This is a genomic window from Microbacterium sp., assembly GCF_052102115.1.
Lineage (GTDB): Bacteria > Actinomycetota > Actinomycetes > Actinomycetales > Microbacteriaceae > Microbacterium.
This window is the reverse complement of record NZ_JBQDVP010000002.1, coordinates 111,616-152,915: the sequence shown is the minus strand read 5'-3', so window position 1 is coordinate 152,915 and position 41,300 is coordinate 111,616. Positions and strand designations below refer to the sequence as shown.

The 41,300-nt window shown below is 66.6% G+C and carries 45 protein-coding genes, 2 tRNA genes and 1 pseudogene (1 of these 48 running past the window's edge); 29 read left to right on the top strand and 19 right to left on the bottom strand.

Going from position 1 to position 41,300, the window contains the following annotated elements; translation table 11 throughout:
- Window positions 1-586: 586 nt before the first annotated feature.
- The 6 genes from rsmG to rpmH are packed head-to-tail and all read right to left on the bottom strand — an operon-like array spanning window position 587 to window position 3,638.
- The gene (gene rsmG / locus ACTICP_RS01570) at window positions 587-1,216 is read right to left on the bottom strand and encodes a 16S rRNA (guanine(527)-N(7))-methyltransferase RsmG (RefSeq protein ID WP_441888828.1); all 630 of its coding nucleotides are present in this window, start codon (window positions 1,214-1,216) and stop codon (window positions 587-589) included.
- A gap of 16 nt (window positions 1,217-1,232) precedes the next feature.
- Window positions 1,233-1,727: a Jag family protein gene (locus tag ACTICP_RS01565; protein WP_441888826.1), complete on the bottom strand. Its 495-nt coding sequence runs from the start codon at window positions 1,725-1,727 to the stop codon at window positions 1,233-1,235.
- Window positions 1,727-2,794: a membrane protein insertase YidC gene (gene yidC / locus ACTICP_RS01560; protein WP_441888824.1), complete on the bottom strand. Its 1,068-nt coding sequence runs from the start codon at window positions 2,792-2,794 to the stop codon at window positions 1,727-1,729. The genes ACTICP_RS01565 and yidC overlap by 1 nt, the downstream gene beginning before the upstream one ends.
- A 3-nt stretch (window positions 2,795-2,797) precedes the next feature.
- A complete protein-coding gene (gene yidD, locus ACTICP_RS01555) occupies window positions 2,798-3,148 on the bottom strand; it encodes a membrane protein insertion efficiency factor YidD (RefSeq protein ID WP_441888822.1) in 351 nt (116 codons plus the stop codon).
- Window positions 3,145-3,495 (bottom strand): ribonuclease P protein component, encoded by a 351-nt coding sequence (gene rnpA / locus ACTICP_RS01550; RefSeq protein WP_441888820.1) that lies wholly within the window; start codon window positions 3,493-3,495, stop codon window positions 3,145-3,147. Before rnpA ends, yidD begins: the two co-directional genes overlap by 4 nt.
- 5 nt (window positions 3,496-3,500) lie before the next feature.
- Window positions 3,501-3,638: a 50S ribosomal protein L34 gene (gene rpmH, locus ACTICP_RS01545; RefSeq protein WP_055952712.1), complete on the bottom strand. Its 138-nt coding sequence runs from the start codon at window positions 3,636-3,638 to the stop codon at window positions 3,501-3,503.
- A 321-nt stretch (window positions 3,639-3,959) separates the two neighbouring features.
- On the opposite strand from rpmH, the gene dnaA reads away from it, so the two are divergent.
- The 17 genes from dnaA (at window position 3,960) to ACTICP_RS01460 (ending at window position 21,602) form a co-directional block, all read left to right on the top strand.
- On the top strand, window positions 3,960-5,351 hold the full coding sequence (gene dnaA, locus ACTICP_RS01540) for a chromosomal replication initiator protein DnaA (RefSeq protein ID WP_441888817.1): 1,392 nt from the start codon (window positions 3,960-3,962) through the stop codon (window positions 5,349-5,351).
- 424 nt (window positions 5,352-5,775) lie between these two features.
- A complete protein-coding gene (gene dnaN, locus ACTICP_RS01535) occupies window positions 5,776-6,918 on the top strand; it encodes a DNA polymerase III subunit beta (protein WP_441888815.1) in 1,143 nt (380 codons plus the stop codon).
- A gap of 224 nt (window positions 6,919-7,142) precedes the next feature.
- Window positions 7,143-8,327, top strand: coding sequence for a DNA replication/repair protein RecF (gene recF, locus ACTICP_RS01530; protein ID WP_441888813.1), 1,185 nt, complete (start codon window positions 7,143-7,145; stop codon window positions 8,325-8,327).
- The gene (locus ACTICP_RS01525; RefSeq protein ID WP_441888812.1) at window positions 8,324-8,809 is read left to right on the top strand and encodes a DUF721 domain-containing protein; all 486 of its coding nucleotides are present in this window, start codon (window positions 8,324-8,326) and stop codon (window positions 8,807-8,809) included. Before recF ends, ACTICP_RS01525 begins: the two co-directional genes overlap by 4 nt.
- A gap of 119 nt (window positions 8,810-8,928) precedes the next feature.
- Complete coding sequence (gyrB, locus tag ACTICP_RS01520) at window positions 8,929-10,992, top strand: DNA topoisomerase (ATP-hydrolyzing) subunit B (protein ID WP_441888810.1); 2,064 nt, start codon at window positions 8,929-8,931, stop codon at window positions 10,990-10,992.
- Window positions 10,993-11,018: 26 nt separating this feature from the next.
- The gene (gene gyrA, locus ACTICP_RS01515) at window positions 11,019-13,586 is read left to right on the top strand and encodes a DNA gyrase subunit A (RefSeq protein ID WP_441888808.1); all 2,568 of its coding nucleotides are present in this window, start codon (window positions 11,019-11,021) and stop codon (window positions 13,584-13,586) included.
- On the top strand, window positions 13,583-13,987 hold the full coding sequence (locus tag ACTICP_RS01510; RefSeq protein WP_441888806.1) for a DUF3566 domain-containing protein: 405 nt from the start codon (window positions 13,583-13,585) through the stop codon (window positions 13,985-13,987). The genes gyrA and ACTICP_RS01510 overlap by 4 nt, the downstream gene beginning before the upstream one ends.
- Window positions 13,988-14,131: 144 nt before the next feature.
- On the top strand, window positions 14,132-15,472 hold the full coding sequence (locus ACTICP_RS01505) for a histidine kinase (protein ID WP_441888804.1): 1,341 nt from the start codon (window positions 14,132-14,134) through the stop codon (window positions 15,470-15,472).
- Window positions 15,460-16,152: a response regulator gene (locus ACTICP_RS01500; protein ID WP_441888802.1), complete on the top strand. Its 693-nt coding sequence runs from the start codon at window positions 15,460-15,462 to the stop codon at window positions 16,150-16,152. Before ACTICP_RS01505 ends, ACTICP_RS01500 begins: the two co-directional genes overlap by 13 nt.
- Complete coding sequence (locus ACTICP_RS01495; protein ID WP_441888800.1) at window positions 16,149-16,973, top strand: DUF4097 family beta strand repeat-containing protein; 825 nt, start codon at window positions 16,149-16,151, stop codon at window positions 16,971-16,973. The genes ACTICP_RS01500 and ACTICP_RS01495 overlap by 4 nt, the downstream gene beginning before the upstream one ends.
- Window positions 16,974-17,026: 53 nt before the next feature.
- A tRNA-Ile gene (locus tag ACTICP_RS01490) sits at window positions 17,027-17,100 on the top strand.
- A 25-nt stretch (window positions 17,101-17,125) separates the two neighbouring features.
- Window positions 17,126-17,198, top strand: a tRNA-Ala gene (locus ACTICP_RS01485).
- A gap of 128 nt (window positions 17,199-17,326) precedes the next feature.
- The gene (locus ACTICP_RS01480; protein WP_441888798.1) at window positions 17,327-17,668 is read left to right on the top strand and encodes a helix-turn-helix transcriptional regulator; all 342 of its coding nucleotides are present in this window, start codon (window positions 17,327-17,329) and stop codon (window positions 17,666-17,668) included.
- Window positions 17,655-18,899, top strand: coding sequence for a type II toxin-antitoxin system HipA family toxin (locus tag ACTICP_RS01475; protein ID WP_441888796.1), 1,245 nt, complete (start codon window positions 17,655-17,657; stop codon window positions 18,897-18,899). The genes ACTICP_RS01480 and ACTICP_RS01475 overlap by 14 nt, the downstream gene beginning before the upstream one ends.
- 168 nt (window positions 18,900-19,067) lie before the next feature.
- Entirely contained in the window at window positions 19,068-19,655 is a 588-nt protein-coding gene (locus ACTICP_RS01470; RefSeq protein ID WP_441888794.1) for a fumarylacetoacetate hydrolase family protein, read from the top strand.
- Window positions 19,652-20,890, top strand: a complete 1,239-nt coding sequence (locus ACTICP_RS01465; protein WP_441888792.1) for a four-carbon acid sugar kinase family protein — start codon at window positions 19,652-19,654, stop codon at window positions 20,888-20,890. Before ACTICP_RS01470 ends, ACTICP_RS01465 begins: the two co-directional genes overlap by 4 nt.
- Before the next feature lie 40 nt (window positions 20,891-20,930).
- Complete coding sequence (locus tag ACTICP_RS01460) at window positions 20,931-21,602, top strand: triose-phosphate isomerase family protein (protein WP_441888790.1); 672 nt, start codon at window positions 20,931-20,933, stop codon at window positions 21,600-21,602.
- Window positions 21,603-21,644: 42 nt separating this feature from the next.
- Here ACTICP_RS01460 and ACTICP_RS01455 read toward each other — a convergent pair whose 3' ends face one another.
- Window positions 21,645-22,730, bottom strand: a complete 1,086-nt coding sequence (locus ACTICP_RS01455; RefSeq protein ID WP_441888788.1) for a 3-deoxy-7-phosphoheptulonate synthase — start codon at window positions 22,728-22,730, stop codon at window positions 21,645-21,647.
- A 250-nt stretch (window positions 22,731-22,980) separates the two neighbouring features.
- On the opposite strand from ACTICP_RS01455, the gene ACTICP_RS01450 reads away from it, so the two are divergent.
- Window positions 22,981-24,114 carry an aminotransferase class V-fold PLP-dependent enzyme gene (locus tag ACTICP_RS01450; RefSeq protein ID WP_441888786.1) on the top strand — a complete coding sequence of 378 codons (1,134 nt, stop codon included), beginning with the start codon at window positions 22,981-22,983 and terminating at the stop codon, window positions 24,112-24,114.
- Between the two features lie 42 nt (window positions 24,115-24,156).
- Window positions 24,157-24,579: an NUDIX hydrolase gene (locus ACTICP_RS01445; RefSeq protein ID WP_441888784.1), complete on the top strand. Its 423-nt coding sequence runs from the start codon at window positions 24,157-24,159 to the stop codon at window positions 24,577-24,579.
- Between the two features lie 26 nt (window positions 24,580-24,605).
- Here the strand turns inward: ACTICP_RS01445 and ACTICP_RS01440 are convergent, their stop codons facing one another.
- Complete coding sequence (locus tag ACTICP_RS01440) at window positions 24,606-25,079, bottom strand: aminoacyl-tRNA deacylase (RefSeq protein WP_441888782.1); 474 nt, start codon at window positions 25,077-25,079, stop codon at window positions 24,606-24,608.
- Window positions 25,076-25,573 (bottom strand): DNA helicase, encoded by a 498-nt coding sequence (locus tag ACTICP_RS01435; RefSeq protein ID WP_441888780.1) that lies wholly within the window; start codon window positions 25,571-25,573, stop codon window positions 25,076-25,078. Before ACTICP_RS01435 ends, ACTICP_RS01440 begins: the two co-directional genes overlap by 4 nt.
- A gap of 106 nt (window positions 25,574-25,679) precedes the next feature.
- On the opposite strand from ACTICP_RS01435, the gene ACTICP_RS01430 reads away from it, so the two are divergent.
- Together ACTICP_RS01430 and ACTICP_RS01425 are read left to right on the top strand one after the other, a co-directional pair.
- On the top strand, window positions 25,680-26,237 hold the full coding sequence (locus ACTICP_RS01430; protein ID WP_441888778.1) for a peptidylprolyl isomerase: 558 nt from the start codon (window positions 25,680-25,682) through the stop codon (window positions 26,235-26,237).
- Between the two features lie 22 nt (window positions 26,238-26,259).
- On the top strand, window positions 26,260-27,150 hold the full coding sequence (locus tag ACTICP_RS01425; RefSeq protein ID WP_441888776.1) for a rhomboid family intramembrane serine protease: 891 nt from the start codon (window positions 26,260-26,262) through the stop codon (window positions 27,148-27,150).
- Between the two features lie 170 nt (window positions 27,151-27,320).
- On the opposite strand, the gene ACTICP_RS01420 is transcribed toward ACTICP_RS01425, so the two are convergent.
- Window positions 27,321-27,560 (bottom strand): cell division protein CrgA, encoded by a 240-nt coding sequence (locus ACTICP_RS01420; protein ID WP_441888774.1) that lies wholly within the window; start codon window positions 27,558-27,560, stop codon window positions 27,321-27,323.
- A 78-nt stretch (window positions 27,561-27,638) separates the two neighbouring features.
- Between ACTICP_RS01420 and ACTICP_RS01415 the strand changes: the two genes are divergently transcribed.
- Genes ACTICP_RS01415 through ACTICP_RS01405 form a run of 3 tightly spaced genes read left to right on the top strand, consistent with a single transcriptional unit; the run spans window position 27,639 to window position 29,237 of the window.
- The gene (locus ACTICP_RS01415) at window positions 27,639-28,430 is read left to right on the top strand and encodes a class E sortase (RefSeq protein WP_441888772.1); all 792 of its coding nucleotides are present in this window, start codon (window positions 27,639-27,641) and stop codon (window positions 28,428-28,430) included.
- 10 nt (window positions 28,431-28,440) lie between these two features.
- A complete protein-coding gene (locus ACTICP_RS01410; RefSeq protein WP_441888770.1) occupies window positions 28,441-28,596 on the top strand; it encodes a hypothetical protein in 156 nt (51 codons plus the stop codon).
- Window positions 28,593-29,237, top strand: coding sequence for an anthranilate synthase component II (locus ACTICP_RS01405; RefSeq protein WP_441888768.1), 645 nt, complete (start codon window positions 28,593-28,595; stop codon window positions 29,235-29,237). The genes ACTICP_RS01410 and ACTICP_RS01405 overlap by 4 nt, the downstream gene beginning before the upstream one ends.
- A gap of 1 nt (window position 29,238) precedes the next feature.
- Here ACTICP_RS01405 and ACTICP_RS01400 read toward each other — a convergent pair whose 3' ends face one another.
- From ACTICP_RS01400 to ACTICP_RS01385, 4 genes are read right to left on the bottom strand one after another with little or no spacing between them, the layout of a single operon-like run.
- Window positions 29,239-29,709 carry a MogA/MoaB family molybdenum cofactor biosynthesis protein gene (locus ACTICP_RS01400; RefSeq protein ID WP_441888766.1) on the bottom strand — a complete coding sequence of 157 codons (471 nt, stop codon included), beginning with the start codon at window positions 29,707-29,709 and terminating at the stop codon, window positions 29,239-29,241.
- The gene (gene moaC, locus ACTICP_RS01395) at window positions 29,706-30,176 is read right to left on the bottom strand and encodes a cyclic pyranopterin monophosphate synthase MoaC (protein WP_441888764.1); all 471 of its coding nucleotides are present in this window, start codon (window positions 30,174-30,176) and stop codon (window positions 29,706-29,708) included. Before moaC ends, ACTICP_RS01400 begins: the two co-directional genes overlap by 4 nt.
- Entirely contained in the window at window positions 30,169-31,431 is a 1,263-nt protein-coding gene (locus tag ACTICP_RS01390) for a molybdopterin molybdotransferase MoeA (protein ID WP_441888762.1), read from the bottom strand. The genes moaC and ACTICP_RS01390 overlap by 8 nt, the downstream gene beginning before the upstream one ends.
- A gap of 2 nt (window positions 31,432-31,433) precedes the next feature.
- Window positions 31,434-31,682, bottom strand: a complete 249-nt coding sequence (locus ACTICP_RS01385; RefSeq protein WP_441888760.1) for a MoaD/ThiS family protein — start codon at window positions 31,680-31,682, stop codon at window positions 31,434-31,436.
- A 97-nt stretch (window positions 31,683-31,779) separates the two neighbouring features.
- On the opposite strand from ACTICP_RS01385, the gene ACTICP_RS01380 reads away from it, so the two are divergent.
- On the top strand, window positions 31,780-32,943 hold the full coding sequence (locus ACTICP_RS01380; protein ID WP_441888758.1) for a ThiF family adenylyltransferase: 1,164 nt from the start codon (window positions 31,780-31,782) through the stop codon (window positions 32,941-32,943).
- The gene (locus ACTICP_RS01375; protein ID WP_441888756.1) at window positions 32,940-33,353 is read left to right on the top strand and encodes a molybdenum cofactor biosynthesis protein MoaE; all 414 of its coding nucleotides are present in this window, start codon (window positions 32,940-32,942) and stop codon (window positions 33,351-33,353) included. Before ACTICP_RS01380 ends, ACTICP_RS01375 begins: the two co-directional genes overlap by 4 nt.
- A gap of 3 nt (window positions 33,354-33,356) precedes the next feature.
- Here the strand turns inward: ACTICP_RS01375 and moaA are convergent, their stop codons facing one another.
- The 5 genes and pseudogenes from moaA to ACTICP_RS01350 all read right to left on the bottom strand — a co-directional run.
- Entirely contained in the window at window positions 33,357-34,415 is a 1,059-nt protein-coding gene (moaA, locus tag ACTICP_RS01370) for a GTP 3',8-cyclase MoaA (RefSeq protein WP_441888754.1), read from the bottom strand.
- A 38-nt stretch (window positions 34,416-34,453) separates the two neighbouring features.
- The gene (locus tag ACTICP_RS01365) at window positions 34,454-35,542 is read right to left on the bottom strand and encodes an ABC transporter ATP-binding protein (RefSeq protein ID WP_441888752.1); all 1,089 of its coding nucleotides are present in this window, start codon (window positions 35,540-35,542) and stop codon (window positions 34,454-34,456) included.
- The gene (locus ACTICP_RS01360) at window positions 35,539-36,351 is read right to left on the bottom strand and encodes an ABC transporter permease (RefSeq protein ID WP_441838712.1); all 813 of its coding nucleotides are present in this window, start codon (window positions 36,349-36,351) and stop codon (window positions 35,539-35,541) included. Before ACTICP_RS01360 ends, ACTICP_RS01365 begins: the two co-directional genes overlap by 4 nt.
- A 56-nt stretch (window positions 36,352-36,407) precedes the next feature.
- On the bottom strand, window positions 36,408-37,214 hold the full coding sequence (gene modA / locus ACTICP_RS01355) for a molybdate ABC transporter substrate-binding protein (protein WP_441888750.1): 807 nt from the start codon (window positions 37,212-37,214) through the stop codon (window positions 36,408-36,410).
- Window positions 37,211-37,633: pseudogene (locus ACTICP_RS01350) on the bottom strand (TOBE domain-containing protein); the annotation flags it as partial. The gene modA and the pseudogene ACTICP_RS01350, both read right to left, overlap by 4 nt.
- Window positions 37,634-37,800: 167 nt before the next feature.
- Between ACTICP_RS01350 and ACTICP_RS01345 the strand changes: the two are divergent.
- From ACTICP_RS01345 to ACTICP_RS01335, 3 genes are all read left to right on the top strand, one after another.
- The gene (locus ACTICP_RS01345) at window positions 37,801-38,331 is read left to right on the top strand and encodes a nucleoside deaminase (RefSeq protein WP_441888748.1); all 531 of its coding nucleotides are present in this window, start codon (window positions 37,801-37,803) and stop codon (window positions 38,329-38,331) included.
- Between the two features lie 66 nt (window positions 38,332-38,397).
- Window positions 38,398-39,861 (top strand): NCS2 family permease, encoded by a 1,464-nt coding sequence (locus ACTICP_RS01340; protein ID WP_441888746.1) that lies wholly within the window; start codon window positions 38,398-38,400, stop codon window positions 39,859-39,861.
- 269 nt (window positions 39,862-40,130) lie between these two features.
- On the top strand, window positions 40,131-41,300 hold the 5' portion of the coding sequence (locus ACTICP_RS01335; RefSeq protein WP_441888744.1) for an MFS transporter. It continues 15 nt past the right edge of the window; the window shows 1,170 of its 1,185 coding nt (coding positions 1-1,170); it begins with the start codon at window positions 40,131-40,133; its stop codon lies off the right edge, out of view.

The following is a 41,300-nucleotide window of genomic DNA, read 5'->3' as shown; positions in this document are numbered from 1 at the left end:
CGAAGACACTTCGACCCGCTGCGCTCGCTCAGTGCGTTTCGTCTCCGGGCTCCGCCCTCCGCTCAACGACTGAAGGCGGAGTGTTTCACGTGAAACACAAGCGCGGCCCACCCCGGCCGTTGAGCGAGCCAAAGGTGAGACGAAACGCGTTGAGCGAGCCACCGGCGAGTCGAAACGAACTCACACGAAGCCACCTCGACTCACTCCGTCCGCTCAGCGCGTTTCGTCTCCGGGCTCCGCCCTCCACTCAACGACCGAAGGCGGAGTGTTTCACCGGTCGTTGAGCGAGCCACCGGCGAGTCGAAACGACTCCACCGAGAAGACACTTCGACTCGCTGCGCTCGCTCAGCGCGTTTCGTCTCCGGGCTCCGCCCTCCGCTCAACGACCGAGGCGCAAATGTTTCACGTGAAACACAAGCGCGGTCCACCCGGTCGTTGAGCGAGCAAAGCGAGACGAAACGCGTTGAGCGAGCCACCTGCGAGTCGAAACGGGTTCACACGAAGACACTTCGACTCACTCGGTTCGCTCAGTGCGTTTCAGCTCCGGGCTCTGCCTCCGCTCAACGACCGGCGGACAGATCTCTGTTCAGCGAACCGTGGCGCGAACGACGCGCGTCGTCTCAGTGAGAACTCCCGCACCGAGAACCTCCACGCGCACATCGCTCAAGCGATGCTTCTTGATCTGCTTCGCCGCCGCATCGATCTCGACCGGGGCGTTCTGCCCCTTGAGCAGCGCGAGCTCACCACCATCTCGCACGAGGGGCGCTGTCCACGGCAGCAACGTCCGCAGCGCGCTGACGGCACGCGCGGTCACGACGTCGAACTGCTTCGGCGAGACCTCTTCGGCGCGGGCACGCAGAACGGTGGCATTCGAAAGCCCCAGCTCCGATACCTGCTCATTGAGCCAGGCCACCCTGCGCTCCATCGGTTCGATGAGCGTCCAGGTCACGTCGGGGCGTGCAATAGCCAGGGCAAGCCCGGGCAACCCGGCGCCTGATCCGACATCCGCCGCAGATCCATGAAAGAGCGGAGCGGCGATCGCGCTGTTCAGTACGTGCCTCGTCCACAGGCGGGGCAACTCGAGCGGCCCGATCAGACCGCGCTCCTCCCCCTGCTCAGCAAGGTTCGCCGTGAACGCACGAGCCACATCCAACTGCGTACCGAACAATGACGCAGCGACCTCGGGCTCTGCCTCGACAGTCATACCTTCACGCAATGTTTCACGTGAAACATCAACGACGACGGATGACGGTGTGGCGATCAGCCCCTTCGCCGTACGACTCTGAAACGAGGCTCTTGTCAGCCACAATGTCGTGCACCAGCTTGCGCTCGTAACTCGACATCGACGGCAGCGACGCCTGTGATGCACCGTCGTCGAGCTTGAGCACTGCAGCATCGACGAGCTTCTCGAGTTGCTGGCGACGCACATCGCGCGAGCCGCCCACGTCCAGGATCAGCCGTGAGAACGAACCCGTCGTGCTCTGCACGGCGAGACGGGTAATCTCCTGCAGCGCCTGCACGGTGTCCGGGTCTGAGAGCGTTGCAATGCTCGAGTCCTCCGACTCGACCGAGACATACGCCCGGCCCTGACGAACGTCGAGGTTCAGGTCGCCATCGATATCAGCGATGTCGAGCAGCTCTTCAATGAAGTCCGCGGCGACGTCGCCCTCGTTCTCGAGCTGCTCGGCGGTAGGCTCCGAGCGTTCGTGGACGTGCTCCGTGGTCATCAGTTCGAGCCCTTCTTCTTCGCGCGCTTCTTGCTCACCGGCTGCTGACGCTTCGGCGTCTGCTGCTTTGCCTTCTCGACCTCGTCCAGCATCCGCTGCTGTTCAGCCTCGTACACGGCCATCGGCACCACCTTGCCCGACGAGTCGATCGCCTTGCCCTTGCGCGCCAGTCGTTCTTCGCGGGCCTTCGCCGCTTCAGAACCAGGAGTCGGCATCTCACGGATGACGAGGAACTGCTGCGCCATGGTCCAGAGGTTCGAGATGAACCAGTAGATGACGACACCAAGAGGGAAGAACACACCCGAGAAGATGAAGCCCAGCGGCAGCACGTAGAGCATGATCTTCTGCATCTGGTACGCCTGGCCGGTCTTGGCCTCGGGGGAGAGGTTCTTCGAGATGATCTGCAGCTGCGTGAAGAACTGCGAGCCGATCATCAGGATCACGAGGATCACGAGCAGAACGATCGCCACCGTGTTCTGGGAGTCGACCGCGTCACCCAGCGTCTCGTGCAGCGACACGACGCCGAACAGCTTCGCGTTGTAGAACTCCATGGTGAGTTCTGGACTCAGAAGACCCACGCCGCCCAAGCCGGCTCGGGCGTGATCGCTCACATCGCGCAGCACGCTGAACAGCGAGAAGAAGATCGGCATCTGCACGATGAGCGGCAGACAGCTCGACATCGGGGACGTACCGTGCCGCTTGTACAGCGCCATCGTTTCGCGGCTCATGGCCTCACGCGAGAGCTGATCCTTTTTGCCCTTGTACTTCTCCTGGACCTTCTTCATCTCAGGAGCGATTTCCATCATCTTGCGCTGGCTCTTGATTTGCCGCACGAACAGGGGGAAAACTGCTGCACGCACGACGATGACGAGGCCGACGATGGAGAGAACCCAGGTGACGCCGGATGCAGCCGGCAGCCCTACGGCGGTGAACAGCCAGTGCCAGGCGACGAGGATGAGCTCGACCGCCCACTTCAGCGGCCACAGGATCGTGCCGAGCAGGTCAAATCCACCTCCGCCGGAATCCGGGGTGGGCGTCGCAGACGCGAGCAGAAGGTCAAGACCCACTGTTCAGTCCTTTCGAGAAGGTACGACGAAACCTCGAGTGGTCAGGTCGTGTCGGAAATGGTCGTGAGGGCGCACGTCGTCGACGCCACCTTTGCTCCAGGGGTTGCATCTCAGAATCCGCCATCCCGAGAGCAGAGCGCCTTTCACTGCGCCGTGCTGCTGCACCGCCCCTACAGCGTAAGCCGAGCAGGATGGGTAATAGGTGCAGACATCTCCGTACAGGGGAGAGATCACGGCGCGATAGGCGGTGAGGAAGGCCAGCACCGCATTGCGGGGAATCAGCGGGATGCTGCGCACGAGGTCGCGGGCATGCAGCTGACCGCTTCCCATCGCGTAGGACGGCAGCACACTCATGCTCGCGCCGCCGCTGGCTGGAGCCGTGCAAGACACCGCGTCACGTCGACTTCGAGTTCCGCGAACGTCGCCGTCGCAGATGCAGGAAGGGCACGGATGACGACATCCGTGCCCTGAGGGACATCGATCCTCGCCTCCGCGCACACGGCCTTGAGCCGACGACGCACGGTGTTGCGGATCACAGCTGTCCCCACCTGCTTACTGACGATGAACCCGAACCGGGGCTCGCGTGCTTCACCGGTCGTCATCATCGAGGTGACGACTCGGGCGCCCCCGCACCGAACACCGCGACGGACGACCGACCTGTAGTCAGTGCCTCGCGTCAGTCGGAACGGACGGGCGAGCACGAGGCTTACGCCGAGAGCTCGGTGCGGCCCTTCGCGCGGCGGGCCGACAGGATGCCGCGGCCGGCGCGAGTACGCATGCGGGCGCGGAAGCCGTGCTTCTTGGCGCGACGACGGTTGTTGGGCTGGAACGTACGCTTGCTCATGGAATCACTCCGGGAATGGTGTCACCGGGTGAGTACGACCGGAGACATGGGGAACTGCCCAGATCCGGGCATAAGTCAACCGATTAAGGCTACGTCTTGTCGGCGCATAGAGCAAATGCTCGCGCTCGGGCCAGTGCCCGCCCGCAGACGCACTTCCCCATTATCCACAAACACACCGCCCGCGACGCGCGGGACACACCAGGGGTTTTCCACAGGCAGGTTGCCGTCCACTGCGGGGATGACTACCGTGGCAACCGAAGTTATCCACAGGGGGAACAGGGGCCACGAGCCCGCTCTCCCGCCACCACCGCCCGGAGCGCCATGTCCTCTCCTGCCCTGCCCGACGTTCCGATCTGGGCACAGGTGCTGGACCTGCTCGATGAGGACGATCGCGTCACTCCCCAGCTGCAGGGCTTCCTCAGCCTGGCCGTCCCCGCCGGCGTGATGAGCAGCACTCTGTATCTCGATGTTCCGAACGACCTCACGGCCGCACAGATCAACAAGCGGCTGCGGGTGCCCCTCATGGAGGCACTGGCCCAACTCGGGCAAGAAGTCACCTCGTTCCGTGTGGTCGTCAACCACGAGCTCGCTGAACAGCAGACTGCCCCCATCGCCGTGGCCGACTTCGGCCGCCCCGACGCACCGCGCACGGATCTCCCGATCGAGCAGCCGACGCCCATGCGCCACGAGTCACGGCTGAACCCGAAGTACACCTTCGACAATTTCGTCATCGGGCAGTCGAACAGGTTCGCTCATGCGGCGGCCGTGGCGGTCGCCGAAGCACCGGCCAAGGCGTACAACCCACTGTTCATCTATGGCGACTCCGGTCTCGGCAAGACCCACCTGCTCCACGCGATCGGCGACTACGCGCAGTCCCTCTACACCGGGGTGAAGGTCCGCTACGTCTCCAGCGAAGAGTTCACGAACGACTTCATCAACTCCATCGCCAACAACCGCGGTTCAGCATTCCAGGCCCGCTACCGCGATGTCGACATCCTGCTCATCGACGACATCCAGTTCCTGCAGGGTCGCGCCGAAACGCAGGAGACGTTCTTCCACACGTTCAACACCCTCCACGATCACAACAAGCAGATCGTCATCACCAGCGACGTGGCACCCAAGCATCTGACGGGCTTCGAAGACCGCATGCGCAGCCGGTTCGAGTGGGGTCTCATCACCGACGTGCAGGCGCCCGACCTCGAGACCCGTATCGCGATTCTGCGCAAGAAAGCACAGAGCGAAGCGCTGCACATCCCCGACGACGTGCTCGAGTACATCGCGACGATCGTCTCCTCCAACATCCGCGAGCTCGAGGGTGCGTTGATCCGGGTGTCGGCGTTCGCGAGCCTGAACCGCTCCTCGCTCGACATCTCCCTCGCCCAGTCGGTGCTGCGCGACATCGTCGATACGGCCGAGCACAACATCATCTCGCCGACGGACATCATCACCGCGACCGCCCAGTACTTCAAGCTCACGGTCGATGATCTGTACGGATCGAGCCGTTCGCAGCAGATCGCGACCGCGCGTCAGATCGCGATGTACCTGTGCCGCGAGCGCACGAACCTTTCGCTGCCCAAGATCGGTCAGCTGTTCGGTAATCGCGATCACACCACCGTCATGTACGCGTACAAGAAGATCAGCGACCTCATGAAAGAACGTCGCTCGATCTACAACCAGGTGACCGAGATCACCACGCAGCTCGGCCGACGCTGACAGCATCCGGATTCGGAGTTGACAGACGCCGTCATCATCCCTTTAAATGCCGCTTTGCACATGTGGATAACTTGTGGATGAATGGGCTTCGGGTTCGGGACGAATGTGTGCGGATCGGGGCATACTGTGGATAACTCTCTGAAGAGCGGATGCTGCACCATCCCCGTATTCACGCGGATTCCTCAGTAGTTCCACATCTCACACGCTTGTAGTTCCCTACGGACGTCTACTATCCACCGAGTTATCCACAGTATCCACAGCTGTTAACACTGTTAAGAAGTTATTCCTCTACAAAGCCGGATCCGATCACCTCAAGGACGAGCTGAACCAGGCGTATGGCGCATTGTCGCTGTAGGGATACGATGGGAACCCCTGCGGTGGGCCAAGCTGCGCAGGTCATGTGATTCACGACGAGGGAGCGCCAGTGAGGTTCCAGGTCAACCGCGATGTCTTCAGCGAAGCAGTGTCCTTCGTCGTCAAGCTGCTTCCACAGCGCAATCCCCAGCCGATCCTGGCCGGTGTGCTGATCGAAGCGGGTGACGAGGGTCTCACACTCTCAGCGTTCGACTACGAAGCATCCGCTCGCACCACCATCGAAGCAACGGTCGACGATCCGGGCACGATCCTCGTCCACGGCCGTTTGCTCTCCGATATCGCCAGCCGCCTGCCGAACGCACCGATCGAGATCGCCGTCGAAGACGATGGCGGCATCGCCGTCACCTGCGGTTCGGCCCGGTTCACGCTCGCCGCCATGCCCGTGGAGGAATACCCGTCGATCCCCGAGGTCACGGGATCATCCGGTGTCGTCCCGGCCGATGAATTCGGCACCGCAATCGCGCAGGTCGGTTTCGCAGCATCCCGCGACGATGTCACCCCTGTGCTCACCGGTGTGCAGCTCGAGGTCTCGGAGCAGAGCCTTTCGCTCGTCGCGACCGACCGCTATCGCGTATCGCTGCGCGACGTCCCGTGGGACGGCCAGGCTTCCGAGCAGGCAGCACTCGTTCCCGCCCGCACGCTCACCGAAGTCGGCAAGACCTTCGGCAACGCCGGCACGATACAGGTCGCCTTCTCGGGCAGCGGGGATCGCGAGATCATCGCTTTCACCGCGGGGAACAAGACCGTCACATCGTTGCTGATCAAGGGCAACTTCCCGCCCGTGCGCCGGCTGTTCCCCGAGCAGACCGACCACTACGCGGTCGTCAACACCGCCGATCTCATCGAGGCCGTCCGTCGTGTGGCCCTGGTTCTCGATCGTGCGGCCCCGCTGCGTTTCACGTTCACGTCCGACAGCGTGACGATGGATGCTTCGGGCAGCGAGCAGGCGCGCGCATCCGAGTCGGTCGACGCCCACCTCTCCGGCGGCGACGATGTCACCCTCGGACTGAACCCGCAATACCTGACCGAGGCACTCAGCGCGGTCAAGAGCGAGTTCGTTCGTGTCACTTTCACCTCGAGCGACAACGCGAACAAGCTCAGCCCGGTGCTCATCACGAGCCAGACGTCGGTCGATCAGGCCGGCGCCGACTCGTTCAAGTACCTGCTGCAGCCGAACCTGTTGCTTCGGTAAGGATCGGTTTCGGCTCGCTACGCTCGCTCAACCCGTTTCGTCTCGGCGCTACGCGCCTTCGCTCAACGACCGGCGTACCGAGCGGAGAGATGGATGCCTGCGGTGGGCTGGCACCGGGTCCGGCGGGAGCACGGCCGCAGGCCGAGCGAGGGCATGTCCCGCTGCAGGCATCCATCTCGCAGCGCAGCACCGCACGTGTCACACCCCCGAAGTAGGCTGAGCACGTGATTGTGGAGCACCTGAACCTGGTCGACTTCCGCAACTATGCGACCGCAGATCTGCAGTTCCTTCCCGGCCCGAATGTTCTCGTCGGCCGCAATGGTCAGGGCAAGACGAATCTGGCCGAGGCGGTGGTGTTCCTCGCCACCCTGGGGTCTCATCGCGTTTCAGCGGATGCGCCGATGGTGCGCGACGGACAGGAATTCGCTGTCATCCGGGCACGGCTGTCTGTCGGTGACCGCCGTGTGCTCACCGAGGTCCAGATTAACCGGCAGGGTTCGAACAAGGCCCGCATCAACGGGTCTCCCTCGAAAACGAGCGAGCTCCCCCGCTATGCGCACGTGGTCCTCTTCGCGCCTGAAGATCTGCAGATCGTTCGTGGCGATCCATCATCGCGCCGCCGGTTCGCCGATCAGCTGCTGATTCAACGCGCGCCGCGCATGGCCGCCGTCCTCGGTGACTACGACCGGGTGCTGAAGCAGCGCACCGCCCTGTTGAAGTCGGCCCGCGCCCGCGGCGTCCGCGGTGAAGCACTCACGACACTCGAGGTCTGGGACGACAAGCTCATCGCCCTCGGTTCCGAGATCATCGACGCGCGGATGCGGCTTGCCGCCGATCTGCAGCAGCCGCTGGCCGCGGCATACACGGCAATCGCGGGTGAGGATCACCGCCCCGAGCTCGACTGGGCGCTGTCCGTGCGCGGCGGCGATCCGGAGGAGGGTGATGTCACAGCATCCGACTCTCGTGGCGTCCTCGCCGATCAGTTCCGCGCGGCGCTGCAGGCCAAGCGCACACAAGAGCTCGATCGCGGACTCACCCTCGTCGGGCCGCACCGTGACGACCTCATGCTGCGGGTGCGCGATCTGCCCGTGAAGGGATATGCGTCCCATGGCGAATCGTGGTCGGTCGCGCTGTCGCTGCGCCTGGCCTCCGCCGAGCTGTTGCGCGCCGAGTCCCCCGCTGGTGACCCCGTGCTCATCCTCGATGACGTTTTCGCTGAGCTCGACGCTGATCGCCGCCAGCGATTGGCCGCGCTCACGGTCGGGTACGAGCAGGTCATCGTGACGGCCGCTGTCGAGGAGGACATCCCCGAACCTCTCCACCGGCATGTCGTGCGCATCCACGCGGGTACGATCAGCGACGAGCGCGGGAGCGAGACGACGGATGCTGGGGAGGAGGAGTCGCGATGACCGACCCCGGCACCCCTGAGACCGTTGCAACCTATCTGCGCCTGCGCGGTCTCAAGCCCAGCTCGAAGAGCTGGAAGCGCAAACGCCGCATCCATGATGACGACGAGAACGCGCCGTTCACCCCGGGGCGCGATCCCGGTGCCCTCGGGTCCGTGCTCGACAAGCTCAGTCGCGAGGCCGGCTGGGAGATCACGTTGGCGCGCGAGGACCTCGTCCGCCAGTGGGCAGATCTCGCCGGTGCCGACACGGCGAAGCACTCCGAACCGGTGTCTTTGGAGAACGGGATGCTGACGGTGAAATGCGATTCGACGGCGTGGGCGAAGAACCTCCAGTTCATGCGCGCAACGATCCTCACGGAGATCGGCCGGCGCTATCCACAGGCCGGTGTGGACAACCTCCGCTTCATCGGTCCGGACGTCCCTTCTTGGAAATGGGGGCCCAGAGCCGTCCCAGGGCGGGGTCCGCGCGATACCTACGGGTAGGACACCATCAATGGGGTCCCGATCGATTTCAGGGCCACACACGGCCGTTCAGCGAGGTGAACGGCCCTCGATGAGGGTAGACTGGGCATTCGAGATATCGATGTGGAGAATGCCCTCTGATGACGCCTGAAAATACTGCTGACGAGCCTGAATCCACACCCGGTGAAACCCCGGCGAACACCCCGTCAACCAATACTCCGCCGTCTGCCGATTACGGCGCCGACCAGATCCAGATCCTCGAGGGTCTTGAGGCGGTGCGCAAGCGCCCTGGCATGTACATCGGCTCGACCGGTCCGCGGGGTCTGCACCACTTGGTCTACGAGATCGTGGACAACTCCGTCGATGAGGCGCTCGCCGGCTACGCCGACACCATAGTCGTGACCCTGCTCGCCAACGGCGGGGTCCGCGTGATCGACAACGGCCGCGGCATACCGACCGGACCGCACTCGTCCGACCCGAGCAAGTCGACTGTCGAGGTCGTGCTGACGATCCTGCACGCCGGCGGCAAGTTCGGCGGGGGTGCCTACGCGGTCTCCGGTGGTCTGCACGGCGTCGGCTCGTCCGTGGTCAACGCGCTCTCGAGTCGTTTCGACGTCACGGTGAAGCAGAAGGGCTTCGCCTGGCACCACCGGTTCGCCGACGGCGGCGTTCCGCAGCAGAAACTCGAGCAGGGCGAGCCGACCGATGACACCGGCACTGACATCACCTTCTGGCCGGATGCCGAGATCTTCACCGAGTCGGTCGAGTTCGAATACGACGTGCTGCGCACGCGCTTCCAGCAGATGGCATTCCTCAACAAGGGGCTGCGCATCGAGCTGCACGATGAGCGCGAGGGCGGCACCTACGAGATCGAAGAAGAGGGCACCGCCGTCACGAAGCAGCGCGAGGATGTCTTCCTCTACGAGCGCGGCCTCGTCGACTACGTGGAGCACCTGAACCGGGTTCGCCACACCGAACCCGTCACCGACGAGATCATCGACTTCGAATCCGAAGACACCGAACGCAAGATCTCGCTCGAGATCGCGATGCAGTGGACGACGGGCTACTCCGAGAACGTCTACACCTACGCGAACACGATCAACACCCACGAGGGCGGCACGCACGAAGAGGGCTTCCGTGCGGCGCTGACGACGCTGGTGAACAAGTACGCCCGCGCCAACGGCATCCTCAAGGAGAAGGACGACAACCTCTCCGGCGACGATGTGCGCGAGGGCCTGACCGCGGTCATCTCGATCAAGCTCGGCGAACCGCAGTTCGAGGGGCAGACGAAGACCAAGCTCGGCAATACCGAGGCAAAGGCGTTCGTCCAGAAGATCGTCGGCGACCAGCTCGGCGACTGGTTCGAGCGCAACCCGTCGCAGGCGAAGAACGTCATCCGCAAGGCGATCGATGCGGCCACCGCCCGGCTCGCCGCGCGGAAGGCGCGCGAGACCGCACGCCGCAAGAGCGTGTTCGAATCCGCCGCGATGCCCGACAAGCTCAAGGACTGCACGAGCAAGGATCCCTCGATCAGCGAGATCTTCCTCGTCGAGGGCGACTCGGCCGGCGGCTCGGCGGTTCAGGGTCGTGACCCGCACACGCAGGCGATCCTGGCCCTGCGCGGCAAGATCCTCAATGTCGAGCGCGCGCGCCTCGACAAGGCATTGGCCAATAAAGAGGTCCAGGCGATGATCCAGGCCTTCGGCACGGGCATCGGCGAGGACTTCGACATCGAGAAGGCCCGCTACCACAAGATCGTGCTGATGGCCGATGCCGACGTCGACGGGCAGCACATCACCACGCTGTTGCTGACGCTGCTGTTCCGCTACATGCGCGGGCTCATCGAGGCCGGCTTCGTCTACCTCGCGATGCCGCCGCTGTACCGGCTGAAGTGGACGAATGCGCCCCACGAGTACGTGTACTCCGACGCCGAGCGCGACGCACTGCTGCAGCACGGCCTCGAGAACGGCAAGCGCATCCCGAAGGACTCCGGCGTGCAGCGCTACAAGGGTCTCGGCGAGATGAACGCCAAGGAGCTGTGGGAGACCACGATGGATCACACCACCCGCACGCTGCGGCAGGTGACCATCGAAGATGCTGCCAGCGCGGACGAGATCTTCAGCGTTCTGATGGGCGAAGACGTGGAGTCCCGCCGCACATTCATCCAGCGCAACGCCAAGGATGTCCGGTTCCTGGACATCTGACGCGCATCCGGATCTGAGAGAAGCACATGACTGACGAAGAACGCCCTGACATCAGCGCGATGCACGAACACGGCAAGATCGACCAGGTCGACCTGCAGTCCGAGATGCAGCGCAGCTATCTCGACTACGCGATGGCCGTCATCGTGGGTCGTGCCCTGCCCGACGTGCGCGACGGCCTCAAGCCCGTGCACCGCCGGGTCATCTACGGCATGTACGACGGTGGGTTCCGCCCCGACAAGTCGTTCTCGAAGTGCGCGCGCGTCGTCGGCGAGGTGATGGGTCAGTACCACCCGCACGGTGACACCGCGATCTATGACGCCCTGGTCCGGCTCGTGCAGCCGTGGTCGATGCGCTACCCGCTGGCGCAGGGTCAGGGAAACTTCGGTTCTCCCGGCAACATGGGTGCCGCCGCCCCGCGATATACCGAGACGAAGATGGCTCAGCTCGCACTCGAAATGGTGCGCGATATCGAAGAGGAGACCGTCGACTTCCAGGACAACTACGACGGGCAGACCCAGGAGCCGATGGTCCTGCCGGCCCGTTTCCCGAACCTGCTCGTCAACGGTTCGGTCGGCATCGCGGTCGGCATGGCGACCAACATCCCCCCTCACAACCTGCGCGAAGTCGCCAATGCCGCACTGTGGGCGCTGGATAACCCCGAGCTGCCGCGCGAGGAGTTGCTCGAGGGCCTCATCAAGCGCATTCCCGGCCCCGACTTCCCCACTGGCGCGCAGATCCTCGGCTCCAAGGGCATTCATGAGGCCTACCGCACCGGTCGCGGGTCGATCACCATGCGTGCGGTCGTCGACGTCGAAGAGATCCAGGGGCGCACCTGCCTGGTCATCACCGAGCTGCCGTACCAGGTCAACCCCGACAACCTCGCGGTGAAGATCGGCGACCTGGCCCGCGACGGCAAGATCACCGGCATCGCCGACATCCGCGACGAGACCAGTGACCGCACCGGTCAGCGGATCGTCGTGGTTCTCAAGCGGGATGCTGTCGCCAAGGTCGTGCTGAACAACCTGTACAAGCACACGCCGTTGCAGGACAACTTCGGCGCCAACATGCTTGCGATCGTCGACGGTGTGCCGCGCACGCTGGCGCTGGACGGTTTCATCTCGAACTGGATCACGCACCAGATCGACGTGATCGTCCGCCGCACGATCTTCCGCCTGCGCAAGGCGGAGGAGCGGATGCACATTCTGCGTGCGTACCTCAAGGCACTGGATGCTCTTGACGAGGTCATCGCGCTGATCCGCCGCTCCCCCACGCCGCAGGAGGCGAACGAGGGTCTGCAGAAGCTGCTCGACATCGACGAGATCCAGGCCGACGCGATCCTGCAGATGCAGCTGCGCCGCCTGGCCGCGCTGGAACGGCAGAAGATCGTCGACGAGGCCACCGAGCTCGAGGCGAAGATCGCGGACTTCAAGGCGATCCTCGCCGACGAGTCGCGTCAGCGCACCATCATCCGTGAAGAGCTCACCGAGATCGTCGACCGCTTCGGCGACGAGCGCCGTACGCACATCCTGCACGGTTTCGACGGCGATGTGTCGATGGAAGACCTCATCGCCGAAGAAGAGATGGTGGTCACCGTCACCCGTGACGGGTACATCAAGCGCACCCGCAGCGACAACTACCGGTCGCAGCACCGCGGCGGCAAGGGCATCAAGGGTGCACAGCTGCGCGCCGACGACATCGTCGAGCAGTTCTTCGTCACGACGACTCATCACTGGCTGCTCGTGTTCACGGACAAGGGACGGGTCTACCGGACCAAGACCTACGAGGTCCCCGAGGCCGGCCGCGACGCCAAGGGCAGCCACGTTGCGAACCTCCTGGCGCTGCAGCCCGATGAGGGCATCGCCCAGGTCCTCGCGATGCGCGATTACGACGTCGCCGACTATCTGGTGCTCGCCACCCGCGACGGGCTGGTGAAGAAGACGCGCCTGACCGAGTACGACACCAACCGTCAGGGCGGGGTCATCGCGATCCGCCTGCGCGAGGACGACGAGCTGGTCAGCGCCATGATCGTGGATGCGTCCGATGACATCCTCCTCATCAGCCGCAAGGGTATGTCGGTGCGCTTCCACGCGAACGACGCTGCACTGCGTCCGATGGGCCGTGCGACCGCCGGGGTCACGGGTATGAAGTTCAAGGGCGACGATCGCCTGCTCTCGGCATCCGTCGCCGACCCCGAGGGATACGTGTTCACCGTGACCGACGGCGGGTACGCCAAGCGCACCGAAGTCGAGCAGTATCGGGTGCAGAACCGCGGCGGATTCGGCATCAAGGTCGCCAAGCTCCACGACGATCGGGGCGTTCTCGCGGGCGGTCTGATCGTCAGTGAGGACGACGAGGTCTTGGTGGTTCTCTCCAGCGGCAAGGTGGTACGCTCTGCCGTGGCCGAGGTGCCCGCAAAGGGCCGAGACACCATGGGAGTGGTGTTCGCGCGTACGTCAGAGAACGACCGCATCCTCGCGATCGCCCGCAACGGAGAGCGGGGCCTCGAAGAAGACGAGGTGGATGCGGCATCCGACGCTCCCGAGTCAGCCGCGGCCCCCGAATCGAATCCTGACCCTGAGGAAACAGACGAATGAGCACAGTAGCCGACAAGCTGGCGAAGAAGTCCACGCGCAAGACCGGCGGCAAGCAGGTCCGGCTGCGCCTGGTCTACGTCGATTTCTGGTCGGCTGTGAAGCTCTCGTTCCTGGGGGCGGTGGCGCTGGCGATCGTGACCATGGTCTCGTTCTTCCTCATCTACCTGGTGTTCCAGGCGACCGGGCTGCTCGCCGGAGCGGACGACTTCGTCGGCCAGATCACCGACAACGCGGTCTCGCTGAGTTCGCTGATGGGTCTCCCCCAGGTGATGGCGTTCGCCGCGGTCGTCTCGATCCTGAACCTCATCGTGTTCACCGTGCTCGGCGCGGTCGTCGCCGGCATCTACAACCTCGCCGTGAAGGTGACCGGCGGACTGCTGGTCGGATTCATGTCGAACTGACGCCTCTATGTGAGGAAGGGCGGATGCTTCGGCATCCGCCCTTCCTCGTTCGGGAGCACCCGCGCTCGAGGTAGGGAAAACCGGAACGCACCTCTCTGGTTGACTCGGTGCCGATGAGGGGTGCGTGCGGCCTACCTTGGAGGCATGACCACTCAGCCTGTCCCACCGCCACCGGCGGAATCTCCGTCTCCGGCATCACCGGTGCCCCCCTCTCCTGCGCCGGCCGCTGCGGCGCGGGCATCATCCGCCGAGACACCGCCGCTGCGCATCGCGCTCACCGTGCTGCACCTCGCCGGTCTCGGTGTGCTCGGCGCCATCGTCATCACCGTGCTGTCGGCGCTGCTGAGCATCGGGGTGGGGCTCGCGCTCGTGCTCGGCATCGGGCTGCTGTTCCTCGTCGCGTTCGTGTACGTGTTCTACGGCGCCGCGTGGTTCGAGGTCGGCCGGGCGAGCAGCCTGTACCGCCTCGATCTCTCGCCGCTGCGCTGGCGTGGCAGCCGGCACACCGGGTTCGGCGGGTGGCTGCATTCGCTGTGGCGGCAGCTGATCGACGGGCGCACCTGGCGTGCGATCGCGAACCTCGCCATCGCCTGCGTCATGGGCACGCTCGTCGTGCGGCTGTTCGGTGCCCTCATCCGCTCGGCCTTCGCGGCGTTCGCGCCGCTCACCGGCGCCGACGTGGTCACCCTCCCGTTCCGATTCGGTGCCTCCGATGTGTCCGCGGCCTGGGCTCCCCTGCTCGGCGCCCTCGGCGTGGTGCTGACGGCCGCCGCGATCATCGGCCTGGCGCTGCTGCATCGCGTCCTCACCCGCGCGATCGTGGTGGAGAGCCGTGAGAAAGAGCTCACCGAACAGGTGCGCACGACCAGCGCCCAGCGGGAGGGTGCGGTGCGCGCCGCCGACGTCGAGCGCACGCGCATCGAGCGCGATCTGCACGACGGCGTCCAGCCGCGTCTTGTCTCGGTCGGCATGACGCTGGGATTGGCGCAGCAGAAGATCGACGCCGACCCGGATACGGCCAAGGAGCTCATCGGCGAAGCGCACACCTCGACGAAGGCGGCCATCACCGAGCTGCGACAGTTGGCACGCGGCATCCATGCATCGGTTCTGGACGACCGCGGTCTGGATGCGGCGCTGTCGGCGCTGGCCGGCCGATCGCACATCCCCGTAAATCTCGATGTGCGGATGGATGGTCGATGCAGTCGGGATGCCGAGGCGGCCGTGTACTTCTGCATCGCCGAATCCCTCACGAACGCCGCGAAGCACTCGCGGGCGAGTGAGTGCCGGGTGATCGTGCGGGTGCGTGAGGGCAACATGCTCTGGGCGCGGGTCGAGGACAACGGCATCGGCGGCGCGCAGGTGCTCGCCGGCGGCGGACTCGACGGAGTGTCGAACCGCGTGCTCGCGGCCGGTGGAACGTTCCGTCTCGACAGCCCGCAGGGTGGTCCGACGTCGCTGGAGGTGAGTGTGCCATGCGCATCCTGATCTGTGAGGACTCCGTCCTCCTCCGCGAAGGGCTTGTGCGCCTGCTCGAGGACTCGGGTCACGTCGTGGTCGCGGCCCTGGCCGACACCGAGATGCTCACCGAGAGCGTGCAGACCACGGATCCTGAGCTCTGCATCCTCGACGTGCGGCTGCCTCCGACGTTCACCGATGAGGGCATTCGTGCCGCGCTCGGCTTGCGGGTCACGCATCCGCAGCTGCCGCTGCTCGTGCTGTCGCAGTACGTCGAGGAGCGGTACGCGAGCGACCTCATCGCATCGCAGGGCGGCCCGCTCGGGTACCTGCTGAAGGATCGGGTCGCCGACGTGGACGAGTTCGTCGCATCGGTCGAGCGGATCGCCGAGGGCACGACGGTGTTCGATCCCGAGGTCGTCGCCCAGCTGCTCACCCGTCGTCACCGCGATGACCGCATGCAGAATCTGTCAGAGCGGGAGCGCACGGTGCTCGCGCTGATCGCCGAGGGCAAATCGAATCACGCGATCGCGGCGCTGCTGTTCCTCTCAGAGGCGAGTGTCGAGAAGAACATCACCGCCATCTTCCAGAAGCTGGGGCTTGAGCCGGATGAGTCGGGAAACCGACGGGTGCTCGCCGCGCTGGCGCATATCGAGATTTCCGGCGGGCCGGCAACCGGTCCGTCTTCGCAGACAGGAGCAGAACGATGAACGAGCAGAAGCAGGACAACAGCGGTTTCAAGACCGTGGCGATCATCACCGCGGTCGTCGGCGGGATCGCGTTGATCGGGTCGGGAACAACCGCCGCGTTCGGTGCCGTCAACGCCCTCGGCCAGGGGAACGGATCGGATCAGTCCGACCGGGTCGACGTCAGCGGAGTGACCGAACTGATCGCCGACGTGGCGGCCAGCGATGTCACCATCCGGTTCGGAGACGTCGACGAGGCGGAGCTGCAGGTCAGCGGGTCGGACGGTCGATGGACTCTCGAGCGCGACGGAGACGAACTCAAGCTGCGCAGCCCGGACAGCTGGTTGAGCTGGGGCGGTGACTGGTCGTGGTTCGGTGACTGGGGACGCGAGGAGAACGTCGATCTGCTGCTGCCGCAGGAGCTGGCCGGTATCGACGCCGATCTCTCGCTCGGGGCCGGCGCCCTGGACGTGGAGGGCGAATTCGGCGAGTTCGAGGTCGACATCTCTGCCGGGTCGGTACACGTGAACGGCTCCGCGACGGCACTCGACGCCGAACTCAATGCCGGACGAGCCGAATTCGAGCTGGCCGACGTCGACACCGCCTCGTTCGGAGTGTCTGCGGGCGAGTTGGTCTCGACGCTGACGGGCAGCGCCCCCCGCGAGGTCGAGGTGGGCGTGAGCGCCGGTTCGCTCACACTCGCGCTGCCGGACGTCCCCTACGACGTCACCCAGGATGTCAGCGCCGGTTCGGTCGACAACGACTTGCAGACGGCGTCGAACTCACGCAACTCGGTGAGGGTCGATGTGTCCGCCGGCAACGTGAAACTGCGGACGTCGGACTGATCGATCTGGATTCGGAAAATCTGTCAAACTCCGGTAAAGTCTTGGAGGTTGACGGGGCTATAGCTCAGGCGGTTAGAGCGCTTCACTGATAATGAAGAGGTCCCAGGTTCAAGTCCTGGTAGCCCCACTCCTCAACTCAAGAAATCCCTCACGGGGCCTTAGCTCAGTTGGTAGAGCGCCTGCTTTGCAAGCAGGATGTCAGGAGTTCGAATCTCCTAGGCTCCACAGATAACCGTCACTCCAAGAAGACCTCGCACATGCGAGGTCTTCTTGCTTTTCGCCGCGCGGCAAGCACGGCGAACTAAACTGTAGATAAACATCTATCGGAAACGTGTCGGTAGTATCCTATCTACATGCCACGGAAGAAGATCGTCCCGACCTCGGAGGCTGCCGATGCTGCTCGCATCCTCGGGCAGCAGATCCGTCTGGCCAGGCATGCCAATCGGATGACCGCGGCTCGCTTGGCGGAGCTCGTCGACGTCTCTCCACGCGTGATCACGATGATCGAGCGCGGCGACGTCGGAGTCACTTTCGGCAATGTGCTCAATGCGGCCGTGCACGCCGGCGTCCCTCTCTTCGACATCACCGATCCGAAGACACTGGCGCGCACCCGACAGCAGGGCGAGCAGGCGCTGACCCTGGTGCCGTCCAACGTCCGCAACCGCAGAGAGAGGGAGATCGATGGCGACTTCTGACCCCGTCCGGCGCGGTCCGTTCGTGTGGGCGTACCTCCCTGGCGCTTCTGAACCGGTGGTGGCCGGTGTCATGGCGCAGTCCTCCACCGGCAGTGGACTCGCGTTCCGCTACGCCGACAGCTATCTCGCTCGCGGTAACGCCGTCAGTCTCGGACCGGATCTTCCGCTGAGTGAGAGGTCTTTCGCGCCCGCCCCCGGGCACGGTATGCCCTCGAGCATCCGAGATGCGATGCCAGACACGTGGGGCCGACAGGTGATCAACCGCGAACTCGGCTTGGGCATCGAAGACCAACTCCCGGACGTGCGCTACATGCTTGAGCCCGGAAGCGACCGCGTGGGAGCGATCGACTTTCAGGAGAGCCCCCGCGACTATGTCGAACGTCGAGGAGGGGGAGACCTGTCAACGATCGCGAGTGGTGCCGTGACCGTCGACGACGGTGCCTCAGGTCCAGAGCTTGCGCGCGCGGTCCGGAACACCCTCACTGCCGCCGGAGGATCTCAGCCCAAGGCGTTCGTGCGGTTCGAAGGTCGGCAATGGCTGACGAAGTTCGAGACGCCCTACGACAAGCAGTCGCCCCTCATCAAGGCTGAGCGCGCAGCGCTTCACATCGCGAGGCACGCGGGTCTGGATGTTCCAGACGCCCGCCTGATCGATCTCGATCGGCGTGGCCTGGCTCTGCTCACGGAGCGGTTCGATCGCGAGGTCAGTGGCCAGCCGGAGAGTCCTGCTCGTAGACAGGTCGTGTCGGGCCTCACCGTGGCCGAGGACTATCGCGCGCACGGGGCTTCGTACCCGAGCTTGCTCGAGAAGCTCCGGAAAACCTCCATGCACCCGTCGGAGGCGGGGCCCGAGCTCTTCCGGCGGCTCGCTTTCCGCATCGCGATGCGTATCGATGACGACCACCTGCGAAACCTGGCGTTTTTCTGGGACGGCATGCACGCACGGTTCACGCCGGCATTCGACCTGTCACCGGATTTGGCGAGTACACCCATCGGGCTGACAGATCTCGGGGGAGGGACACGCGAGTTCACACTGTCGGCGCTGGTCCAGCAGCATCGTCACTACCAGCTGAGTAAAGCAGCGGCCCGAGAGGTCGCCGATCGGATTGTCGAGGTGGTCATCGACCATCGTGCTGACGCTGCGGAGGTCGCGACGATGCTCCCGCACGAGCGGGAGATGCTGCTCACCCGCACGGCGACCCCAGAGTTGATCGGTCCCGACCTGGGTTGAAGACTTTCAGCTGAAGTGACGGATCGCTCGCCGGCCACGCCAGAGGTGTGATCGGAAGAGGGTTCGATCCGTAGGCTGGCGGCATGGCACGCGCGAAGCGGAAGACGCTCCCCCAGGACTTCGACGAGATCCTCCGATCCGACGATCTGCCCGGCGGATGTCGGCGATGTGCCGCTCACCGTGTTCCTGAAGTCCCCGCATACCGTGGTGGCCGAAGGTACCGCGTTGACGGCGCGGACGTCCGCCGGTGTCTTCGCTGAAGCTGAGATCGCCGTTGTGATCGGACGACGGATGTCCTCGGCATCCGCGTCCGACGTTTTCGACCATGTCTTGGGCTATACCGTGGTCAACGATGCCACCGATCCGGGCGAGATCGCGGGGGATCCTCGGCTGTTTCGTGCGAAGAACGGGTCCGCCTTCACCCCGGCCGGTGCGTGGATAGAGACCGATTTCGATCCCGCTGAGGCGACGATCACCGTTGCTGTCGATGGACGGATCGTGGCGACGGCGAACGCCAGCGATCTGCACGTCTCCATCGCCGAGCAGCTTGCGTACATCAGCGAATGGACGGTCCTCGAGCCCGGGGACGTGGTCATGACCGGATGTCCCGGAACAGGTGTGATGGTCCGGCCAGGAGAATCCGTCGAAGTGGCCGTCGCGGGTCTTGGCAGCGTGGGAACAACGGTACGCTCCGCCCCTGACTCCACCGCACCTCAACGAAATGCCGCGCCCGCGGGAACAGGAGAAAGATTGTGAAGACCCTGATCCTGGACGATGATCCCACGGGGACGCAGTCGGCGAGCGATGTGACGGTGATGCTCCGCTGGACGGCTGAGGCGATTGCCGATGAGCTGCGGAATGCAGATGCCGTCTACCTGCTCACGAATACGCGTGCCGTGGACGAGGACTCCGCCGTGGCTCTCGTGCGGAGGATTGTCGATGACGCTCGACGGGTCGAGAAACTGATCGGTGAACCCATCCGGTTCGTGCTCCGGGGAGATTCAACGCTTCGCGGACACGTGTTCGCGGAATCGGAAGCCGCGGGCGGAGCCCTGCCCATCCTGTTCGTGCCGGCATATCCGGAGGGTGGACGTACGACGGTCGACGGACAGCATCTCGTTCGCGTTGGCGGCGAACTGCTCCCGGCTGAGCGGACCGAGTTCGCGGGCGACCCGGTCTTCGGGTACGAGAACGGCCGGCTCGACGAGTACGTTCGGGAGAAGTCCAAGCGCACACCCCGACTGCTGGGAACCCGGATTGTCCGAGACCCGCGCGCGATACGCGAGGCGCTCCGCAACGCAGTGGATAACGACGTCCTCCTTCCGGACGTGCACGACGACGGCGATATCGAACGAATCGCCGCCGCCGTGCGAGACGTCCGGCCGGAGCGAGCGTTCGTGGTGCGCTCGGGTGCGCCGCTCGCCGCCGCGATCGCCGACGTCTCCAGCGATGGGCTGCTGAGCGCCCCACTCGCACGGCCCGCCGGCCCGGTGCTCCTTGTGTGCGGCTCGCACACCGGAGCCGCGGGTCGTCAGCTCGCCGAGGTCGAACGTATTCATGGCGCTGTCTTCGAGATCGATACTGAGGCGGCACTAGCGGACCCGGAGAGCGAAGGCGGGCGCATCGCATCCCTCGTGCTTGAACGTCTTCAGGGATCCGGGCTCGCAGTCGTCTCCAGCGAACGCGTCCGCCGCCCTGAGCATGACACTCTGGCGCATGGCGAGCACGTGATGCGCGCGTTGATGGTCGTCGTCGCGGCCGTACGCCACCTGACTGGCACGGTCATCTCGAAGGGCGGCATCACCGGTGCTGATGTCGCGCGCGAGGGGATCGGCGCTGATCATGCAGTTGTCCGTGGTCAGATCCTGGCCGGAGTCTCGGTCTGGGGTCTCCGGTCCGCTGACGGCGATGACATCGTTCAGGTCGTCGTGCCAGGAAACGTCGGCGAAGACGACACCCTCGTGAAGGCGCTGCGCGCCGTCGGACGCTGACCTCGAATGGGCCTGCCGAACACAGCAGGTTGCCGAACGAGTGGGCGCGCACGAATCTGTGCGGTCAGGGGACGTCGAAGTTTTCGTCGCGCCGAGTTACCTGCACGTCGACGACGCGCTGCGCGCGTTCGAGGGGACGCCTGTCCATGTGGCGGCGCAGGACGTGTCTGCGTATGGCCGAGGCGCGTACACCGGTGAAGTGTCGGCGCTCGATCTGGCTGAATCAGGCGTGCGATTCGCCGAGATCGGCCACGCCGAGCGACGCCGATTGTTCAACGAGACCGACGCCGTCGTCGCCGCGAAGACCTCCGCCGCGCTCGCCGAAGGCATTGTGCCGGTGCTCTGTCTCGGCGAGACCGTCGCCGACGGCGTGGCCAGCGCTGTGGGAGACGTCATCAGTCAGTTCGACGGCGCCTTGCGCAATGCACCGGCGGGTCGGGTCGTCGTCGCCTATGAGCCGGTCTGGGCGATCGGAGCCGCGGAGCCGGCGCCGGTGGAGCACATCACCGCAGTCACACGGGAGATTCGCACACGCCTCGCGGACGACCCGAAGCGTGCGGGGTCGTCGGTGATCTACGGTGGATCTGCTGGCCCCGGACTGCTCACCGTTCTGGGACGGAACGCAGATGGCGTCTTCCTCGGCCGATTCGCTCACGATCCCGCAGCCTTCGCCGCCGTCCTGGACGAAGCAGCGGCGGCCGCAGTGTCGTGAGCGGCGCGTACGAGCGAACCGAACGTGACGGGCGCCGTGCGATCACCGAGACCCGCGCCGCTGCCGCACGCCGTCCGCGAGTTGCGCGAGCGCCGTGGCCGTGGCGTCCCACCCCATGCAGGCATCCGTCACGCTCTGCCCGTGCACGAGCCGAGTGCGCCCGGCCGACACGTCCAGCTTCTGAGCCCCTTCGACGAGGTTACTCTCGAGCATGACGCCGGCGATCGCCGCACCGTCGGTTGCGATCTGCTCCCCCAGTTCGCGGGCGACGACGGACTGGCGCACGTGGTCCTTGCCGCTGTTGGCGTGACTGGCGTCGACGATCACGCGCGCGCCGAGCATCGCGGCATCCAATCGGCGAGACGCCTCCGAGACATGCGCGCCGTCGTAGTTCGGGCCGTCCGCTCCCCCGCGCAGAATGATCGACGTGTCCGGGTTCCCGGTCGTCGACACGAGGCTCGCCCGCCCGTCGGCGCCGATCCCGAGGAACGCCTGCGGAGCGGATGCCGCGGCCGCAGCATCCAGCGCCACCTGAAGCCCGCCGTCCGTGCCGTTCTTGAAGCCGATCGGCATCGACAGGCCCGATGCCAGCTGCCGGTGGATCTGGCTCTCCGTCGTGCGCGCGCCGATCGCACCCCAGGTGATGAGGTCGGCGGTGTACTGCGGGCTGATCGGCTCGAGGAACTCCGTGGCGCACGGCATCCCGAGCGCGGTGACATCGCGCAGGAAACCGCGCGCAAGGCGCAGGCCCGACTCGATGTCGTGGCTGCCGTCGAGGTGCGGATCGTTGATCAGACCCTTCCACCCGACGGTCGTGCGCGGCTTCTCGAAGTAGGTGCGCATGACGATCAGCAGGTCATCGCGGTGCTCCTCGGCCTCGCGAACCAGCCGACCGGCGTACTCGAGGCCGGCCGCGGTATCGTGGATCGAGCAGGGTCCGGCGATGACGATCAGCCGGTCGTCCTCCCCCGCCATGATCGCGCGCACCTCATCGCGGGTGCGCGCCACGAGGGCAGACCGCTCGTCTCCGATCGGCAGCTCGGCGGAGATCTCGCCCGGCGCTGGAAGGGTCGTGAACCTCGCGACGTGCAGGTCGGCGGTGGTCTCGGTTGCGGTGCTGGTGCTCATGGGTCCTGTCCTGTCTGGCGACGGACCCCGGATGCAGAGCCCGCCGAAACGGCGAAAGCCAGAGCAAATGCTCTGGCTTGTCGGCTCTGAAGGTGTCGGTATGCGCTAGATCAGCGACGGCCCCTCCAGAGCCGACTCAAAATACGCATACCAACGGGTTGTCATGCGAATGACCCTACCCCATGCAGAACCGACCGCGCGCCATGAGACGATTCTCGATCGATCGCACCCGGTATGGGATGCTGGGCGCATGACCGCACTTCCGCACGATGACGTCGACCCCGGGGGCCTCCTCGAGTACTCGGTGGTCTTCACAGACCGTTCCCTCAACCACATGTCCGCGCGCTTCGTCGACGTGATGCAGCAGGTGCTCGGCATCCTCGAAGAGGCGTACAACGCGCACACTTCGGCGATCGTCCCCGGCGGCGGCACCTACGCGATGGAGGCCGTCGCCCGCCAGCTCGCGACGGGCCGGCGCACCCTCGTCGTGCGGAACGGTCTGTTCTCGTTCCGCTGGTCGCAGATCCTGGATGCCGGTGGCATCAGCGACGACGTCACCGTCCTGACCGCCAGGCCCGACAGCGACGACGTGCAGGCCGCCTGGTCGCCCGCGCCGATCGACGACGTCGTCGCGGCGATCCGCCTGCGTCAGCCGGAGGTCGTCTTCGCCCCGCACGTCGAAACGGCCGCGGGCATGATCCTGCCCGATGACTACATCCGCGCGCTCGCCGATGCCGCCCACGAGGTCGGCGGTCTGCTCGTGCTCGACTGCATCGCCTCCGGCGCGATGTGGGTCGATATGCAGAAGCTCGGCGTCGACGTGCTGCTGAGTGCGCCGCAGAAGGGCTGGAGCGGAACCCCAGGGGCCGGTTACGTCATGCTCAGCGAAGCCGGACGGGAGGCCGTGACCACGCGCCCGGCGACGAGCTTCGCGATGGACCTCGCGAAGTGGCTGTCGATCGCCGACGAGTACCGTGCCGGTCGCCCGGCCTATCACGCGACGATGCCGACCGACGCTCTGGTGCGGAACCTCGCCACGATGATCGAGACGCGCGAGCGCGGGTTCGAGCAGCTGCGAACGGCGCAGCTCGAACTGGGTGCGCGCGTGCGCGAGGTGCTCACCGCGCACGGACTCCCGTCGGTCGCGGCCGCCGATTTCGCAGCCCCCGGCGTCGTCGTGGTGCACACCGACGACCCTGCGCTCAAATCAGGTGCCGCTCTCAAGGAGCAGGGCCTGCAGGTGGCAGCGGGCGTGCCGCTGCAGTGCGACGAGCCGGCCGGGTTTTCGACCTTCCGGTTGGGGCTGTTCGGACTCGATAAGCTCGCCGACATCGACGGCACCGTTTCGCGCCTTGAGACGACGCTGGATGCCGTGACCGGCTGACACACGCCCTGCCGATGGGGTCACACCGGATAGGGTGTCCCCATGGATCTGCGGGTCGCTGCGTACGCCGTTATCACCGATGATGACGGCAGGGTGCTGTTGGCGCGTTGGACAGAGGGGCGCCGCCTCGCCTGGACGATGCCCGGCGGCGGGCTCGAGGCGGGTGAGGATCCGGAAGATGCCGTCCGGCGCGAAGTGCGCGAGGAGACCGGTTACGCTGCGCGTGTCGGCGAGCTGCTCGGCATCCATTCGCGGGTGATCCCCGCCGGCCGGCGGACGCGCGAGGCGGATGCTCCGCTGCACACCCTGCGCATCGTCTACACCGCCGATATCACCGGCGGCAGGCTTCGCTTCGAAGAGAACGGCTCCACCGACATGGCGGCCTGGTTCACGCTCGACGAGGTCGCGAAGCTGCAGCGCGTGAAGCTCGTCGACATCGCCCTGGGCATGGCCGACATCATCTGACCCGGCGCCGTATGTTGCCGGAAACCTTATGCCTCCGGAACCGAGATGTCCGAAACAGTGGCGCCGTAGGCGTCGATCAGCGCGTCGGCGTCGACGAACAGGCTGTACCCGTGTGCACCGGCCCCCATCGCGATCCGGTGCCCGGCGATCGACTCGTCGGCGTAGATCGGCCAGTCGGTCGTGCTGCCGATCGGAACGATGGTGCCGCGCTCGTAGCCGGTTGCCGCGAGGGCGAGCTCCGGCTCCGGCAGACGCAGCTTGTTGACCCCCACCAGGGCGCGCAGCTTCGGCCACGAGATCGACCGACCGCCCGGAATGAGCGCGAACAAGTACGTGTCGTCGGATCGTTTCACCACGAGGGTCTTCACGATGCCGGATGCCGGGATGCCGAGCAGACCCGCAGCCTCATGGAGACTGCGGGCGTTCGGACGTTCGCGGATCTCGATCTCGAGGCCGCGAGCCGCCGCGGCATCCCGAACGCGATCGAGAGGATCGCTCACGCGTCGGGCGCGGCGAGCGGGTCGTCTGCGACCCAGAGCTCGTCGTCGGTGTGCAGCGCCTGCCAGGCGGCGTAGAGCACACCGGCGGCCGCTGCCGCCCCGAGGACGATCGCGACGATCGCGCCGAGGCCGGGGCCCTGCTTCTTCTTGACGATGCGGCCGTTCGAGACGGTCAGCCCCTGGCGCTTGGCGTTCGCGACATCCCAGGCCGAGAGCGCACTGCCGACGACGCCGCCGACCATCGGGACGACCTTGTCGTCCACGACGTGGCGTCCGAACTTGAGTCCGCGGTCCACGGCTGGTGCGAGATTGCGCTTATAGCTGTCCTGGACGACAGGGAGTACCTGCTCGCGGCCGACGTTGCCGAGCTGGCGACCGGCCTCACGAGCAATGTCGGCGGCGTGGCCGACGAGCTCCTGCTGGTTCTCCCAGAGATCGGTCGCGTCATTCTGCAGACGGCGCAGTTCCTTCTTGCGCTTGCGAGTCAGGCTCATATTGTTCTCCTGTCGAAGTGGAGTACGGGTTCCCCATCTTGCCAGACGAGTCTGGATAGAGGGAGAGAGTGGGCCATCTCATACGAAGCTCTGAGAGAATATATGCATGCCTCAGCACTCTCACGTCGCAACTCTGCACACCAACCACGGCGACATCGTCGTCAACCTCTACGGCGACCACGCCCCCAAGACCGTCAAGAACTTCGTCGGACTCTCCGACGGAACCCAGGAGTGGACCGATCCCGCCACCGGCAAGCCCGGCGAGGGCGCCCTGTACACGGACGTCATCTTCCACCGCATCATCCCGAACTTCATGATCCAGGGCGGCGACCCGCTCGGTCAGGGCGTCGGCGGCCCCGGGTACAACTTCGACGACGAGATCAACACCGAGCTCGACTTCAACGAGCCCTACATCCTCGCCATGGCGAACGCCGGCCTGCGCCGCAACGCCATCACGGGCAAGGCGGAGGGCACGAACGGCTCGCAGTTCTTCATCACCACCGACCCCACGCCGTGGCTGATGGGCAAGCACACGATCTTCGGCGCGGTCGCCGACGACGCCTCCAAGAAGGTCGTCGACGCCATCGCGGCTGTCCCCACTGCCGCCGGCGACAAGCCGATCGAGCCCGTCGTCCTGCAGTCGGTCGACATCGCCGCCGTCTGAATCCTGCCCCTGGCCGATCCGGATGACGTCCCCTGAGTTCGCGAGCAACAGCGACAACTTCTGCTACCGCCATCCGGATCGGCAGAGCTTCGTGCTCTGCCAGCGCTGCATGCGCACGATCTGTCCCGAATGCCAGACCCAGGCCGCCGTCGGCGTCATCTGCCCGGAGTGCATGGCCGCTGAGCGCAAGAACCGCACGCCTGCGCAGAAGCGCGCCCAGCGGCGCTGGGGCCGGCGCTCCACCGCGGTCGCCGCACCCGTGCAGTCGGGCCGGCCTCTGGTCACGTACGGCATCATCGCCGTCACGGCATTCTTCGGCCTGCTGCAGCTGATCCCCGGTCTCGACATCACCGGCATGCTGCTGTTCGCGGCGGGCTACCTGTACCCCGACCTCTCCGGATTCCCGTTCCAGCCCTGGCGGCTGGTGACGGCCGCGTTGGTGCACAGCGGAATCTGGCACATCGGCCTGAACATGCTGGCCCTGTGGATGCTGGGTCGCAGCCTCGAACCGATGCTCGGCCGCTGGCGGTTCCTGATCCTGTACGTGCTCGGCGCCGTCGGCGGATCCGTCGCCGTGGCGATCATCGCCCCCGGCACCCCGACCATCGGTGCCTCCGGTGCGGTCTTCGCGCTGTTCGGAGCACTGCTCGTGATCGGGCTGCACATGGGCGCGAACATGACCGGGCTGTTCGTGCTGCTGGGCATCAACCTCGTCATCGGCTTCATCCCGGGCTTCAACATCGCCTGGCAGGCGCACCTCGGCGGCGCCGCTGTCGGAGCACTGGTCGGTCTCATCATCCTGCGCACCCGAAAGCGCTCGCAGCGCACCTGGCAGATCCTGTTGCTGGTCGCTCTCACGGTGCTGCTGCTGGCCGCAGTCTTCATCATTCCGCCGCTGCTGATCCTGGCCTGAGCACCCGGTCAGAAGTCATTAACAGGTGTGGATGCGCCTGTGAATAACATCGGTGTAATTCTCCCCATGTGTGTACAACCCTGTGGATAACTCGCGCGCTCTCGCGCGCCCGGACCACCCGGGCAAGAAAAAAGCCCCCCGGCATCAGCCGGAGGGCGAGAGAGAGCGGATCAGCGCCAGCGCGTGGTCATCAGGAACCCGATGAGTGCGATGCCGAGACCGATGGCGAGGTTCCACGACTCGATGCCGGGGATCGGGAACTGCATGCCCGAGATGTAGAAGACGAGGATCCAGACGAGCCCGAGCAGCATGAAGCCGAACATCACCGGCTTGAACCACACGGGGTTGGGGGCCTGCTCGCCCTCTGCGCGCTCGACGAGGGGATCTTCGCTCTTGCGATCACGTGCCATGCAGCCATTCTACCCATGAGCACCCGTTCTCAACGCCTCGTCGGGTGACGGCAATCTTCGCCGGATAGGATCACGCGTATGAGTGCATCTGCGGCGCAGCCGACCCGGCGCGAACGTCGTCGGCGTCGGCGCTCCCGGGCGACGTTCACGAGTGTTCTCGGCGAGCTCCTCCTGACCGCCGGCGTGCTGGTGATGCTGTTCGTGGCCTGGCAGATGTGGATCGGCGACATCATCATCGGCGCCCAGAGCAACAGCGAAGGGCAGGCGGTGTCGCAGGAGTGGGCCGAGCTCCCCGCCCCCGAACCGCCGCCGGTCATCGAAGAAGACGACGGCGACGTCCATTACGAACCGCCGCTGCTCGAGCATCCCGAGAACGGGATGAAGTTCGCCCAGATGCTCATCCCCCGCTTCGGCTCCGACTACAACGTCGCGATCGCGGGCGGAACTTCCCGCCCGACGACGCTCGACAACGGCTGGATCGGCGTCTATGACCAGTCCGTCATGCCCGGGCAGGTCGGCAACTTCTCCATGGCCGGTCACCGCACCACCTGGGGCGCACCCCTGAACCGCATGGACAAGTTGCGCCTCGATGACGCCATCGTGGTCGAGGCGCCCGAGGGCTGGTACACCTACCGGTTCCGCACCCTCGAGTACGTCACACCCGACGCCGTCGACGTGCTGCTGGATGTGCCGCAGGTGCCCGAGGCGGCCACCGGTGAGCGCTATATGACCCTCACGGCATGTTCGCCGCTGTACTCGCTCGCCGAGCGCATCGTGGGATACGCCGTGTTCGAGGGCTTCCAGCCGCGAACAGAAGGCGCCCCGGATTCCCTCGATCCCGTCGACGAGATCGCACCCCCGTCCATCTAGGAGATCTGACATGTACGCAGCGCTCTGGCGCATCCTCCCCGGCCCGTGGTGGCTGCGCGTGCTGATCCTGCTCGTCATGGTCGCCGCGATCCTCTACGGTCTCTTCTTCTACGTCTTCCCGTGGGTGAGCCCGCTCATCACGCCCGGCGAGGTCGACCTGGAATGACTACGCGCGTGCTCGTCGTCGACAACCACGACAGCTTCGTGCACACCCTCGTCGGCTACGTGCGCGAGCTCGGCGGTGTCGTCGACCTGATCGAGGCGGATGCTGCGGATGCGGCCGGCTTCGCCGACCTGATCCCCCGCTACGACGGCGTGCTGCTCTCCCCCGGCCCCGGTCGCCCTCGGGATGCCGGAGCATCCGTCGACGTCGCGCTGCTGTGCGCCCGACTGCAGACACCGTTGCTCGGCGTCTGCCTCGGACACCAGGCGATCGGCGCGGCCTTCGGCGTCGAGGTCGCCGAAGCTCCGGAGCTCATGCACGGCATGGTGTCCGAGATCGATCATGACGGATCGGCGCTGTTCGACGGCATCCCCTCGCCGGTGGAGGTCGGTCGCTATCACTCCCTCGCACTCGCCGAAGCCGACCTGCCCGCTGAGCTCACGGTGACGGCGCGGACGGCATCCGGAACCGTCATGGCGATCGCGCACGGTTACCTGCCGATCACCGGCGTCCAGTTCCACCCCGAGAGCGTGCTCACCCAGCACGGGTACCGGTTGCTGGCGAACTGGCTGGCGTCCATCGGCGATTTGCACGCTGTTCCCGCGTCTGCGTCACTGCATCCGCTTCGCGCTGCGAGCGCCTGACTCAGTGATCGCCGCCGGCGAGCTGATCGAGCAGGTGATCGAGCACGCCGCCGAGCACCGCGAGTCCGTCGCGCACTCCCCCGCTGGAACCCGGCAGGTTCATCACCACGGTGCGTCCCGAGACGCCGGCCCGCCCGCGCGACAGCAACGCCGCGGGGGTCTTCTCGGCACCGCGCCGCCGCTGTTCTTCTGAGAGGCCCGGAAGCTCAGCATCCAGCACGGCGAGCGTCACCTCGGGTGTGCGGTCATCCGGCGACACCCCGGTGCCCCCGGTGGTGAGCAGCACGTCGGGGTTCTCGGCCAGCACCTGCGGCAGCGCCGTGGCGATGTCGGCGTCGGCCACGACGACCGGCTCGGGCGTCTCGAAGCCGCGCTCGACGAGCCACTCGCGGATCACGGGCCCGGTGCGGTCGGTGTACTGCCCGGCGGCCGCGCGCGTGGAGACGACGAGAACCCGGGCGCTGCGCGTCATTCGGCCGACCAGTCGCCGCTCTTGCCGCCGGATTTTGCCAGCACCCGCACATCGGTGATGACGGCGCGGTTGTCGACGGCCTTGATCATGTCGTAGAGCGTCAGGGCGGCGACGTTCGCAGCGGTCAGCGCCTCCATCTCGACGCCGGTGACGCCGTTGGTCACGGCGGTCGCCGTGATCGTGACCCGGTCGCCGGCGGGCTCCAGGTCGACGGCGAGCTTGGTCAGCGGCAGCGGATGGCACAGCGGAATGAGATTCGAGGTCTGCTTGGCGGCCATGATGCCGGCCAGCCGCGCGGTGCCGAGAGCCTCGCCCTTGGGCAGCGACCCGTCGGCGATGCGCGAGACGACCTCGGCGGTCGTGACGAGCACGGCCTGCGCGCGGGCTTCACGGCGGGTGACGGGCTTGTCCGTGACGTCGACCATGTGCGCCGAGCCGTCTGCCCGCAGATGCGTCAGGTCACTCATCGATCCTCCAGACCTCCACCTCGGCGCCCTCCGGGAGCGCATCGACGCCGATCGGAATGTGTGCCAGCACCGTCGCACGCGCGTAGTCGTGCAGCAAGTGCGAGCCCGGGGCTCCCACCTCGACCGTACCGTCCGCGCGCAGCGCGCCGCGTCGCACCTGGTGCTTGCCGCGGGGCGACGTGATCGCGTGCGCCAATGGAGCCCGTGCCACCCGTCGCAGTGGCGAGAGACCAGCCACGTCGCGCAGGAACGGCCGCAGGAACATCTCGAACGACAGCAGCGCCGAGACAGGGTTGCCGGGGAACGCGATCACCGGAACGCGGCGACCGTCGGCAGTCTCGATCGCGCCGAACCCCTGCGGTCCGCCGGGCTGCATGGCGATCGGCCCGAACGCGACGCCGGCGTCGGTGAGGGCGTCGCGCACCACCTCGAACGCACCCGCGCTGACTCCCCCGGCCGTGATGACGAGGTCGACGGCGGGATGCCGGGACAGCTCGGCGAGGACGGCGGATGCCTCATCGCGCACGGCAGCGCGGACGACCATCGCACCCGCCTCGTGCAGCGCGGCGGTCAACGACGTCGTATTGGCGTCGTAGATCTGCCCCGGCGCCAGCTGCTCCCCCGGCGCACGCAGCTCGTCGCCGGTCGAGAGCAGCAGCACCTGCGGCCGCGGCCGGACCGGCACCTCGGCGACCCCCGCGGCGGCCAGCGACCCCAGCTGCACGGCGTCGAGCCTCGTGCCGGCCACCAGGATCACATCCCCCACCGCGAGGTCGGCGCCAGCCGGGCGGACGTAGGTGCCAGCATCCACGGGTGCGGTGAACGCGACCGTCGTCCCGGCGGGCGCGTCGTGGCTCGCACCGCCGATCCCGACGAAATGCGGTGGATCGGCGTGCTCGATGGGTATGACGGCATCCGCTCCCCGCGGGATGGGCGCCCCGGTCATCACCGGCGATGCGGTGCCGGCGAGGTGCGTGCCGATGCCGTCGCCGGCCGCGCTGGTCTCGCCGACGGTGAGCGTCACGGGTTCCGTTGCGGATGCTGTCGACACATCACCGCTGCGCACGGCATAGCCGTCCATCTGCGAGTTCGCGAACGGCGGCACGGAGCCGGGACTGGTGACATCGACCGCCAGCAGCCGCCCACGGGCGTCGTCGAGAGCGACGTGCTCGGCGCTCGCCGGATCGGCGAGGCGCACGCTCAGCGGGTGCAGCAGCTCGGCGATGTCGCGGGTGTGATCGGCAGGCGTACGCATCGTCATCCGCCGGCGAACTGCGGCAGAACGTCGACGGCTGTACCCACAGAGCGCGAGCGATCCGTGCTGACGGTGCCGTCGATGAGGAATGAACCCGAACGCAGCACGCGCGCCATCGGCTCACCGTACGATGCCAGCAGACGATCGTGCAGATCACCGAGCGTCGCTGCGGAATCGAAGGCAAGAGTCTCCTGCTCGCGATCGGCGGCCTCGGCCGCGGCCGCGAAGTACCGCACTGTCACATCCGCCATGACCCCGATCCTACCTGGGCCACACGGGAATCCGCATTACGAAAAAGTGATTCCGTGATATGGATACCACCGATCATGCACCACGTAGACTGAACGCATGATCCCGCTCGTCGAACCGGGGCCGGTGCTGGAGCCGGCACGCCTCACGCGCTACAGCCGGCAGCTGATGCTGCCCGGGTTCGGCGAAGACGCTCAGCGGCGGCTGCGCGCCGCACGCGTGCTCGTCGTCGGCGCTGGGGGACTGGGCAGCTCCGTCGTGCCGACCCTCGCCGCCGCCGGCGTCGGCACCATCGGTGTGGCCGATGACGATCTCGTCGAGCTGTCGAACCTGCACCGCCAGCTCAGCCACGGCGTCGACGACATCGGCACGCGCAAGACCGCGTCTCTGGCTGCGACGGTCCGTGCGATCGACCCTGATTGCCGCGTGATCGCGCACGACGTGCGCTTGACGTCGTCGAACCTGCCCGAGATCCTCACCGGCTACGACCTCGTGATCGACGGCAGCGACAACTTCCCGACCCGCTACCTCGTCAGCGACGCCACCGCCATCGTCGAAAAACCCCTGGTCTGGGGATCAATTCTGCGCTTTCAAGGCCAGGTGGGGGTGTCGTGGCAGGGGCATGCACCGACCTACCGTGACCTCTTCCCGTCACCACCACCCGCCGACGAGGCGCTCTCGTGCGAGCTCGGCGGCGTGCTGCCGAGCCTGTGCCCGGCGATCGGGTCCCTGCTGGCCACCGAGGCGATCAAGCTCATCACCGGAATCGGCGAACCGCTCCTCGGCCGCGTCCTCGTCTACGACGCGCTGCGGGCGAGCACGCGCGAGATCCGCTACGCCACACCCGAGGACGCGCCGGTCATCACCGAGCTCATCGACTACGACCTGTTCTGCGGCATCGACGCGGATGCCGACGACGCTGCCGTCTCTGCTGCCGAACTGCTTGCGCGGCTGCGCGCGGGGGAGCAGCTCACCTTGGTCGATGTGCGTGAGAGCGACGAGCATGCCGAGCGGCGGATCGCCGACAGCATCCACCTGCCTGTCGGTGCGATCGACGCGGGACGCACCCCGGATGGCACCGGCGCGGTGATCGTGTACTGCGAACGAGACCCGCGGTCGCGACGAGCGGTGCGCGAGCTGCGACACCAAGGGATCGAAGCGCAGTTCCTCGCTGGCGGCATCCGCTCGTTCGTGGACGTCGGGGGAGAGGTGCTCCGCGGCGATGTCGAGAAGGACAGCGCCCGGGTGAAGGAGCCGGTATGACCGACGTGACGGCGATCATCTCCGACCAGCCGTTGGACGAAGGACTGGTCCGCGCCGCCGTCGGCGGCGATGCGGACGGCGCGGTGGTGACCTTCTGCGGTGTCGTGCGCGACCACGACGGCGGCAAGGCGGTGCGCTCGCTGGACTATCGCGCACACCCCGAGGCCGAACGCTTCCTCCGCGAGATCGTCACGCGGGTCGCAGCCGAGACCGGACTGCACATCGCCGCGGCCCATCGCACCGGCGACCTGCGCATCGGTGACGTCGCGCTGTACGCCGCGGCATCCGCCGGACACCGCGCTGAGGCGTTCGCCGCCTGCGAGCGGCTGGTGGAGGAGATCAAGAGCGGCGTGCCGATCTGGAAGCGTCAGCACTACGACGACGGCGTCTCGGAGTGGGTCGGGCTCTGAGGTTCAGCCCCCGATGTAGCTCATCTCAATCCGATCGCGCGCCTGACGGAGTTCGGGCGTGAGCGAGGAGCGGATCTCGGAGTAGCGGTCGTCGCGTGCTCCCCAGATGGAGGCCATCGCTGCGGCGAGCTCGTCGTCGTCGGCTCCGCCGCGGAGAAGTGCGCGCAGGTCGTGTCCTTCGCTGGCGAACAGGCAAGTGAACAGCTTGCCCTCGGTGGAGATTCGCGCACGGTTGCAGGTTCCGCAGAAGGCGTTCGTCACCGACGAGATGACGCCGATCTCGCCACCGCCGTCGCGGTAGCGCCAGCGCGTAGCGACTTCGCCGGGCACCTGCGGAGCGACCGGCTCGAGGGGGAAGACCGTGCCGATGCGCTCGATGATCTCAGCGGACGGGACGACTTCGTCGAGCGACCAGCCGTTGCTGGTGCCGACGTCCATGTACTCGATGAAGCGCAGGCTGTACGGAGTGTCCTTGAAGCGCGCGGCCATGTCGAGGATCTCGCCGTCGTTCATGCCGCGCTTGACGACCATGTTCAATTTGATCGGGCCGAGCCCGGCTTCGTGGGCCGCGTCGATGCCGGCCAGCACGCGCGACACGGGGAAGCGCACGTCGTTGATGCTCTGGAACAGCGCGTCGTCGAGCGAATCGATCGACACCGTGACGCGGGTGACCCCGGCCTCCTTGAGGGCTGCGGCCTTCACGCCGAGGGCAGAGCCGTTGGTGGTCAGGGCGATGTCGAGCGGATCGCCCTCGGGGGTGCGAAGGGCGGCGAGGCGGGCGATGAGGTCTTCGATCCCGCGGCGCAACAGCGGTTCACCGCCGGTGAGGCGCAGTTTGCGCACGCCGTGAGCGGCGGCGATGCGGCTGATCCGCTCGATCTCCTTGAAACTCAGCAGTTCATTCCGATCAAGGAATGCGTGGTCCTTGCCGAATACCTCTTTCGGCATGCAGTACACGCAGCGGAAGTTGCAACGGTCGGTGACCGAGATCCGCAGGTCGCGCATCGGACGGTCACGACGGTCGCGGAGGCCGGTGGATGGCATCCTGAGCGCGGTGGACATCGTCGTCACCTCCTTCGAGTAGGCAACCGTAGCACCCCTCAGCCGTGTGCGCGCACCGAGACATCAGCGGGGGAGAGGGCGAAGGAGAGACGTGCGCCCGGACGCACGCCGACGCTGACGGCTGTCGACGACGAGCAGTCCACCGCGATGTCTGGGTGCTCGAGGGTCGTGATCCGGACACCGCCAGGGATGGGTTCGAGCGAGTCCACGGTCCCGGCCCAGTGGATGCCGTCGACAGCGGTGCCGATACGAACGGCGCCGGGGGCGAACACGGCCGACATCTCGTCGCCTACCGTTGCGCCCGCGAGCGGCGGGAACACGATCTGCGCACCGGCGACGCCGGGGGCACCGGGGTGCACGAGCCGGCCGTCGGCATCCGCCCGCCCGGTCACGAGGTTGACGCCGGCGAGAGCGGCGACGAACGCCGATCCCGGGTGACCGAGCACGTCACGGGTGGTGCCCTCCTGCACCACCTCGCCATCCTGAAGTACGGCGGTGCGCTCGGCCAGCACGACGGCGTCGAGCACATCGTGGGTGACGAGGATCATCGGAATGCCTCGGCGATCGCGCAGCTCAGCGATGAGCCGGCGGGCCTGGGCCGCCGTCTGGGCATCGAGGCCGGAGAACGGTTCGTCCAGCAGCAGCGCACCGGGACGCGCGGCCAGAGCGCGGGCGATGGCGACGCGCTGCTGCTGTCCACCCGACAGTTGCGCGGGGCGGCGATCCTCGAACCCCGACATGCCGACCTCGTCCAGCAGAGCGGCCGCTTCGGCACCGGCCTCCGAACGTCCGCGGCCCTGTGCGAGCGGTCCGAACGCGACATTGTCGAGCACGGAGAGGTGCGGGAACAGCAGCGAGCGCTGACCGAGCAGTCCGACACGACGGTGCTCGGGCGGCACCAGTCGCCCGTTCGCGGCGTGGAGTTCGGCGTCACCGAGCCGGATCGTTCCTGCGACGTCGTGCACGTGCCCGGCGATGGCGCCGAGGAGGGTCGACTTGCCGGCACCGTTCGGCCCCAGCACGGCCAGGATCTCACCCGGTTCGGCACGAAGCTGCCCCCGTAGCGCGAAACCGCCGACGCGGGCTCGGACATCGACGCGGAGAGCCGAGCCCGGACCGCCACTCATCGGACGGCTCCGGGCCGCCACCCGCGCATGAGCACGAGAACGGCGATGGCAACGAGGATGAGCATGAGCGACAGCGCGATCGCGGTGTCTTCGCGTACGCCGGCGCCGTTGAACGCCGTGTAGATCGCGAGCGGCATGGTGCGGGTCACCCCGGGGGAGTTGCCGGCGAACAGCGCGGTGGCGCCGAATTCTCCCAGCGCCCTGGCGAAGCACAGCACGGTGCCCGCGAGGATGCCGGGGGCTGCCAGCGGCAGCGTGACCCGGCGGAACACCGTGAGGCGGCGCGCTCCGAGGCTCGCGGCCACCCGTTCGTGGGCCGTGTCGATCGTGCGCAGCGCCCCCTCGACGGAGATCACGAGGAACGGCAGGGCTACGAACGCCTGGGCGATGACGACCGCGGCGGTCGTGAACGGAATCCGCACGCCGAGCACGTCGAGAGCGCCGCCGAGCAGGCCGTTGCGGCCGAGCAGGGCGAGCAGGGCAATGCCGCCGACCAGCGGCGGCAGCACGAGCGGGAGCGTGGTGAGGGTGCGCAGCGCCGCAGCGATGCCATTGCTGCTGCGGGCGATGAGCATCGCGAGTGGGATGCCCAGCAGCACGCAGATGACCGTGGCGATGGATGCCGTCAGCAGCGACAGCCCGAGCGCCTGGAGCGCTTCGGGCGAGACGACAGCATCCATCAGCTCGGACCACTGCAGGCGCGTGAGGAGCGCGATGAACGGCAGGACGAGCAGCACTGTGCCGATCGCGGCGGGCACCAGCAGCCAGACCGGCAACCGCCCCGGCGCCGACCGCGAGGGACGGAGCAGAGGCGGCTGGACGGTCCCGACCGGGGTCACGGGGACCGAGGACACAGGGCTTTGGGTCACGGTGCTCCGAAGCCGAACGAGTCGAGCACGTCCTGACCGGCGGGGGAGAGCACGAACTCGACGAACGCCGCGGCGAGCTCGGGGTTCTGGGCATCGTCCAGTGACACCAGCGGATACACGTTCACGGCATCGTCGGCGTTCGCGATCTCAACGCCTTCGACCTCGTCGCCGGCGGCGGTGACATCCGTGCGGTAGACGAGCCCGGCATCCGCCTCACCGGACTTGACCTTCGAGAGCACGGCGGTGACGTTCTGCTCTTCGCTGGCCGGGGTGATCATGATCCCGGCCGCGTCGATCAGCGTCTTCGATGCGTTGCCGCACGGCACCTCGGCCGCGCAGAGCACGACGGTCAGCGGTTCGGATGCCGCGCCGTCGGCAAGAGAGTCCAGCCCCTCGATGCCGAAAGGATTATCCGGAGTGACGGCGATCTCGAGGGTATTCGTGGCGAACGGCTCGGCGGACTCTGCGAGACCGGCATCCGTGACCTTCGCCATATTGGGCTCGTCGGCCGAGGCGAACACATCGGCGGCGGCGCCCTCGATGAGCTGGGTGGCCAGCACAGAAGAACCGTCGTACGTGACCGGCAGCACCTCGGCGCCGGGATTGGCGGCCTCGAAGTCGTCGGCGAGCTGGTCGAACGCGCCCGACAGCGAGGCTGCCGCGAAGATCGTGAGCTCGCCGCTGAGGCCGGTGTCGGAGCCGGAAGCGTCCGCGGTGTCCGGGGTGCTCGACGCGCAGCCCGTCAGAGCGAAAGCTGCAGTGACGACGAGTGCCGCGACGCCGCGGAACGGGGACAGCTTCATGCGTGGGGTTCCTTTTCCGTTTCGAGAATGACCATGGTCGCTTTGACCACGGCGACGCTTTTGGAGCCGACCTCCAGCCGCAGATCGCGCGCGGCCTCGGCGGACATCAGGGAGACCACGCGATGGGGGCCGCTCTGCAGCTCGACCTGGGCCATCAGACCGTCGACGGCGACCTTCGTCACGAGGCCCACGAAGCGGTTGCGCGCGCTGCTGCGGACCTGCCCGACGTCGGCTGCGTCGAGCGCCATGGACTTGGTGTGCTCTGCGAGTTCTGCACCGTCGACGACCTGGACTCCTGCGGCGTCGTGAGACACCGAGAGGATGCCGCTGTGCACCCAGCGCCGCACGGTGTCATCGCTGACTCCGACGAGCTCTGCCGCTTCACTGATCCGAAAATGCGTCATAACAGCGACTATAACGGCGCATCTGCGGAAACGCTAGACGCATTCTCGCCATGCGGAAGTGCAATTCCAAAAAGTGTGGACGGCGAGGGATATCGCTGTTATCGTCGTTCACGCCGTAACGCACCTCACGCGGGTGTCGGAATCGGCCCGTGAACCTCGAGATGAAGCAAGGAAGCTCTCCCATGCATTCCATTGGAATTACGTCATCCGCATACGCCGTCCCGGCGGACGCCGACCCCCAGGCAGCCCAGTACCTCGCCCACGCGATCGACCTCGCCACCGAGAACGTGCGCAACGAGGGCGGTCCTTTCGGTGCCGTGGTCGTCGCCGCCGACGGTCAGGTCTTCGAAGGCGTCAACCGCGTCACGGCAGACCTGGACCCCACGGCCCACGCCGAAGTGCAGGCGATCCGCAACGCCTGCAAGAGCCTGGGCACGTTCGACCTCACCGGAGCCGTGCTGTACACCAGCTGCGAGCCCTGCCCGATGTGCCTGGCCACGTCCCTGTGGGCGCGCGTCGACCGGGTGTACTTCGCCGCGAACCGCCACGACGCCGCCGACGCTGGCTTCGACGACGCCCTCTTCTACCGCTACTTCGAAGGCGACGCCGGTGACCGGGAGATCATGCCCGTCGCCCAGGAGCTCATGCCGCCCACGCAGCGTGTCGAGCCGTTCACCGAATGGACCAGACTCTCCACCCGCACGGAGTACTGAACCGTACGGAGCACCTCACCACAGCGACCCGATCGCGCAGCATCCTCAGAGCAGGAGAGAACAACGATGTCTCAGACCGCCACTGTCCGCGAAGATGCGGACACCCCCGAACCCGATATGAAACTCAGCCCGCTCGATCGCTTCTTCGAGATCACCAAGCGGGGCTCCACGGTCGCGCGCGAACTCCGAGGCGGCCTCGTCACCTTCGTGACGATGGCCTACATCGTGATCCTCAACCCGCTGATCCTCGGGGGCGTCGCCGACGTCGAGGGCTTCACCCTCGACGGTGCGCAGATCGGTGCAGCCACCGGACTCACCGCCGGCGTCATCACCATCCTGTTCGGCCTCGTCGCCAAGATGCCCTTCGCGCTCGCCGCGGGACTGGGCATCAACTCGTTCCTCGCGGTCGCCGTGGTCGGCAACGTCACCTGGGTCGAAGCTATGGGCCTGGTGATCATCAATGGCATCATCATCGTGCTGCTGGGAGCCACCGGCGCCCGCACCGCGATCTTCCGGGCGATCCCGCAGCCGCTGAAAGCCGCGATCACCGTCGGCATCGGTCTGTTCATCGCGTTCATCGGGTTCGTCGACTCCGGCTTCGTCAATCGCACGCCTGCCGGTCCGCCGGTGCAGCTCGGCGATGGCGGTTCGATCGCCTCGGTGCCGACACTGATCTTCTTGTTCGCCCTTGTACTGATCGGTGTGCTGGTCGCACGCCGGGTACCCGGCGCCATCCTCATCGGAATCGTCGTGTCGACCGTCCTCGCGATCATCGCCCAGGCGACGCTGCAGCTCGGTTCGAGCGCAGAGAACCCCGGCGGGTGGCACATGACGATCCCCGAGCTGCCCTCGGCGATCCTCACGATCCCCGACTTCGGGCTGGTCGGACAGTTCGACCTCTTCGGCGCCTTCGGCCGCGTCGGCATCCTGTCGGCGACCATGCTCGTGTTCACCCTCGTCTTCACGAACTTCTTCGACGCCATGGGCTCGATGACGGGGCTGGCGAAGAACGCCGGACTCGCGCACAAGGACGGCACCTTCCCGCGACTGCGCTCTGCGTTCATCGTCGAGGGCTTCGGCGCCATCGCCGGTGGTGGAACGTCGTCGTCGTCGGCCACCGTCTATGTCGACAGTGCCGCCGGCATCGGTGAGGGCGCGCGTACCGGACTCGCCTCCGTCACCGTGGGCGTGCTGTTCCTGCTGTCGATGTTCTTCACACCGCTGACATTGACGGTGCCCATCGAGGTCGGATCGGCCGCGCTCGTCGTGGTCGGAGCGATGATGATGGCGCAGATCAAGGAGATCAACTTCACGAAGTTCTCCGTGGCGCTGCCGGCATTCCTCACGATCGTGACGATGCCGCTGACCTACTCGATCGCCAACGGCATCGGCATCGGCTTCGTCTCATGGGCGCTCATCAACGCACTCTCCGGTCGCGCCCGCAAGGTGCACTGGCTGCTGTGGGTGGTCGCCGCCGGCTTCGCACTGTACTTCGTACGCGGACCGATCGAGGCCCTGCTCGCCGGCTAATCCGGTAGCTCACGCGCCCGGCCCGCCTCGTGCGGCCGGGCGCGCGTGTTTCCGCGTTGCGTGTGGTGCCGCTTGGCGTTGCCGTCGGTATGCGGGAAGGAAAACGCGGCTGGGAACGCGCCGGAAGCCGCGAAAACCTTCTAGCACCGGCCCGGATGCCGGATGCCGGATGCCGAATGCCAGATGCCGGATGCCGGATGCCGAAATGCGGATGCCGGGGCACGAGGGTGCGGCGGCCGACTCCCGGCCACGGATGAAAGGATGAGCGGATGCGATCGGTGTCGGTATGGCGGGAACCGGGCATGCCCGCTCTCATCGGCATGGTCCTCGCCGGGTTCTCCGGATACTCGCTGCTCATGCCCATCGCGCCGCTCTGGGCCGCACGCGGGGGAGCGGACGAAGCCGGAGTCGGCGCGGTCACCGGCGTCTTCATGCTGTTCACCGTGCTGGTGCAGTTGTTCGTCCCCGCGGCGCTCCGACGATTCGGATGGACGCCGGTGCTCGTCGCCGGTCTCATTCTGCTCGGAGCACCCTCACCCGCTCATCTGCTGTCGGACGAGCTGCTGCCGATCCTCGGCCTCGCCGCTGTGCGCGGTGCCGGCTTCGCCATCCTCACCGTGTGCGGCAGCAGCGCCGTCGCCGAGCTCGTCGAACCGGCGCGCCGCGGTCGGGCGATCGGCGCCTTCGGCCTGGGGATCGCGGCACCGCAGGTGCTGCTGCTGCCCGCTGCCCCGTGGCTCGCCGAGCACCTCGGCCCCGCACTCGTGTTCGCCGTCGCGACGATTCCGATCGTCGGCATCGTCTTCGCCGTGCCGCTGGGCCGCCGGCTCGATGCTCTTCCGCCGCATCCGGAACCCGAGCACGCGCACACCGGCCTGCGACGCTATCTCGGACTGCTCCCACCGATGCTCCTGCTGCTCGGTGTGACCCTGGCCGGCGGCGCGCTCATCACGTTCGTGCCGCAGTTCGAGATCCCGGCGCTCGCCGCGACCATCGGACTGCTGCTGCTCACCGGACTCGCCGCGCTGTCGCGCTGGGGCGTCGGCCACATCGCCGACCGCGTCGGCGCTGCACGCATCCTCTGGCCATTCGTCATCATCACGGCGGCGGGCATGACCCTGATCGCCTGGTCGGTGGCGGGCGCCGAGCGCACCGCCGCCCTGCTGGTCGGCATGGCACTCGTCGGCATCGCGTACGGCGCGCTGCAGAACCTCACGCTCGGCGTCGCATTCGAGGCCGTTCCGCGCCGCGACCAGGTCGTTGCGAGCGCCGTCTGGAACATCGGCTTCGATGCCGGCACCGGGCTCGGCGCCGTGGTCGTCGGAGCACTGGCTTCGGCATTCGCATTCCCGCCGGCGCTGCTCGTCGCCGCTGCGCTGTCGTTGCTGACGCTGCCGCTTGCGTTCCTCGGGCTCCGTGACCGACGGAGACCGAAGGTT

Excerpts from the sequence above, each read along its gene's own strand:
- ACTICP_RS01565 (WP_441888826.1), bottom strand. The coding sequence starts at position 1,727 with ATGACCACGGAGCACGTCCACGAACGCTCGGAGCCTACCGCCGAGCAG.
- yidD (WP_441888822.1), bottom strand. The coding sequence starts at position 3,148 with ATGAGTGTGCTGCCGTCCTACGCGATGGGAAGCGGTCAGCTGCATGCC.
- rpmH (WP_055952712.1), bottom strand. The coding sequence starts at position 3,638 with ATGAGCAAGCGTACGTTCCAGCCCAACAACCGTCGTCGCGCCAAGAAG.
- dnaA (WP_441888817.1), top strand. The coding sequence starts at position 3,960 with ATGTCCTCTCCTGCCCTGCCCGACGTTCCGATCTGGGCACAGGTGCTG.
- ACTICP_RS01525 (WP_441888812.1), top strand. The coding sequence starts at position 8,324 with ATGACCGACCCCGGCACCCCTGAGACCGTTGCAACCTATCTGCGCCTG.
- gyrB (WP_441888810.1), top strand. The coding sequence starts at position 8,929 with ATGACGCCTGAAAATACTGCTGACGAGCCTGAATCCACACCCGGTGAA.
- gyrA (WP_441888808.1), top strand. The coding sequence starts at position 11,019 with ATGACTGACGAAGAACGCCCTGACATCAGCGCGATGCACGAACACGGC.
- ACTICP_RS01510 (WP_441888806.1), top strand. The coding sequence starts at position 13,583 with ATGAGCACAGTAGCCGACAAGCTGGCGAAGAAGTCCACGCGCAAGACC.
- ACTICP_RS01505 (WP_441888804.1), top strand. The coding sequence starts at position 14,132 with ATGACCACTCAGCCTGTCCCACCGCCACCGGCGGAATCTCCGTCTCCG.
- ACTICP_RS01500 (WP_441888802.1), top strand. The coding sequence starts at position 15,460 with ATGCGCATCCTGATCTGTGAGGACTCCGTCCTCCTCCGCGAAGGGCTT.
- ACTICP_RS01495 (WP_441888800.1), top strand. The coding sequence starts at position 16,149 with ATGAACGAGCAGAAGCAGGACAACAGCGGTTTCAAGACCGTGGCGATC.
- ACTICP_RS01480 (WP_441888798.1), top strand. The coding sequence starts at position 17,327 with ATGCCACGGAAGAAGATCGTCCCGACCTCGGAGGCTGCCGATGCTGCT.
- ACTICP_RS01475 (WP_441888796.1), top strand. The coding sequence starts at position 17,655 with ATGGCGACTTCTGACCCCGTCCGGCGCGGTCCGTTCGTGTGGGCGTAC.
- ACTICP_RS01455 (WP_441888788.1), bottom strand. The coding sequence starts at position 22,730 with ATGAGCACCAGCACCGCAACCGAGACCACCGCCGACCTGCACGTCGCG.
- ACTICP_RS01450 (WP_441888786.1), top strand. The coding sequence starts at position 22,981 with ATGACCGCACTTCCGCACGATGACGTCGACCCCGGGGGCCTCCTCGAG.
- ACTICP_RS01445 (WP_441888784.1), top strand. The coding sequence starts at position 24,157 with ATGGATCTGCGGGTCGCTGCGTACGCCGTTATCACCGATGATGACGGC.
- ACTICP_RS01435 (WP_441888780.1), bottom strand. The coding sequence starts at position 25,573 with ATGAGCCTGACTCGCAAGCGCAAGAAGGAACTGCGCCGTCTGCAGAAT.
- ACTICP_RS01430 (WP_441888778.1), top strand. The coding sequence starts at position 25,680 with ATGCCTCAGCACTCTCACGTCGCAACTCTGCACACCAACCACGGCGAC.
- ACTICP_RS01425 (WP_441888776.1), top strand. The coding sequence starts at position 26,260 with ATGACGTCCCCTGAGTTCGCGAGCAACAGCGACAACTTCTGCTACCGC.
- ACTICP_RS01420 (WP_441888774.1), bottom strand. The coding sequence starts at position 27,560 with ATGGCACGTGATCGCAAGAGCGAAGATCCCCTCGTCGAGCGCGCAGAG.
- ACTICP_RS01415 (WP_441888772.1), top strand. The coding sequence starts at position 27,639 with ATGAGTGCATCTGCGGCGCAGCCGACCCGGCGCGAACGTCGTCGGCGT.
- ACTICP_RS01410 (WP_441888770.1), top strand. The coding sequence starts at position 28,441 with ATGTACGCAGCGCTCTGGCGCATCCTCCCCGGCCCGTGGTGGCTGCGC.
- ACTICP_RS01405 (WP_441888768.1), top strand. The coding sequence starts at position 28,593 with ATGACTACGCGCGTGCTCGTCGTCGACAACCACGACAGCTTCGTGCAC.
- ACTICP_RS01400 (WP_441888766.1), bottom strand. The coding sequence starts at position 29,709 with ATGACGCGCAGCGCCCGGGTTCTCGTCGTCTCCACGCGCGCGGCCGCC.
- moaC (WP_441888764.1), bottom strand. The coding sequence starts at position 30,176 with ATGAGTGACCTGACGCATCTGCGGGCAGACGGCTCGGCGCACATGGTC.
- ACTICP_RS01390 (WP_441888762.1), bottom strand. The coding sequence starts at position 31,431 with ATGCGTACGCCTGCCGATCACACCCGCGACATCGCCGAGCTGCTGCAC.
- ACTICP_RS01385 (WP_441888760.1), bottom strand. The coding sequence starts at position 31,682 with ATGGCGGATGTGACAGTGCGGTACTTCGCGGCCGCGGCCGAGGCCGCC.
- ACTICP_RS01380 (WP_441888758.1), top strand. The coding sequence starts at position 31,780 with ATGATCCCGCTCGTCGAACCGGGGCCGGTGCTGGAGCCGGCACGCCTC.
- ACTICP_RS01375 (WP_441888756.1), top strand. The coding sequence starts at position 32,940 with ATGACCGACGTGACGGCGATCATCTCCGACCAGCCGTTGGACGAAGGA.
- moaA (WP_441888754.1), bottom strand. The coding sequence starts at position 34,415 with ATGTCCACCGCGCTCAGGATGCCATCCACCGGCCTCCGCGACCGTCGT.
- ACTICP_RS01365 (WP_441888752.1), bottom strand. The coding sequence starts at position 35,542 with ATGAGTGGCGGTCCGGGCTCGGCTCTCCGCGTCGATGTCCGAGCCCGC.
- modA (WP_441888750.1), bottom strand. The coding sequence starts at position 37,214 with ATGAAGCTGTCCCCGTTCCGCGGCGTCGCGGCACTCGTCGTCACTGCA.
- ACTICP_RS01345 (WP_441888748.1), top strand. The coding sequence starts at position 37,801 with ATGCATTCCATTGGAATTACGTCATCCGCATACGCCGTCCCGGCGGAC.
- ACTICP_RS01340 (WP_441888746.1), top strand. The coding sequence starts at position 38,398 with ATGTCTCAGACCGCCACTGTCCGCGAAGATGCGGACACCCCCGAACCC.